Consider the following 52,532-nt stretch of genomic DNA (forward strand, 5'->3'; position numbering starts at 1 on the left):
GCGCCGCGTGAGGCCCGGCGGATGGACCCGGCCGAACGGCTGTTCCTCGAAGTCGCCTGGTCCGCCCTGGAGGACGCCGGATACACACGGGCCCGGCTGCACCGTGCCACCCGGACCGAGGAGGGCCACGCCCTGGGCGTGTTCGTCGGCACCACGGGACTGGCCTACGGACTGGTCGGCGCCGAGGAATGGGGCAAGGGCAACCCCGTCTCGGCCCACTCCATGGAGTTCTCGCTCGCCAACCGGCTGTCCTACTTCCTCGACGCCCACGGACCCAGCATGTCCGTCGACACGGCGTGCTCGGCCTCCCTGACGGCCCTGCACCTGGCCTGCGAGAGCCTGCGGCGCGGCGAATCCCGGATGGCCGTCGCCGGGGGCGCCTACCTCAACCTGCACCCCCTCAAGTACGCGATGCTCTCGGAGCAGCGGATGATGTCGCCCGACGGCGTGTGCCGCCCGTTCGGCGAGGGCGGCAACGGCTTCGTCCCGGGCGAGGGCGTCGGCGCGGTCGTGCTCAAGCCCCTGTCCGCCGCGCTCGCCGACGGCGACCACGTCCACGCGGTCATCCGCTCCACCTCGATCAGCCACGGCGGACGGACCAACGGCTACACCGTGCCCTCTCCGAAGGGGCACGCCGCCGTGATCCGGTCGGCACTGCGCAGGGCCGGGGTTGACCCCCGCACGATCGGCTACGTCGAGGCGCACGGCACCGGGACCGAACTGGGCGACCCCATCGAGATCGACGGCCTGGAGCGCGCCTTCCGGGAGTACACACCCGACCGCGGGTTCTGCTCCATTGGCTCGGTCAAGGGGAACATCGGCCACGCCGAAGCGGCCGCCGGCATCGCCGGTCTGACCAAAGTACTGCTCCAGCTCCGGCACCGGAAGCTCGCCCCCACTCTGCACAGCGACCCGCCCAATCCGCGGATCGACTTCGCCGCGACACCCTTCCGGCTCCAGCGATCCCTGGAGCCCTGGCACGCGACGCGGGGCGGCACTCCCCGGCGGGCGGCGGTCAGCTCCTTCGGGGCCGGCGGTGCGAACGCACACCTGATCGTCGAGGAGTTCGGGGACCGCGAGGGGTCCCTTCCCGGCGCTGGGGAGGAGGGCAAGGAACATCTGATCCTGCTCTCGGCCCGGACCCCGGACCGGCTGACGGCCATGGCCGAACGCCTGGCGAGGGCGCTCACCCGGCCCGACGCTCCCCGGCCGCTTCGCGACATCGCGCACACGCTGCGCGTCGGCCGCGAGCCGTTCGCGTACCGCCGGGCGCTGGTGGTCGCCTCGGTCGACGAACTCGTCGAGCGTCTTCGGCAGCCGCACGAGCCGTACGAGCCGCAGCACATCGCCACGGCACCGGGGGACGGACCGGCCGGCACCTCACGCCGAAGCACAGACGAACTGCTCCGCGCCCTGCGTTGGCGCGAGTTGGGCGACCTCTGGGCCCGTGGCGCCGACATCGACTGGACCGCGGCACCGGGGACGTCCCCGCGGCCGAGCATCGTCCCGCTCCCCGGATACCCCTTCGCCGGGCCGTCCCACTGGCCGTCGGTCCGCCCGGCGGTCCGGCCGGGGTCGGTCTCCGACGAGGCCGTCGGCGCCCGTGGGGGAGCACCGCTCGTGGAGGTCGGGAACAGCGACGGAGCAGCCGAGTTCGCACTCGACCTGCCTCCCACCGATCCGGTGATCGCGGACCATGTGGTCGACGGCCGACCGGTCCTGGCCGGCGTGGCCCATCTGGAACTCGTCCGGGCCGCCGCGGCCCGGCTGACCGGCCACGGCGTCGCCGCGCTGACCGACGTACGCTGGCGTGCCCCTCTCGATCTGGACACGGGTGCGCCGACGGTCCTGCTGACCGCCGAAGGCGACACCGTCCGCGGACAGGTCATCACGCGCGGCCCGGACGGCACCACCGTCCACGCGACCATGACCGCGTCGACAGTACCGGGGGAGCCGGCCGGACGCGCTGACCCGGCGGCGCTCCGCTCCCGCTGTACGCGGGAGGAGTCCGCGAACTCCTTCTACGGACGCGCGGCGGAACAAGGGCTCGCGTTCGGGCCCGCCTACCGTCTCGTCCGCCGGATGTACCGCGGGGACGGAGAAGCCTTTGCCGAACTGTCCGCCACCCCGGGAGGGGGCAGCGACTGGTGGCTGGAGCCCGGCGCGACCGACGCGGCCCTGCACACGCTCCACGGGGCGGTGCCCTTCTGGGACGAACCGGCGACCCTTCCGGTCTCCGTGGCACGGGTGGACCTCGTGGCTCCCTCGGGGCAGGCCCGCTACGCCCACGCGCGGCTGGTGGAGGCCGATCCGGCACGCGGCACGGTGCGCTGCGACGTGGACCTGTACGACGAGGACGGCCGACCGCTCGTACGCTTCGCCGGCCTGACGGCTGTCCGACCGGCCCGGACCGGTTCCCTGCCCGCCTACCGGCCGGTGTGGCGGCTGACCGGGCCCGTATGGGAAACGCCCGGCGACCGCTCCGGGACGACCCTCGTGTTCACCACGGAACGGGACCACGGCCTCGGCGCCGCGATCGTCCGCCGAGCCGGAGCAGACGCCCGGCTGGTCGACATCACCGCCCTCGCCTCCGCGGAGGCGTTCGGCCGGATTCTTCGCGAGCTGCCCACGCTCGGGCACGTCTACTTCCTGGGCGGTGTGGAGCGGCGGCGCTACTCGCCGACCGACCTGGACCACCTGGAACTCTCCCAGCGCCACGGCTGCCTGGCGCTCTTCCACCTCGCTCGGAGCATCGCCGAACTCCGCCCCCAGGGCACCCGTCTGACCGTCGTCACCAACGACAGCCAGCAGACCGACGACGCACTTCCGACCGCCAATCCGTTCGCTGCCTCCCTGCACGGCCTGACCCGGACCCTCGCCCGCGAGATGCCGTTCCTGACGGTGGTCGGCGTCGACGTGGCGGGGGCGGAACTCGCCCACTGCTCCGCGGCGGACACCTGGGACACCTTGCTCGCGCGGATCGACGCCGAGCCGGGTGGGCTCCCCCACGAGGAAGTGGTCCTGCGGGACGGGGCCCGCCTGACGAAGCGGCTGATGCCGGTCCGGATGCCCGAAGGGGAGAGGACCCGTTCACCGTTCCGGGCGGGCGGCCGGTATCTCGTCGTCGGGGGTGCGGGTGGTCTCGGAGCGGCGATCAGCGAGCGGCTGGCCCGGGATTTCGGGGCCCGACTGCTGATCGTGGGCAGGCGCCCCGAAGCCGACCTGCCCGAGGGGCTGCTGGCCGGGCTGCGCCTGGCGGGCGCCGCGTCGGTCGACTACGCGGCGGCGGACGTGACCGATCCGTCGGCGATGAGGAACGTCGTGAGCCGGATGCGGGAACGGTTCGGCGGCGTGGACGGAGTGATTCACTCCGCCTTCGTCCTGTCGGACCGGACGATCGCCCGTGCCGACGACGTCTCCTTCACCGACGCTCTCGGCCCCAAGGTGCGGGGGACCGTCGCCCTGTGCGACGCCCTGGCGGCGGAACCCCTCGACTTCCTCGCCTTCTTCTCCTCGGCCATCGCCCACACCGGCAACCCGGGCCAGTCCAACTACGCCGCCGGCTCCACGTTCCAGGACGCCTACGGGCTGCACCTGGCGAACGCGCTGCACTGGCCGGTGACCGTTCTCGACTGGGGCTTCTGGGGGGACCAGGGGGCCGTCGCGACCGATGAGCACCGCAGCCGCCTCGCGGAGTGGGGCGTACAGCCCATCTCGTCCGACGAAGGCTGGCGCTACCTCCGGCAGGCACTGACCGCGGACACCTCCCACGTGGTGCCGTTCAAGGTCTCCGACGCCCTGGCGGAGGTGACGCCCGTCGCCACGAGCGAGCACCACACCCTGGAACCGTCGGCCACGCCCGCCACGCTCGGCCCGGTCCTCGCCGCGACCCGTGCGGCGGTGCGCGCAGCGGGGGAGCCGTTCGCTCCGGACTACCTGGACACCGTGGACGAGTACGTACGACAGCTCGTCCGGGAAAAGCTCACCGCCATGGGGCTGCCGGATCCGGCCGGGGACAGCCCGTCCTCGGACGGCCTCAGGTCCGCCCTCGGAGTCGTACCCGCGCAGCACCGCCTCTTCGACGCGCTCCGCGCCGCACTGGACAGCGCTCATCCTTTCCAACGTCCCCAGGGGAAGCCCGACGACAGCCACCGGCGGGAAGCCCTCCTGCGGCGGTTCCCCCACCTCGGCCCGACCCTGGACCTGATGGAGGAGTGCGTCGCCGCGCTCCCCGAGATCCTCACGGGTGCCCGGCGCGGCCTCGACGTGCTCTTTCCCGGAGGCGACGACCGCCGTCTGGCCGCCCTCTACCACGACGATCCCCGTACCCGGCACTTCAACGCTCTGTGCGCGGCGGCGGTCGCGGAGGCGGTCCGTACCCGGTCGGCTCTTCTGGGCACGGCCACCGCAACGGCTCCGCTGCGCGTCCTGGAGATCGGGGCGGGCACCGGCGGCACCACCCGGCAGGTGCTGGACGTCCTCGACCGGTTCGCCGACCGGGTCCGCTACGACATCACCGACATCGCGCCGAGCCTGCTGCTCGGAGCGGAGCGGAGGTTCGGCGCCGGCCGCCCTTACGCCGTGTTCCGCCCGCTCGACATCGCCGCGAACCCGGCCGGACAGGGTTTTGCCGAGGACCGCTACGACCTCGTCGTCGCCACGAACGTCCTGCACGCGGTCCCTGACGTGCGCGCGGCCCTGGGGCATGTGGCCCGTCTGATGAGGCCGGGTGCGCTGCTCGTGGTGAACGAGGCGACCCGCGTACTCGACAGCGTCACCCCGGTCTTCGGCCTCACGGACGGCTGGTGGCATGCCCGGGACGAGGAACTGCGGCTGCCGCACTCGCCCCTGCTCGCCCCCGGCGCCTGGCGCGGCCTGATGACCGAGGCGGGAATGAGAGGCGTCCGGCATTTCGGCGTCGAGGGCTGGACGCCGGAGCAGTGCGGTCAGCGGCTCTTCATCGCCGAGCGCGGCCCGTGGGTCCCGGACCCCTCCGTCTCCCCGCGCGCGGAGCGGGCGACGACACCCCCTCCGACGGTCACCGACAGCGAGACCCCTGCGCATTCGCCCGGGAGCGACGACCTCCTCGAACGGACCGTCGCCCTGCTCACGGAGACATACACCGGACTGCTGCGCATGGAGAAGGGCGAACTGGAGGCCGGAACACCTCTGATCGCCTATGGGACGGACTCGCTGACCACCATGGAGGCACGCGAGATCCTGGAGCGCCGCCTCGGGCCGCTGCCCCGGGAAGTCCTCACCACGGGGGAGTCCGTGACGGACATCGCCCGATGGCTCATCGACGCCTGCGGGCCACGGCTGGCGGCAGCTGTGGCCGGTGGATCCCCCGATCCCGTGGACGACGTCGCGGCTACCCCGGAATCACCCGCTGCCGACGGGCACGACGGAGGCGCGACGCCGGCTCACCGCGATCCGGCCCCTCGCGCGCGGAATTCCGCCGTCTCCGCCCGCACCCCCCGCCACGAGGCCGTGGAGCCCGTCGCCATCGTCGGTCTGGCGGGACGCTACCCCGGAGCCCGCGATCCCGAGACCCTCTGGAGCTTGCTGCTGCACGGTGACGACGCCATCGGGGAGATCCCCGGGACACGGTGGCCGCTGGCCGACCACGACGACCCCACGGGCAGGGCAGCGGGACGCTCCTACCACCGCTGGGGAGCGTTCCTGGAGGACATCGACCGGTTCGACCCGCTGCTCTTCCGGATCTCGCCGCGGGAGGCGGAGCGGATGGACCCGGCGGAACGCCTGTTCCTGCAGACCGCGTGGGAGGCGCTGGAGGACGCCGGATGGCCGCCCTCGCGGCTGCGATCGCGGGCCGGAGAGACCGGACGCGCCCGGGTCGGCGTCTTCGTCGGGATGATGCATCACGGGCAGTACCAGCTCCTCGCCACCGAGGAATGGGGGCGGGGCAACCGGCTCCAGGCGCCTGCGTCGTCCTGGTCCCTCGCCAACCGCGTCTCCCACACCTTCGGATTCGCCGGTCCCAGCATGACCGTCGACACCGCCTGCTCCTCCTCCCTGACCGCCCTGCACCTGGCGTCGGCGAGCGTACGGGCGGGGGAGTGCACCACCGCGCTGGTGGGCGGAGTCAACCTCATCCTGCATCCGAGCCACCATCTCGACCTCGCGACGGCCGGAATGCTCTCCCGCGACGGCCGGAGTCGGGTCTTCGACAGCGAGGCCGACGGCATGGTCACCGGCGAAGGCGTCGGAGCGGTCGTCGTGAAGAGACTGTCGGACGCCGTCAGGGACGGCGACCGCATAGACGCCTGCGTCCTCGGTTCGGCCGCCAACTCCGACGGGACGGCGGACCGCTACGGGGTGCCCAGCGCCGACGCACAGGTCGAGCTGATCGAGGACGCGCTGCGTGCGGCGGGAATCGACGCCGCCTCCGTGCAGTACGTGGAGGCCCAGGCCACCGGATCACCCGTGGGCGATCCGGTCGAGCTGGAAGCGCTGCGCCGCACGTACCTGACCGCCGGCGGTCGGACGTCCCTGGCCGTGGGCTCCCTCAAGCCCAACATCGGCCATCTGGAAGCGGCATCGGGAATGGCGCAGCTGACGAAGGCTCTGATGCAGCTCCGCCACGGAGTCCTGGCTCCCACCCTCGGAGCGGACGGGCCGCTCACCGCGGACGGATTCCAGGTGCCCCGGGAACCCACGCCCTGGCCGACCCGGCCGGCCGGCGCCCCACGCCGGGCCGCCGTCAGCAGCTTCGGGGCGGGAGGTGCCAACGCCCACGTCATCCTGGAGGAGGCGCCTCCCCGCCGACTGCCGGAACCCGACCCCGCCGGGCCGGTCGGCGAGGTGCTGTTCCTGTCGGCGCGCACCGCCGGACAACTCCGCGCGCACGCGATCCGCATCGGTGACCATCTGCGGGAAACCGGCGCCGAACTGAGACTCGCCGATGTCGCCCACACCCTGCGCCTCGGGCGGGAACCCCTGCCCGCTCGCCTGGCCGCACCCGTGCGCAGCCTGGCCGACGCGGTGGACGTGCTCGACGCGTACGCGAACGGACGGTCGTCGCCGCATCTGCTGACGAACGCGCGGGCGGGCGGCTCCGCCGACACGGCCGGGAGTCCCGCAGCGGGCGCGTGGCCCGCGGGCGGATACCCGGCTGCGCGCGCGTGGGTGGACGGCCTCGCCGGCGTAGCCCACCCGAACGAGGACGGCGGTCGCGGCCGGATCGTCTCGTTGCCTTCCTATCCCTTCGCGGGCAACCGGTACTGGCTGGATCTGCCGGACCGGAGCCCCGCCGTCGACGACGGGCCCGCGTTCCCGTCCGAGGAGCTTCCCGTGACCCAGTACCCGTCGACCCCCGACACCGAGGAATCCACCAGGGCGGCCGACCGGCCGGGCCCGGACGCCGCTCAGGAGACCCTGGTCGGGCTGATCTGCGAACTCCTGGGCGTCTCACGCTCCGACATCGACCTGGCCGACCACCTCAGCGACTTCGGCTTCGACTCGGTGACCATGGTGAGACTGGCCGACCGGCTGGGTGCCGAGTTCGACCTCGACGTCAGCCCCGCGATCCTCTACGGGTGCCGTGACGTCGCCGCGGTGGTGGATCTCCTGACCGCCCCGCGCGCCGGGGCAGCCGGCCGGCGGGAGCCCGGCGGTCCGCCGGCCGGGAGCCCCGATTTGGCGAGCGGCCCCACGGAGCCGCCGGTACGGGAGGCGCCGAGCCGGGCCGAGGCCGCTGACGACCCCCACCCGTGGGTGAACGAACCCGTGGCCGTCGTCGGCATGGCGGGCGCCTTCCCGGGCTCACCGGATCTGGACAGCTTCTGGAACCATCTGGCGGCAGGCCGCGACCTCGTCGGTGACGCACCGTCCGACCGCTTCCCCGGAATCGACGCGGCCCGGCGCCCCCAGGACGGATTCCTCGACGGCGTCGACCGTTTCGACGCCGAGTTCTTCCAGATATCGCCACGCGAGGCCCGGGTCATGGACCCCCAGCACCGCCTGTTCCTGCAGACGGTGTGGGCCGCGATCGAGGAGGCGGGACACGACCCGGCGGACCTCGCGGGCACCCGGTGCGGGCTTTACGTCGGTGTGGCCTCCTCCGAGTACGGAGAACTGGCCCGCGAACGCGGCGCGAGCGTGGACGGCCAGCTCATCACCGGCAACGACCACAGCGTGCTGGCCAACCGGATCTCGTTCCTGCTCGACCTGCGCGGTCCCAGCGAGCCCGTCGACACCGCCTGCTCCAGCTCCCTGGTCGCGATCCACCGGGCCGTCAGCGCCATCCGGAGCGGCGAGTGCGACCTCGCGATCGCCGGTGGAGTCAACATCATCCTGTCCATTACCGGATTCGACGCCTTCACCACGTCGGGCATGCTCGCCGCCGACGGCCGCTGCAAGGCCTTCGACCACCGGGCGGACGGATACGTACGGGGCGAGGGAGTCGGGGCCGTTCTCCTCAAGCCGCTCAGCCGCGCACGGGCCGACGGGGACCACATCCACGGCCTCATCACCGGGAGCGCCACCAACCACGGAGGACGCGCCGCCTCGCTGACCGCCCCGAACCCCGCTGCCCAGGCAGCGGTGATCACCCGTGCCCAGGAGGACGCCGGGGTCGGCCCGGAGCAGATCAGCTACGTTGAGGCGCACGGTACGGGGACGGCGCTGGGCGATCCGATCGAGGTCACCGGACTCCGGACCGCGTTCGAGCGCGAGGGAGCTCCGGAGGGCGCTGGTCTCCAGCACTGCGGGCTCGGCACGGTCAAGACCAACGTGGGGCATCTGGAGACCGCCGCCGGCATCGCGGGACTCATCAAAGTGCTGCTCGCCCTCCGGCACGGCGTACTTCCGCCGACGCTCCACGTGGAGCGGGTCAACCCCGGTGTGCGGCTGTCCGGTTCCTCCTTCCACCTCGTCACTTCCGTACGGCCGTGGCAGCGGCCGATCGACCGGGCCACCGGCTCGCCGGCGCCCCGGCGAGCCGGTGTCAGCTCTTTCGGATTCGGCGGGATGAACGCGCACATCGTCGTCGAGGAGCCTCCCGCGACCGAGCCGGACACCACCCCGGACACAGCTGCGCCGCACCTCTTCGTACTCAGCGCGCGCACCCCCGAACGGCTCGATGCCCACGCTCGGGGGCTGATGGCACATCTGGACCGCCTTGTCACGAGCGGCGGACCGCACAGGCCGACCGCCGCCGAGATCGCGTACACCCTGCAGGTCGGGCGTCGCCCCTTCGCCGCCCGCCTCGCGGTGACGGCCACCTCACTCGACGAGCTGGCGGACGTGCTGCGGAACCACGTGGCGGGAACTCCCGACCAGAGGCTGCACGCCTCCACCCCGGCCGGGGCGGAGTCCGGCCCTGGGTGGGACGCCGACGACATCGCCGCCGCACTCGACCGAGCCCGCCGGGGCGACGCGCGGAGGCTTGCCGCCCTGTGGGCGGGCGGTGCCGCCGTCGACTGGCGTGCACTGCATCCGGCCGGGGGGCGCGGGCGGGTGACCCTGCCGGCCTATCCGTTCGCGCCCACCAGCCACTGGCTGCCCGCGCCCTCACCGGGCCCCCGGCAGCCCAGCTCCACGCCTGCCGCCTCGGCGGATGGATACCGGGACGTCCCGGTACCCTCCGCGGCCCGCACACCCGTCGCCGTAGCCCCGCTCCTTTCGCCGCCGTCGGCGGCCCCGGACTCGTCCGGCAGGCCCGCTCCGCTGTGGGCGTACGTCCGCGAGGCCATCGCCGACGGCATCGGGATACGCCCCACCGACGTGGACCCGGCACGGGAGTTCGCCTCGTACGGTGTCGATTCGATCGGCGCCATGCGCATCATGCAGACCATCCAGGCGCGCTACGGCGATCACATCCCGATGGCGGCGATCCTCGAACACCCCAGCGTCGACCGGCTCGCAGCCCACCTCGGACGCAGTTATGTGCTGCCCGACGAGATACCCGACACGGCCGCGCCGATGCTGCCGGACACGGCCGCCCCGGTCAGCGGCGCGGCGCCTCGCCTCACCGCCCAGCCCGTCTGGATCCCCTTCACGGAGACGGAGACGGGCGTCCCCGCCTACTGCCTGTTCGGCGACACCGGAGAACTGACCTGGCTGCTCCATCTGTCCGAAGGACTCGCCGCGGCGGGACCGGTCCTGGGCCTCGAAGCCCCCGGCTTCGGCGACCACGCCGAACCGGTAGGAGACATCGCCGACCTGGCGCGATTCTGTGCCGAAGCCGTTCTGGCACGCCATGGTGAGGGGCCCTGCCGCGTGGTCGGGCACGGCCTGTGCGGCTTCGTCGCCGCCGAGACGGCGAGGCTGCTCCTGGACGCCGGTGTGGACGTCGCCGAACTCTTCCTTCTGGGCACTCCGGAGCCCGGACTCGTGCCCGCGGCGGAGTCGCCCGCCGCCTCCGTCGCCGCCGTCGCGGAGACCCTCGCCGCCGTCTGGGGTGCGGGTGCCCGCCCGGCCCTCGACGCGACGGTCCCCGCTGCGGACCTCGACGCCCGCACGGAGGCGGCGGCACGGCTGCTGGAGCCGTACGCGCCCATGCCCGCGAAGGCGTTGCACCGATGGCTGCCGAACGCGGTCCGGTGGCGCCGTGCCCTGGCCGACACGGCCGCCCGGTACCGGCCGAGCCCGCTCTCGGGCGTCGGCAGGGCGCAGGTGATCCGCGGTGTCCAGGGAGTCGAAGGGGAACTCGGCGACTTCGACCGGTGGATCGCGCCGCCTCCGGCCCTGCGCGAACTCGACCGCGCCCCCTGGGACCTCGTCTCCGAGGACGTCGCCCGTGAGATCGCCGAAACCCGCCCCGCCCCACGGTCCGGCGACGGCGAACAGCCGTCACCGCTCGTGTCCATCAACCGCTACGGCAACGGCAGGCGCTCCTTCTGGGCCCACAACCTGTACGGCGAGGTGAGCTACGCCATCTACCTCTCCCGCCACCTCGGCTCGCACACTCCCTTGATCGGGATGGAGCAACTGGGCGTCGGGCCCCACGGCTCCGCGGGGTCGGGGAACTACTCCTCGGTGAAGGAGATGGCCGCCCACTACGTCTCCGAACTGCGGGAGCAGTTCCCCGGGGAGCCCTATCTGCTGGGAGGCTGCTCGTTCGGGGGCGTGCTCGCCTACGAGATGGCCGCCCAGTTGCAGAAGGCCGGCGAAGCGGTGTCGCACCTGATCGTCATCGACCCGATCATGCCGGGCACGGAGTCGTGGGACAGCGTCGACTGGGGAACGGTCACCGAGGTCGAGGCCGAGTCGTTCTCCCTGGTCATGCTCGGGAACGCGATGTGCCAGAGGTACGGAGTCACGGAGCAGGTCACCCTGTCCGATCTCCACGGCCTCGACCTGGACGCCCAGCTCTCCTTCGTGGCCCGGCACATCCACCTGCGCGCCGCTTCCGGGCCGGACCAGGAGCTGATCAAACGCCAGATCCTGGTCCGGCACGAGGTGATGCTCCGCAACGGCGACCTGTTGCAGGAGTACCGGCCCGAGCCGCTGACCACCTCGGTCCCCACCACGCTCTTCCACGCCACGGAGGGTTTTCTGGCCCCGGGCAACGACAACCACCTTCCCGCCGTGCCCCGGACGAGCAAGGACACGTCCAACGGGTTCGCCGCCTTCGTGGGCGACCGCATGACCATCCACGAGATGACGGCCGACCACCACACCATCGCCCACAACGACAACCTCGCCCGGATCGCGCGCACGCTCTCGCCCCTTCTGGACGTGGCCGGCGCTCCGGTCGGGATGTTCCCGGCCTCGCTGTACCCGGCCCAGCGACCCGGCAAGAAGTGAGGACCCCATGGAGCTGAGCGTCTACTTCTTCTCCGCCAACGACCGCTATGACTTCGGGGAGCGCTACCGCTTCATCCTTGACGTCGCCCGATTCATCGACGCCCGGGGCTTCGCCGCGATCTGGACGCCAGAGCGGCACTTCCAGGAGTTCGGGGGCAGCTTCCCGAACCCGGCCGTACTGTCCGCGGCCCTGGCCGTGGCGACGGAGAACATCGACATCCGGGCGGGCAGCGTGGTGCTGCCGCACCACCACCCGGTGCGCGTGGTCGAGGAGTGGTCCCTCGTCGACCAGCTCTCCGGTGGCCGGGCCGGCGTCTGCGTGGCGACCGGCTGGCACCAGGGCGACTTCGTGTTCTACCCCGACGGTTACGAGACGCGTCGGGAGGACACCCTGGGCCACATCGACACCCTGAAGAGGTTGTGGCGGGGCAATTCGGTGGCCTTCCCTGGCCCGGGTGGCCGGGAACTGGAAGTGCGGACCTTCCCCCGGCCCCGACAGCCGGAACTCCCGCTGTGGCTCGTCCACACGTCGAACCCCCGGACCTGGCTGGAAGCCGGTCGGCGCGGGCTCAACATCCTGACTCTGCTGACGAGTTGGGAGAAGCTCGAAGAGAACGTCACCGCGTACCGGGCGGCGCGGGCGGAGGCGGGACACGACCCCGCCGCCGGGGTCGTCACCGTCGGCATGCACACCTACGTGGGCAGCGGCGACGAGGACGTCTGGGAGCTCGTCCGCCGTCCCGTCAAGCAGTACCTCAGCTCTTTCATGAGCCAGCAGAGGCAGGACGACAAGGTCAGCGGCACCTCACGGGGGACCGACACCGCCGAGCAGGACAAGCTCGCCGAGCTGATGGCCGAGGACTACTACAGCCGAAGGTCCCTGCTCGGCAGCGTCGACAAGTGCGCCGCCACCGTCGACCGGCTCGGTGCCGCGGGAGTCGACGAGGTCGCCTGCCTGGTGGACTTCGGACTCCCCTTCCCGACGGTGCTCGACGCCCTGCCCGCTCTGGACGAACTTCGCCGGCGTTGCTCGGCGAGAACGGCGCACGAGGTGCGCCCCACAGTCCCCGGCCTCGGCCCTCGGGCGGCCAGCGGTCGCCGGGACGTCAGCTGGTACTACGACCGAGGCTGACAGCGAGAGCCGCCACCACCGAACCACGGAGAGCCGAATGCCGAACGATCCCGAGTCCAACATCGACGGTGTCGCCGAACTCTACGACGAGTTCAGCGAGTTCCACGCCCGTATCAACGACAGCAACCTGCACCTTGGCTACTGGGAGGACCAGAACGACCGCCGTTCGTTCCAGGAGGCCACCGCGAGGCTCACCGAACTCATGATGGCCCGGCTCGACCCCGCGCCGGGCCAGCGCATCCTGGACATCGGCTGCGGTATCGGCCAGCCGGCGTTCACCCTCGCCGAGGCCTTCGACGTGGAGATCCTGGGTGTCACGGTGAGTCCCCGTCAGATCGAGCGGGCCACCGCCACGGCGCGCGAACGGAAAATGGACGATCGTGTCCGGTTCGAGCGAGCCGACGCCCAGAAGCTGCCGTACAAGGACGCCTCCTTCGACGGCGCCTGGCTCTTCGAGTCACTGATCCACATGCCCGACAAGGCGCGTGCGCTCAGGGAGACCGCCAGGGTGCTGCGTCCCGGAGGCCGACTGGCCGTCGCCGACATGTTCCACGAACCGGGAAACGACTGGTCCGGCATACACCCGCTGGTCACAGCGATCGAACTCGACGCCTACACGCCTCTCCTGGAGGCGGAGGGGTTCGACGTGGTGGACGTCCAGGACGTGACCGAACACATCCATGTGCCCGAGGAGGTCCGGACGGCGCTCCGCACGCAAATGCTCGCTCACCGGGACGAGTGGGTGCGTATAGCGGGGGAGAGCGTGGTCGAGGCGCTGCTCGACCCCGAGGTGAACACCTTCTACACACCCGGCCTCGGCTACGTCCTGATCACCGCGGAACGCCGCTGAGGCTCCGCTCGTGTGCGGGGTGGCAGTGACACCCCGCACACGAGCGCTGTCCGGGCCGTCAGGGCACGAGCGTGGCCAGCAGCTCCGCGGACAGCAGCTGGAGCAGCTGTTCACGCTGGGTCTCCAGGAAGAAGTGGCCCCCGGGCAGCATGACGGTGGTGCAGCCGGCGGTGGTGTGCGCGCCCCAGGCGGCCAGGGAGCCGACGGACGTCTCGGGGTCGTCCTCCCCGCCGAGGGCGAGGATCGGGCAGCTCAACGGTCTTCCCGGGCGGTGGGCGTACGTCTCCAGCATGGTGACGTCGGCCCGCAGGATCGGGAGATACAGGTCTCGCATCTGGGCGTCCTCGCGGATCACCTTCGGAATCGCACCGAACCTCTGGTCCAGCAGGTCCAGGTACTCGTCGTCCGGGAGATGACTCATCGCCACGCCGGATGCCCCGAGGTGTGGAGCGTTGCGTCCGCCGACAGCGAGAAACGTGGGCTCCGTGTCCCACCGGTCCCGGAGCGCCCGGGCGATCTCGAAGGCGAGGAACGCCCCGAGACTGTGGCCGAAGAGCGCGTACGGGCCCGGACCGAGTGCGACCAGTGCCGCAGCGGCGTCGGCCGCCACGGACACCAGGTCGGTGGCGAGAGGTTCCGCCATCCGCGCGTCGTGGCCGGGCAGACGCAGCGCCCAGGGCTCGACCGCCGGGAGCAGGGCATGCCCCCAGCGTTGGTAGACCGACGCGCCACCACCCGCGTAGGGCACGCAGACCAGGCGGAGCAGAGGGCCGGTCCGGAGGTCCCGGTCATTCTTCCGCGGGACCGCCGGCCGGACGATCCACCGGTCCGGCCGGACGGCGAGGCCGTCCGCCGGACCGTTCATGCCGCGTGGTGGGGCTCGGGGCCACCGGCCCAGGCGGGGATGTCGATGATCTCGACAATCGCACAGGAGAAGGCGATTCCGGCGCCGGCGCCGAGCAGGAGCACGCGGTCTCCCCCCGCCAACTGGCCGGTGGTGAGGAGGTGGAACAGCCCGCTCGTCTGGTCGTTGGCCCCGGTGTGGCCCATGGACCGCCCGAAGTCCCACACCCCGAGGTCGGCGGCGTTCTCGCCGAACGGTTCCAGGAGCCGCTGCAACACACCGCGATCCCCCACGAACTGGTGGGCGACCCGGGTGATGTCCCCGACTCCCAGCCCCGCTTCCTCCAGCGTCTCCAGGATCAGCGTCCGCTGCGTCTCGCCCATCAGGGCTCCGGCCCGGACCACGTCCTGTCCTCCCTGGTACGTGGCAGCCCTCTCCCGCAGATCGACCCGGCGGCCGGTCGTACATCCGGGCGGGAAGAGCGGTTCGCCGCCGCGGTTCAGCTCCTCCAGGTCCGGAAGAGACGTGGCGCGCACATTCAGCAGCCGGGCGAACCCCTGCTCCCGTGACAGGACCACGGCGGTCGCGGCGTCGCCGAACAGCCCTCCCGGAGTGGCGCGCCAGCGGTCCACCAGCGGGTCGCCCCAGTTGTCCGCGGACGTGACCAGTGCCGCGACGCGGTCGCCGCACGCCCCGAGCCAGCACCCGGCGAGCTCCATGGCCGCCAGGAACCCGTTGCAGCCCTGGCGGATCTCCACGGCCGGGACATGGCCGCCCACGGTGTTGCGGAGGATGTAGTGCTGCGGGGACCACATGTCCGGGCCCTGGTGGTTGCACGTGGCGTGCATCAGCACGGCCACGTCCCGCGTGTCGTGCCCGGAGACCGCCAAGGCGTCCTTGGCCGCCCTGACGGCCATGTCCGGCGCGGGGACGTCGCCGGCGACCGCGACGGAGGCCCAGCCCAGGGCGGCCGCCTCATCGGCGTCGTACCGGCCGTCCGCGACGGCCTGTGCGGTGGTGACCCGTTCGGGCAGGTAGGCGCCCATCCCGGCGAGGTAGAGGTTGTCGAAGAGCATGACGGGAACCTTTGCGTTAGGTGGAGGCGTGGACCGGGGAAACCGCGCTGGACTTGGCGAGCCCGTGGTTCTGCATCGAGAACAGCCGGGCGTTGAGCCACATGCAGGGCTGGATGAGGGTGTCGACGAGGACCAGGAAGCAGACCGTGCCCACCCCGGTCGGCCCGCCCATGAGGTATCCCGATCCCAGAAGAATCAGCTCCAGGCTTCCCTTGGCCACCCAGAAGGGCCAGCCCCACCGGTGGACCATGCTGATGGCCACCAGGTCCATCGCGCGGATGCCCACCCCGCTCATGATGATCAGGGCCGATCCGTAGGTGCACAGAAGGACCCCGGCCAGCATGAGGGCGACGTCCGTGACGGGTATGTGGCCGGCGAGTCCGGTGGCGCGCAGCACGTCGATCATGCTGCCGCAGAGGAAGAAGGTGAAGAAGGGCGACAGCGGAGGCCGTCTGCGGTTCCAGCAGGCCCAGATCACGAGGCAGACCACCGCCACGAGGGCCTGGGCGATTCCGATGGTCAGCGGAACGTGCTCCAGCAGCCCGAGCGCGAACACGTCCAGAGGGTCGGTACCCAGATCCGCGTTGATGAAGAACGCCGCGCCGAGGGAGAAGGAGAAGCACCCGGCCAGGTAGACGCCGTAGCGGGTTCGGCGCTCCGCCAGGTGGACGCGGAGGCGTGAGCCGGCGCCGCGATGGCGTGACGCATCATTCATGCGGACTCCCGAGTGAGACTGACGGTGGAGGGAGGGAGCGGCGGACGCGCCGCGCCCTGTCGGCGAGCCTGGCCGGTCCAGGGGGACGATCGCCCCGGTAGCACCCCCAGCACGCACCCCAGACTCGACCGAGCGGGGGCCGCGGTGCCTCCGGGTAGGCGGGCACGGCACCGCCGTCAGAATTCCGACAGTGATTCGCGTGCTCCGTGGTGTTTGCCGTGGGCGGCCGACAAGGTGGTCCCATGAGAGATACCTGGGGTCCGGATCGCGGCGTGCTCGTAGCCGTGCGGGTGTCGGGTCTCGTCGGCCTGGCAGCCATCACAGCCGGTGCGCTGTCGAGCACCATGTGGATGGTCGGCGTCGGTGTCTGGGCCATGATCGCCGCGTTCCTCACCGAGCTCGTCTACCGGCCTTGAGAGCCAGGCGTGGGGCGGTCCTTCCCGCCTTCTGCCGCTCACTCCGCGCAGTTTCCCGGGGCTGAGCCGGACGGCATGCTGCCGGCAGCCGACCAGGCCGGCCACTCCCTGCCTCGGCGCTCCGATGCCGTGAGAAGCTCGTCGCTTCCGGGCTCGGTGTAGGTGTCCGAGGAGCCGGGGGCCGGGAGCATCAGCGATCCGTAGGAAACGGCCGATGTCCGTGTAGGAGTGGGTGGCGGAGGTGCGCCCGGCTCGACGACCAGGGACGGAGCGACTTCGAGCGGCTCCAGCAGCGGATGGGCCTCGCCGGTGCCCCCGCCCGGGCCGCGGTCATGGCCGCCCGGGTGCCCGCGCACCTGATGCTCTTCGACGTCGTGCACCTTGGCGGCCGTCCCGTGACCGGCCTGCCGTACGCGGAGCGGCGCGAACTTCTGGAAGGTCTCGGACTGGCCGGGCCGGCCTGGTCGACGCCCGTGGCGATCGTCGGGCACGGGGCCCAGGCCTGGGAAATGGTCCGGGACGCCGGGTTGGAAGGGCTGCTCGCGAAGCGGCTCACGTCCCGGTACGAGCCGGGGGTGCGGTCGAAGGCGTGGATCAAGATCCGTTTCGTGCGTACCGCCGACGTCGTGGTCGGCGGGTGGGTGCCCGGGCGCGGCCGACTGACCGGACTACCCGGCGCCGTCCTGGTCGGCGAGAAGCTCGGCGGGCAACTGCACTACGCGGGCAGCGTCGGTACCGGCTGGAGCAGGGCCGAACGCACCCGCCTCGCCGGCCTTCTCCACGTCGCGGCCATCGACACCTGCCCGTTCGCCGAGATCCCGCCGGTGGCCGGGGCCCAGTGGGTGCTCCCCCGTCTGGTCGGCGAGGTCAGCTACGCGACCCGCACCCGCGCCGGACGTCTGCGCCACCCCTCCTGGCACCGGCTGCGCCCCGACCTCGCCCCCGGCGACCTCGCTTGATCCCGCGGAGGCACCGCGCGGCCCGGATTCCGGTCCGTTCGGGCAGGATGCGTCTCCGACCGGCAGCGCGCTACGCCGCCTCGCCCACGGGCTGGTCGTTCACGTGCTTCAGCTGCATTCGGCCGGGGACGACGTTGCCGGGGTCCAGCGTCTGCCAGAAGGGATGGGTGCTCACCTGGGCACTGAGCTCCAGCAGGAGCTTCCGGTAGGCGGCGACCTGCTGGTGCTGTTCCTCGGTGTACCCGGGGCTGTCCGGCTTGGCCGACCGGTAGTCGGAGTGGAGCTGCTTGTCCGCCTGCCAGCCGGACATCGGCTCGGCCGACCAGGGCAGCGTCCGTACGTACTGGTCGTACTCGGACTGGGCCTGGTGCAGAGCGATCTGGGCGTCGCACAGATCCTGGGGGAAGTCGTACCTCGTCACACCAGAATGCTACGCATGTTCGAATATCGGAAGCGAGCGGCACACGGCAGGACAACCTCACATCTCCCGCTCATTCATCCGGGTGGCGCACACCCCGGCCGCGAACCGGAACCGGCGGCCGCGGCGTCGCACCGGGCATGGATTCCGTCATCGACGCCCGCCACGTCAGCGAGCCCGGGCTCGTCGTACTCGACATCACCGCCGCCGACGAGGAGACCGCCCTGGCCCTGATGGACGAGCTGCAACAGCTCTGGGCCACCTCCGGCATCACCGAGATCCGGCGCGATCCCGCCCAGCCCGGCGTCCGCGCCCGGGTGCACGCGGACATCCGGCGCACCAACCCCGGCAGCGAAGCCAGCCTCCCCCAGGCCGGGGAGGAACAGACCGCGACGGCCGACCAGTGACCGGGTGAAGAAGCTCTTCCCGAAGGCCGTCAGGCATGCCGCCACCCGCCGGGGCGGCCCGGACGGTACAGCGTGGACGCGGAGCCCGTCCGGGCGCCCTTCCCACGTCGACGGGACGGGCCCAACCACGGCTGCTGACGCCCTGCTGGGCTGTCCTCGGTTCGTACCGTCCGGCCACCGGGATCGTGTTCCTCATAGCTCCGGCCGGGTCGCCGGTCGCCCCTGAGGCACCGACAGAAGCACGCAGTTGAAAGGAGGCAGGGCCTCCTCGGCGCTCCCGCCGGCGGGCGGGTCAGGCGGCGGGGGTGTAGCGGACGATGGTGTCCTCGCACGGACCGTCCGCGTACACCTTCAGCGCCTCGAGCTCGCGGTCGTCCGCGGTGAGCTGCCAGCGGAGCTTGGTCGACACCCACTCCGCGACGTACCGGCACTCGGCGTCGGGGGACGGCGGCATCCAGTCGGCCGGGTCCTGATCGGACTTCTGCCGGTTGGAGCGGGCCGTCACCGCGACGAGCGAGACGTGCGCCCCCTGGTCGTTCGCGTACGCCTCCCGCCGCTCCGCGGTCCAGGCGGAGGCACCGGAGTCCCAGGCCTCGGCGAGCGGGACCATGTGGTCGATGTCCAGGGACCCGGCGCTGGTGACCTCCTGTCCGTCGTAATAGGAGATCCAGGTGCCGCCGGTCAGCTTGCAGCCGGCGCCCACGGTCGGCGCGACGACAGCTTCGGCGATGAGAACCTCGGCGCGGGTGTTGCACCCGTCGGTCGCGTTCTCACCAGAATTCCAGTGCTTGAAGGACGAGCGGGTGTAGCCGGTGCGGTCCTCTTCGGTGACCTGTACCAGGCCGACCGCGTCGGCCAGCGTCGTCACCTCCGCCGCTGGAGCGGCCTGAACGGCGGGAGCGGAGAAAAGGGACACAAGGGCGAGGGAAAGTGCGCTGAAACGTACGAAGTTCTTGATCACCAACGTGTTCTACCGGGCCACCCTGCCCTCCGCGAAGCCCGGGATCCCGGCTGTCACCCGCGCGGGGGAGTAGGTTCACCGCAGGAACGCTTCCTCTGCCCTGGCGCCCGTGCCCGCAACAGTCCGGGTACGCCCGCTGAAGCCCGGTCAGGCCGATGCTGGCCTGCGGCGGACCGCAGCGAGGCGCTCAGGTACTCCCGGCTTTGGTGACGTTCTTGATCAGCGTGGCGGTGACCGTTTCCTCTGGGCCCGGCTCCGGCTTGAAGGTGGCGAGCTTCTCTGGCGTCATGGGCCCGGTGGGCACCATGACCTGCATGGTCGCGATGACACCTCCGACGCGTACAACGGTCACCAGGGTCCAGGCGAAGCCACTGCTGCCCAGCCGGGACAGGGTCCGGTACCGCAGGGCGTCCTCCCCGAGGTCCGGGACCTTGAGCATCTCGCTCGTGACGGACGACTTTCCGAACTTGTTGCTGAACCTGAACCGGCCGCATGTTCCGACGGCCTCGCGGAGTTGTGTCATGCGGGCCCGGGCGGCCTCTTCCGGATAGCTCATCAGGCTGGTGCTCCGGGGAGAGATGGACGTCCCGGCCGGGTACATGATCGACGAGGCGGCCGAAGCCTCCTCACCGTCACCCGAGGTCGCCTCCTTCACATGCCGGCAGACCTCCGGCGAGACGGTCTCCTCGGCGTCGAAGGAGGATTCCGGTGCAGCACCGTCCCGCGAACGGCTTCCCGTGATCTCGAAACCGACGGCCTGCTCCGCAGTGAGCAGCGCGGCCTTCAACTCGACAGCGGTCACAGGTTCGGAGCGCTCTGACTTGTCGGCCGCCGCGCTCGCCGCGGTACGAGGCTTCCCTCCGGCGTCGCCACGCTCGGGACTCTCCCCGCACGCTGCGGTCAGCCCGATCGCCGACAGCAACGCCGCCGTCGACACCAGTCTTCGTCCACTCCTGCGCACCATCAGGTCCCCACCCTCGAATTCGCACTGCTCACCCACGTACAGGCGAACCGTATTGCGCCTGAGACCATCCCGTCATTCGTGCGGCGCACCTGGCCCAGTAGCGGCTGGTAGATCTGTAGTTGGTCCGCCTGGCCAGGTAGTCGGACAACAAGTCAGTGGAACCAGGCGACAAGGCGTACGTTCTCCGCCCCGTGGACTTCGCTGAGGGTACGCATGACGCTCCAGACCCGGCCCCAGGCGGTGTCGATCCCCGCAGCCGAGGCGCGGGTTCGTGTGCCTGAGATGTTGGTCTCCTGCCAATCCGTGGCGTTCAGCTCCGCCCAGGTCAGCCACGTGGTTCCGTACACATCGGGGGAGCCGCCATAGCCGGCGAACTCTTCCCGCAGGCCATCCGAGGCGTCATCCGGGAAGCCCCGGTCCTCGGCCAGGGGGCGGAACCCATAGGAGTTCCGGACTCCGAAGAGGCAGGCCAGGCCGTCGTAGGCGTTGCCCTGGTTGAGGAGGTAGAGATCGATGCCGACCTCCCACACGGAGTCCTCGTCGTCGAGGCCCCATATACGGGCCCCTGGTCGGCATTCGATCATTCCGCTGATGTCGGTCGACATGAAGAGATCGTGCCTCCGCAGGCCAGAAGCTGGCATCTCCTTTTCCTCGCTTGCGCGAGGCCCTGCCGAGCTGCGACTCAGTCGGTCTTGCGCCGTTCCGGCCATCTACAACGCTCAGTGGCCAACTACGACGCTACGTCGCAGCTGTGACTGCGGATGGGAGGTGGCCCCGGATGGACAGCTCCCATGCTCAGAATCAGCCGGACTGTGGCCCCGTTGCTAGCTCCGCCTGGCCTCTCGCACCTTGACCGTGGGTCCGCGTCGGCGTGAGGGATCAGCGCAGCACCAGGGCGCCGGGCACCTGATCGTCGAAGATCTCGAGCAGCCAGTCGAAGACCGTCGGACCCTTGCTGGCGCGAGCTGCGGCAAGCTCCTCGGCCACTCTGGGGCGGTTGGCGTGGTGGCAGCGCTCCAGGCGGATCTCCAGCTGACGGGCTGTCTCCGTGTGCCCGAGGGCTCGCTGGGAGTAGGTGTGATCGTGCCACTCCACCGCGAAGTCATTGTCATCCGGCGTGCCGAATCCGCCCCTCAGGCAGTCGTTGAAGGCGTCGAGGTTCCGTCCGAAGTAGCCGCCAGGACCGTTGACCGCCTCGCCCATCACCAGCCAGAAGTCCTCCAGCGAGTGGATCCGTCTGCCATCCAGTACGTAGATCATCGTCATGCCGCGACGTTAGGCGACGTCATGGCATCTGAGCATCGGAGTGGTCTGTCCGGGCCACCCACCGTGCTCAGTCACAGCAGCACACGCGAGTGGCTGAAACCGCGACGCCTCGAACTCGCATGTTCGAATTAATGTTCGATACAGTCGAAGTGTAGGTAGGTTGACTAGTACCACTTTGGGGGCATTTAGGCGGAGGGTGTCATGCGAGGAGATGTCCCTCATCTGCATGTCAGTAGTGGGTTTTCGGCCCGCTACGGTGCCTCGCATCCGCGTGACCTCATCGCCCGGGCCGCCGAGCGCGGGATCGGGACGGTGGCGCTGACCGACCGCGACATGGTCACCGGCACGGTGCGCTTCGCGAAGGCCGCTGCGGCAGCCGGGGTGAAGCCGGTGTTCGGCGTCGATCTGGGCGTAGCCCCGCACGTTCCGCCCGCCGAAGTCCGCCGCCGCACCCCCGTGCGCGGCGGCGCGCACGTGGCGGAAGCACCGTTCCGGGCGACGTTCCTGGCCCGGAACGCGCAGGGTTGGGCGCGGTTGTGCCGGATGGTGTCCGCCGCGCACGCCGAAGCCTTCCCCGCAGGCGGGCCGCCGACCGCGTCGTGGGAGATGCTCGCCCAGTACGCCGACGACGGCCTGATGGTGCTGCTCGGCCCCGCGTCGGAACCACTGCGGGCCCTCGCCGCCGGTCGTGCGGACGTCGCCGAGCGGCTCCTCGCACCCTGGCAGCGGGTCGTCGGGGGCGGGCTGCGGCTGGAGGTCGTGTGCTGGGGCCTGTCCGGCACCGGCCCGGGGTCGGTCCGTCTCGCCGCGCACACCATGGCGCTCGCCGACCGCCTCGGCATTCCGGCGGTGCTGACGAACGCCGTTCGGTACGCGGATGCGGTCCAGCACCGGGTCGCGGACGTGCTGGACGCTGCCCGGCTGCTGCGGCCCGTCGACCGGCGCCGGCTGGACTGCGGGGAGCGCTGGCTCAAGGACGGGCCCGCGATGACCGAGATCGCCGGGCGGGTGGCGGCCGCCGCCGGGGCCGACCCGTCCCGCGCCGTGAAGCTGATCGCCGACACCATCGCGGTCGCGGACGCGTGCGAGGTCGACCCGGTCCGGGACCTCGGTCTCGGCGTACCGCATTTCCCCGAGCCGTCCGTGGTCGGCGCCGAACCGGGGCCGGACGGGGCGATGCGGCTGCTGCGGCAGCGATGCGAGAGCGGCATGACCGCCCGCGGTCTCGACCGTGACCGAAGGGCGATGGAGCAGCTCGACTACGAGCTCGGGACCATCGGCCGCCTGCACTACGAGCCGTACTTCCTCGCCGTGGCCCAGGTCGTCGCCGATGTGCGGGACATGGGCATCCGGGTCGCCGCCCGCGGCTCCGGAGCCGGCTCCATGGTCAACCACAGCCTCTTCGTCGCCACCGCGAACCCGCTGCAGCACCACCTGCTCTTCGAACGGTTCCTGTCCGAGCGGCGCTCCTCGCTGCCGGACATCGACATCGACGTCGAGTCCGCGCGCCGTCTGGAGGTCTACGACCGGATCATCGACCGCTTCGGGCGGGAGCGGGTCGCGGTCACCGGCATGCCCGAGACCTACCGCGCCCGGCACGCCCTGCGGGACACCGGCCTCGCGCTCGGGATCGGCCCCGCCACCGTCGACCGGATCGCGAAATCCTTCCCCCACATCCGCGCCTGCGACATCCGCTCCGCCCTCACCGAACTGCCCGAACTCCGGGAGCTCGCTGCCGAGGCCGGGCGGTACGGGCCGCTGTGGGAGCTCGCCGAAGGGCTGGACGCGCTGCCGCGCGGGATCGCGATGCACCCGTGCGGAGTGATCCTCTCCAACACGACCCTCCTGGACCGGCTGCCAGTCCAGCCGACCCCCGGGGGCGAGTACCCGATGGTCCAGGCCGACAAGGAGGACGTCGAGGACATGGGCCTCCTCAAGCTGGACGTGCTCGGGGTGCGGATGCAGTCCGCGATGGCGCACGCCGTCACCGAGATCCGCCGTACGACCGGCCGGGCGATCGACCTCGACAACCCCGACCACGTCCCGCTGGACGACCGCTTCGCCTTCGCTCTCATCCAGAACTCCGACACGGTCGGCATGTTCCAGCTGGAGTCGCCCGGCCAGCAGGACCTGGTCGGCCGGCTCCAACCCCGTGATCCGCAGGACGTCATCGCCGATATCTCGCTGTTCCGCCCGGGTCCCGTGCAGGGCGGGATGCCCGCCCTCTACATCGCCGCCCGCCGCGGTGCCACACCCACCTACCCGCACCCCGATCTGGAGCCGGTCCTGCGCGACACGTACGGGGTGACGATCTGGCACGAGCAGATCATCGACATCCTCGCGGTCATGACCGGCTGCGACCGCGCCCTGGCCGAAGTCGCCCGCCGCGCCCTCAGTAACGAACAGCGCCTGCCCAAGGTCGAGGCGTGGTTCCGACAACTGGCCGGTGCCCGCGGCTACAGCCCGACGGTGCTGGACGACGTCTGGGACATCGTTGCCTCGTTCGGCAGCTATGGATTCTGTAGAGCGCATGCCGTCGCTTTCGCGGTGCCGGCGCTGCAGTCCGCGTGGCTCAAGGCGCATCACCCTGCTGCCCTGTACGCGGGGCTGCTGGAGCACGACCCGGGGATGTGGCCGGCCCGGGTCATCGTCGCCGACGCCCGCCGCCACGACGTCCCCGTCCTGCCCGTCGACATCAACACCTCGAAGGCGCAGTACGCCGTCGAGCGGACCGGATCCGGGTGGGGCGTGCGGATCTCCCTGTCCACGGTGCACGGCATCTCCGACGACGAGGTCACCCGGATCACCGAGGGCCAGCCCTACACCTCCCTCCAGGACTTCTACGCCCGCGCCCACCCCAAACTCCCCACCGTCGAACGCCTCATCAGCATCGGCGCCCTCGACCCGCTCAAGGGCTCCTCGACCCGGCGGGACCTGCTGCTGCAGGCGACCGAACTCCACCGCCAGGCCCGCACCCGCCCCGGGCCCGGCCAGATCCCGCTCGCCACCACCTCGCACACCGCGGGCTCCTCCCGGCTGCGGGAGATGACCGCCCGAGAACGACTCGACGCCGAGCTCGGCGTCCTCAAGATCGACGTCTCCCGGCACCTGATGGAGGACCACCACCGGCTGCTGCGAGAGATCGGCGCCACCGACGCCAAGCACCTGCGCGCGATGCACCCCGGACAGCGCGTCCTCGTCGCCGGCGTCCGCGCCTCCACCCAGACCCCGCCCACCGCGTCGGGGAAGCGCATCATCTTCGTCACCCTCGAAGACGGCTCCGGACTCGTCGACCTCGCCTTCTTCGAGGACTCCCACGAACGGTGCGCCCACACCGTCTTCCACCACGGCCTGCTCCTCGTCCGCGGCACCGTCGAAGCCCGCGGCCCCCGGCGCACCGTGGTCGGCGAGATGGCCTGGGACCTCGACGAACTCGCCACCGCCCGCGCCACGCACGGACCCCAGGCCGTCCTCGACCTCCTCGGCCAGGCCCCCGCGCCCACACCCGCCCAGCCCGGCCCCGGGCGGACGATCCCCGACGGCACCGCGGGCGCCCGCCTGCACCCCTGGAGCGACCTCCAGCCCGCCGGGACCCGGTCGGCCGACCTCACCCGCTTCGGGCACAAGAGCCAAGGGAGCGCCGGATGAATGCGAAACCCGCCTCCCCGCGACGGACCCGCGCGATCCTGCGGATCCACTTCCATCCCGCCGAGCGGAGCGAAGAGCTGTACGGACAGCTGCTCATCGTCCTCGACGGGATCAGCTCCCGCGTCGAACCCCTGCCCGCCGACTGGTCCGCCTGCGTCGACCTCACCGGCGCCCTCACGTACTGGGGCCGCGACGTCGAGGGCCTGGTCGCCGTGCTCCGCCTGCGCCTGCTCGCGCTCCACGGCGTCCAAAGCTCAGCCGGTGCCGGCCCCACGCGCTCCATCGCGGCCATGGCCGCGGACGTCACCCCGCCCGGCGCCGCCACGGTGATCCGCGACGACCCGTACGAGATCGCCGCGTTCCTCCGCACCAAGCCGACCGCCGCCCTGCCGGGCATCGGACCCAAGACCGCCCGGACGCTCGCCCGCTACGGCATCACCACCGTCGCCGACATTGCCGACACCCAGCTCCCCACCCTTCAGCGCATCCTCGGGACCGGGGCCGCACGCCAGGCCCACGAGCTTGCGCACGGCATCGACGAGCGCCCCGTCGTCCCGGGCGCCGCACCCAAGGCCATGAGCGTCGGCCACCGCTTCGACCGCGACGAACTCGACCCCGACCAGCACCACCGAACCGTCCTCCGCCTCGTCCAGGAGCTCGGCGCCCGGCTGCGCACCAGCGGCGAGATCACCCAGGCGCTCACGCTCACCGTCACCTACGCCGACCGCACCCAGACCACCCGCAGCCGCACCCTCACCGAGGCGACCGCCCACACCCCCGCCCTGGCCACCACCGCCCGCGAACTCCTCACCAGCCTCGGCCTCCAACGCGCCCGCGTCCGCACACTCGCCCTGCGAGCAGAACGCCTGCGGCCCGCCGAGGACTCAGCCCACCAGCTCACCTTCGACCACCGTGACGAGAAGCTCCGCCACCTTGAAGCTGCACTCGACAGAACCGCAATCCGCTACGGCCCCGGCATCACCGGAGCCGCATCGGCCTTCCCCCGGACCGGGTGAACTGCAGTCTCCGAAGGCGCGCCATGGCCACCGGAGTCAGACGGCCGGCCGCGCGCGGGTGAGCGGGGCCACCGGACGGTGAAGCGGCTCGCCGCGTCCAGCACAGACCACCATGCATGTGGCACCGCGGATCACCCTGCCGAGTTTCCCGGCGGCACCGACAGCACTCAATCTCACGAACTTGCTCAGATTTCGTGAAAACCTCACCTCCTCACCAAAGATGGCTAGTCTGGTGGAACCAATGAAGGGGGTTTCACATGTCGGAAACTGAGGGCACGCCGCGGGCCCTGCGCATCGGCTTCGAGTTCCATGTCCCGCGGGCGGTACGGCGCAACATCCACGGCGCCAGGGTGGACCGGGCGCTGGACACGATCACCGAGCGGGTCCTGGGGCTGGTCGCGGAAGACTTCCCGGCGGCGGGGAAGGCTTTCGTCCGCGGGGAGTGGGTGTACCCGTGGACCGACCGGCGCCAGGAGTACCTCCTTGCCGACGGCAAGGCCGAGCTGGTGCCTGATGAGGACACCGTCGACGAGGTGGGGCCCGGTACTCCGAAGGCGATGCGGATCAGCTTCGAGTTCGAGGTCCCCACCGGCTTCCGGAGTATCCGCGCGACCGAGTTCAACCGGGTCCTGGACGCGATAGCGGAGCGGGTCCTGGGCCTGGTCGAGGGCCTGTTTCCGTGGGCTTCCAAGGCCGTGGTCCGCAAGGAATGGCTCTACAACTGGACCGACGGCCGTTACGAACGCCCCCTCGCGCCGAATGAGTTCAACACCCCCGGGTAGAGCCCTAACTGATCGTTTCAAAATGAGTTGAGCCCACGATCTTGCGCCTGGTGATCTTGATCGGCAGGCTGTGCGGGTGCGTGCTGATCTTGTTCCAGATGGTCTTTGGGAGCGCGTGGCTCCGCTGCTGCCGCCCGTCGCCGAGCGTCGTCATCGATACCCCGGACGTCTGCGCGTGCCGGACCGGGCGGCGCTCGCGGGTGTGATGTACGTACTGCGGACTGGTGTGGCCTGGCGGGACGTTCCGGCCGAGACTGTGGGCTGCTCCGGAGTGACGGCGTGGCGTCGGCTGCGGGACTGGACCGAGGCTGGCGTGTGGCCCCGCCTGCACGCCGCTCTGCTGGCTGAGTTGCGGCAAGCGGACCTGCTGGACCTGGACGACTGCGCCATCGACGGCTCACATGTCCGGGCCCTCAGGGGGGGGATCACGTCGGCCCTTCGCCTGTCGATCGCGCCCGCCCCGGCTCCAAGCACCATGTGATCGTCGACCGCCACGGCACCCCGCTGGCCGTCACTCTCACCGGCGGAAACCGTCACGACGTCACTCAGCTGCTGCCGCTGCTGGACGCAGTCCCACCGATCCGCGGCCTGCGGGGACGCCCACGACGCAAGCCCCAACGCCTATACGCCGACCGGGGTTACGACTACGACAAGTACCGCCGCCGGCTGTGGAAGCGCGGGATCAAGCCGATGATCGCCCGACGCGGCGTCGCCCACGGTTCTGGGTTGGGCAAGGTGCGTTGGGTGGTCGAGCGCGCATTCGCCTGGCTGCACCAGTTCAAACGGCTCCGCATCCGCTACGAGCGACGCGCCGACCTCCATCAGGGCTTTCTCGAACTGGCCTGCAGCGTGATCTGCCTACGAAGACTCCAGCAGAGTCGCCGCTCGCCGGGTCAGTAGCGGAGGCGGGCCTCAGCCCCGTCGATGCGCAGCGTGCAGTTCTTGAAGACCTGCAGCAAAGGTTGCCCGCCGCCGACCGGTGCCAGCGTGAGCTCCAGGTCCCTCAGCGGCTTCACCACGGCGACGGTGCGAGAGCCGTCTGGGTCCGGGCCCCTGAGAGCCGCCCATGCCTCGAACAAGGCCCTCACGCTCTCCCAGCCTGGCCCCGGAGTGAAGCGCGCCAGGAAGAACGGCTGGTCACAGCCGTACTCGCTGAGCTCACCGAGCAAGAAGTTCCCCTGCAAGAGCTGCCACTGCGTCACGACTCGCCCCATTCTCGACCGCCCAGTCGAAGTCGCATCTTCGCAGTGCACAACTGTCTGGCCAAGTCATTCTGAAACGATCAGTAAGGCGTGGGCTGCGCCGTGTTTGCCGCCGGTGCGACCGCCCTCCACGTCCCCAGAGGCCTTCCCTGCCCTTCTTCTTCCGGTTGGCGGCCCGTTCCTTCATCTCCAGGATGACTGCCAGGATACGGCGTTTGCGCGATGGCTATAATCGCCTGGTCGAAATCAACCCGGGTGCGAGCCGGGAACCGGGGTAGCGCGCCGCGTTCCGCCTACCGCGAGGCTTCTTCCAGCCTCTGCACCTCCGGAGGAAGCTCCGTCCCGTCGTAGGACACGAAGATCTCCACGTCGTCCGGATCGTCGCCCACCGCGATCGCCACGTCCGCCGTGACGCCCTTCACCTCGTAGGCCGCCTTGTCCGGCCCTCTTTTCTCCCCGTCCGCCCCGTGCTGATCGCACGCGGGCTGGACGGCTGTGCCGACACGCCTACCGGCTTCGACGGGGAAATCCCCGACGTCCCGGTACTCCCTGCCCTCGAAGGTGAAGAACCGGGCGCAGGACGACGACTTCTGCGTACTCGTCCCGCCGTCGGATCCGCAAGCGGTGGCGCCGTATAGGACAAGCGCGACCATCAGCGTGCGCACGCAGTGCTTGGCGAACATCGTTCTGCCTCCTAAACGAATCTTTCCTGAGCGGCTGACAGCCTGGCAGGTCTGGAAGTTGTGCCAGGACGCCGCAGCCAAGGCCAGCTCGCGCCGGGTGAAGCGGACAGCGACGCACTCGACAGCGCGTCCGCCGTGTTGAGGCTCGTCGGGCCGCAGCGTTACTTCTTCCTCGACGGCCGCACCGGCATGACGCCCTGCTCGGGCAGTGACTGCTCGAAGGTCTTCCAGGGAACGTCCTTGTCGCTGACCAGGAGCAGGCCAGATCTTTCGTGCACCAGCATCGCGGGCCTCGCGTACGTCGTCGGTCATGGATCCTCTTCGTTGAGGCTGGATGGTTCCGGCTTTGAGGTGCCGTCACGGATCACTCAACCGGCCGAATCCGCCGAACGCGCATGCGCACCCGCACGAATATTACGTTCAGAGATCAACTAACCCCGGAGTGTAGTGATGTTACGCGTGGTGCATGGGTTCTGACCTGGGGTAACAGTGGGCTTCGCGTGACATGTCGTCGACAGGGGGATCCGTGGAGCGTGATGATCCTCACGTTTCCTTCGCCGCCCGCCGAACGGCCTGCCGACACGAACGAGTGAAAACGGCCAACCCACCTGCGGCGGAGACCCCTTGACGGTTGGTTCGGCCCTCGGCGGCGCAGACGGTGCCGGCCAGCCCGGCGTCGGCTGCGCGGAGGCCCGTACCTTCCCGCCCGCGGCTGCCGCCAGGCGAGCCGGCCTTCTTCGCGCGAGCCGACACGTGGATGCGACCTCAGGTGCTCGCGGAATCCGTCGGCGCGGATCGGTGCCGACGGATTCCGCCCCTGAGGGCGCGGCTTACTGATCGTTTCAGGATGAGGTTCGCAGGCGGCGGAGGCAGATGAGGCTGCAGGCCAGTTCGAGCAGGCCCTGGTGGAGATCGGCGCGCCGTTCGTAGCGGGTGCGGAGCCGTTTGAACTGGTGCAGCCAGGCGAAGGCGCGCTCGACGACCCAGCGCACCTTGCCCAGTCCGGAACCATGGGCGACTCCGCGTCGTGCGATCAGCGGCTTGATGCCACGCTTCCACAGCAGGCGGCGGTACTTGTCGAAGTCGTAGCCCCGGTCCGCGTACAGGCGGCGGGGTTTACGGCGGGGGCGTCCCCGCAGTCCCCGGATCGGCGGGACGGCGTCGAGCAGGGGCAGGAGCTGGGTGACGTCGTGCCGGTTGCCGCCGGTCAGCGTCACGGCGAGCGGGGTTCCGTGGCGGTCGACGATCAGGTGGTGCTTGGAGCCGGGGCGGGCGCGGTCGACGGGTGAGGGGCCGACGTGATCCCCCCTTTGAGGGCGCGGACGTTAGATCCGTCCACGGCGCAGTCGTCCAGGTCCAGCAGGTCGGCGCGGCGAAGCTCGGCCAGCAGGGCGGCGTGCAGGCGTGGCCAGACACCGGCCTCGGTCCAGTCCCGCAGCCGGCGCCAGGCCGTCACCCCGGAGCAGCCCACGGTCTCGGCGGGGACGTCACGCCATGCGACACCGGTCCGCAGCACGTACAGGACGCCGGCGAGTGCCGTTCGGTCGGGAACCCGCAGCCGCCCGGGGTAGCGGCGGCGCCGCTCGGGAGCGGACGGCAGCAGCGGGGCTACCCGTTTCCACAGGTCGTCAGGAACAAGATCAGCACGCACTCCGGACACCCTGCCGACCAAGATCGCCGAGCACAAGACCTGCGGCTTAACTCATTCTGAAACGATCAGTAAGGCGGGTGTCGCGGGTTCCACCCGGTGGGTTCCACTCCCCTACGCGTCACCCTGTTCTGTCTCCATTCCCGGTGGCCGACCCCTTGACCAGGTTCGGCTCCGCGCGGACCGCCACACCGCACCGGGCGACACCGACGTGGAGCGCCCGGTGCGCCGGGAAAGGATCAACTGGCGCACCATCCGCTCCGGGACCGCACCGCAGCCGCGAGGCCGGTCACTGAGTGGACCCGGTGGCGCGCCCGGTGCGGTGGCGCGCACCGACGGCGCCCCATGCCCACTCCACCGAGTGGAGTCCACCGTCCGGGAGTGGACGCCATCGATGGGAGCGGGCCGCGTATCCACCCGGTGCGTTTCTCCTTGACCTCAGCTCAGGTCAAGGAGAAACGCACCGGGTACGCCGGAGCCAGATGTTCGTCGCGCATCGTCTCCAGAGTGGCGCGGGTGTCTCCGCGGTGGCCGGGGTCGGGGACGACGTTCTCGACGAAGCGGATGATGCTGCGGGCAATGCCGGGCACCGCCGTGGTGGGCGAGTCGCGCGCCCAGTCCCGCAGCGCGGACAGCAGCACGCACCCGACCTCGTCCAGCGCGAAGGAGTCCGCGCACGGATCGGTGGTCGCCTCGTCGACGGCCGTGACGGGCCAGATGATGTCCTCGGCCAGCCGCAGCAGGACGAACACCAGCTCCGGGCCCGCTTCCGCCCGCCCGGCGACAGCGGCGCCGCCACCCATCCGGAGCGCCAGGAGGTAGTCGAAGCCGCGCTCCACCTGCTCCGGGGTGAGCGGCGTACGGGGCGGGATCAGGTACGGCATGGTGGCCTCCTCGGGGATGGCCACCGTGCGGATCACGACGACTCCCGACAGCCTCGAACGCCACCCCTGTGGACAGCGGCCGAAGATTTCGGCGTGCCCATGGGGAGAGACGGCCCGGTCGCAACCGCCCCCGGACGGGGGGCGACTCGTACGCGGAACAACGCCACCGCCCCGGTGCCCCGCTCCGAGGCCGGATCGCGGAAAGGCCGGGCGGGGAAACCCCGCCCGGCCTCGGCTACCCCTGCCACAGCCCCCTGACGAAGCTCCCCAGCGTTCTGACCCAGTCGGGCGGGTCGGCGAGGAACTCTTCCGTCAGACGGGCCAGGAACGTCCGCGACGCGCCCTGGGCCGCGCCCTGGGCAACGCCTTGGACTATCGCGGCGGGCACCCCGGCGCCAATGGCCGCCTGCCGCACGGCGGGCGCGGGGTCCGCCGGCTGGACCGGTACGGCATCGGACGGCGGCTGGGCGGGCACCGATGTGGACGGCTGGGCGGGGTTGGGAACGTTGTCCCGGGTCATGATGCTGCTCCCTTGAGCAGGAGGGTCGAGGACGGCGGACACCTGCGTGGTGTCGTCCGCGGGGGTGTGTGCCGCGCGGTCGGCGGTCCTGCTGCTGCTCTCTGCGTGAGAGCGTCCCTGTGGGGTCTCGACCCGGGCCCAGGGTGGCGTTGCGACCAGCGTAGGACCGGTCGTCTCGTTCAGCGTAGGCCCGGTCGGCTCGTTCACTGCCCCGGGTGCCTGGTGGGTGCTCATGGGAATGTCCTCCAACGGGAGTTCGTTGATGCGGGCGGGACCGTGACAGGTCGCGGGTGCTTACGTCTCGGCCTGGTTCGGAAGCGGTGTCTTCACCCCCTGGGGCCGCCCGGGCGCCGGTGGACAGCACTGGCGGGCAGGGGATTTCCCGGCGGCATGGCGAAGGCCCGGACCACCCGGTCCGGGCCTTGCATCTCCCGTAGATCTGTTAGAGGGCCGAATGCCTCACAGGCGCATCCGGCAGCACCCCTTGTCCGCTCGCGCCCCGGCCCCGGCCGCGTTGCTCCTTGACTGAGGCGCCACCGGCCCCGGTCTCCGGGCGTGGCCGACGACGAAGGATTTGCCGCCCGCCTCGCCTCGCTCGACTCGTAACCCGCGTCCACCTGCCAGCGGGTGCACGAGGCCATCGCCGAGGCGGAGCCCGGTTCTTCGCCGCCGGTCCCGCACTTTGAGCGACAGGGAGCGGCGATACTGCGACGCCCTGCTCCGGAGTCATGGGCCGGTGAGGATGTCGTGGGTGCCGATGCGGCGCCAGATCACGTGGGGGGTGCCGGGGTGGATCTCGGGCCCGTACTGCCAGGTGGCGCGTCCTGCGGGGCCGGAGCCCATGGACCAGGTGATCTCGTAGACGTTGGTGGACCGCTGTACGCGTTTGATGCGAAGGCCGGGGCGGAAGCGGCCGGTGCGCAGGTCGTTGACGAAGGCCGCCACGGTCTGGCGGAATCGGCGGTGTTCTTCCGGGGTGAGGTGTTTCAGGTCGCGGGTGAAGCGAGGCAGGGTCTCGTAGGTCGGCACGTCGGTCCTCCAGGAAGCACGAAGCCCCCGGCGCGGCCAGGGGCGGAGAGTCGGTGACGTCGTGTAGGGCGCGGCGTTCTTGGCCGGTGGGTGGGGGAGCGGTCCGTAGGTGTACGCGTTGTGGCGGTAGAGGCGTCTGCTGTCGAACTTCGGGGCGTGTGAGGCGTGTGAGGCGTGTGTGACTGGGTGCCGCGCAGCATTTACATGGCCCTGGTGGTGCCCGCCGGGCGGGCACGACGTCTCCGGGAACGCCCGCCGTACGGGATCGGCCGTGAAGTTCCGGTGAACTCTCCTGCCCCACGGGATCGGCTTTTTGCCCAGTTCAGAGCCGGTGTTGGCTGCCGGGATGCTGAGTGTGGCGAAGGTGCAGAGGCGGAACGCGTGGCGGTACTACGTGCGCGGAGTCGCGTACGGGGACGGTCAGCGTCCGGTCGGACAGTCGTTGAAGGGCGCCCAGGAGACGGCCGGCCTCCCGCCCGGGAGGTGGTTGGGGCGTGGGTTGGCCGGGCTCGGGCTGATGGAGGGTGCGGAGGTGTCCGAGCGGCAGTTGGAGCTGCTGTTCGGGCAGGGGCGGCACCCCGACGCCGACCGGATCGAGCAGCACCTCCTGGACGACGGTGTCGATCCGGCCGCCGCGCGGCAGGCGACCGTGCTCGGGCAGCCGATCGAGGAGATCGAGGCCCGCAAGCAGACACCCCTGCTCGCGCTCGACTTCACCTTCCGGCCGCAGGCGTCCCTGATCGTGTTGTGGGGGCTGGGAGACGCCACGACGCGCCGGGTCATCGAGCGGGCCCACGAGCGGGCCGTCGCCCAGGCGCTGCGCTGGATCGAGGACGAGGTCGCTCAGACCCGTTGGTCCTCGGGCCGCGGCCGCGCGAAGACACCGGCCCTCGTGGTCGCCGTGTTCCGGCACTTCGACAACCGGGACGGATTCCCGCTCCTGCACGACCACTGCCTCGTCCTGAACCGCGTGCAGCGCAGGGACGCTGACGGCGACCCGGTGTGGGGCGCGGTGGATACCTACCGCCTCTACCAGTACGTGGTGGCCGCCGGGACGCTCTACACCCTGACGATGACGACCGAGGTGTGCGAAGAGCTGGGGTTCGCGACGGTACCGAGGGAGGTGACGCCGGGCCTGCGCCCGGTGATGGAGATAGCCGGTGTCGACTCCGAGCTCATCGACTGGTCCTCGACCCGTCGCCGGCGGATCGAGGACGTCCTGGAGGGCCTCACCTACACGTACGCGCAGGAGCACGGGCGGCTGCCCGGCGAGAGTGCCTGCCACGGACTGGGGTGGCAGGCGGCGCAGGACACCCGCCCTGAGAAGAAGACCCCGCGCTCGCTGGAGCAGCTGCTCGCGTGGTGGCGAGCGTCCGCGGTGCTGAAGTTCGGCAAGCGGATGGTCGACGGTCTCGTTCAGCGCTGCCGTACGGCGGGAGCGGCGATCCGGGCCCGGGTCGATCCGCACGTGGACACGGTGCTCGCTGCGGTCGATGTCGCCGCGGTTGTCTCCACCGTCCGAGGTAAGTTCGCCCGCCGCCATGTCCTGGCCGAAGCCCGCCGGCATCTCCTGGAGACCCTGCGCGGTCAGGAGTTCACCCGCGGCCTGGACGACTACATTGCAGGCCTCGCCCTGGCCGCCCACGCCCGTCAGTCCACCGTTGTCCAGCCCGGCCGACCGACCCCGGCCGCCGACCAGCTCTTCTACGCCGCCGGCTTTGCCGAGCCCGACCGGTGGTGGATCGCCGGCACCGACGGCAAGCCGCCCCGGGAGTCGAGCCGGTACGAGCGGGCCCGGGTCGCCAGCCTCGCCGTACGCAACGCGATCCGAACCGCCCCCATCCCGCCCGCCCAGCAGGACGACGCCCCGGCCGCGACGACGTCGGCCGCCGCGAACACCGACGACCAGCACCAAGACCCGGCGTCAGCCCCACCGCACTCCGTCGACCGCCCGGGCCGGGACGCCGCCCTCACACCGGCGCACCGGTCGGCCGCCGTCCACGCCCACCAACAGGCCGCGATGCCCGACGTGTACCTAGGAGGCCGCACGACCGACCCGGCGACGTGGCTGCGCACACCGGAGAACCTGGAACGGCTCGCTGCCATCACCCGCGCGGCCAACGCCCGCCGCCGCGCCATCGAGGACGGCCAGGACCCGTCTGCTGACCCGGGCCGTCCGGTCGACCGGCACCGCCAAGAGCGCGAGCAGCAGCACCGGCAGCCCGGCCAGGACCAAGGCCAGGGCTTCCAGCCGTGACAGCCCGCCTGGGCCCGCCGGGCGGGACGGGCGGCGAAGCCACCGGGCCAGACGCCGGGACGCAACCGGTCCGCCACCGCCGAGCTCACCGAGGAGCAGCGAGGGTGCGGGGGACCGCTCCCTTCGAGCACGGAGACCTCATGCTTGCCCCGACGCTGCAGCCCGGGGTCTGTTCAGGCGTCGCGGGTAGCTGCGCGGCCCCGGGGAGTTTGGGCAAGCCGCCCCTTTTTCGAGGACAGCTTGTCCAGCAGGAGACGGCTGGGCTCAGGAGCCGAGTGCTGGTGGGTTGCGGTGGTGGCGCAGCTGGGGCCACACGGGGTGTTCGGCGAGGGCGTCGAGCAGGATCGCGGCCACCGACCGGTCGACGGTCCGGGTGCGCTTGACGTCGTCGATCACGAAGGGCGTGTTTCAGCTCGGGGCAGCACGGGCTGGCCGTCAGCATGCGTGTGTGGAGGGAGCTTTGTGATCGGCGGCCTCTAACGCCCCCGGTACCTCGCTCCGGTGTCGCCGCGCTCCCACGCGCCTGGCCGTGCTTCTGCACGCTCTGCCGTCCGGGGAACCGAGTCCCGATGATGAGTCGACTGGGCGACCGGCGGCATATGGCAGAAGCATGCTCTCCGCCTCCGCACTGCCCTCGCTGGTCTCCGGGTCCGGATTGTCACCCTTCCAGAAAGGCTTCCATGGCCCTCCGCTTACGCCTAGCCCATCCGGTCATCACCCTCGTAACGGCCTTCCTCATCGCTGTGGCGCTCATTCCCTTCACCGCCACGGCGGCGACGGCAGCGACACCGGTCTGCCTCCAGGGCACTTTCAGCTACGCCTACAGATCCGCCGAAGCCGGAACAACGAAGCCCACCTTCACCAAGTACGTCCGCGCCGCCAACGCCGAACTGTGGGGAGCTGAGAAGAGCAGCGACACCCCGCGCTGGCTCGGCGTCTCCCAGCTCACCTCCGACGACGGCACCTACAACCTCTGCTACACCCCCACCACGACCGTCACGATGAACAAGATCTGGGTGAGGGTCTGGTCGGAGAGCCGCCGGCTCTGGCGAGTCATCGACTACGACAACAGCGCCTACTTCACCCAGGACTCAAAGACCCTGACCGACGTCGGCGGCGGCAACCATCCCCTTCCCACGGTCATCGCCACGGGTCTCGCGGGCCGGGGCTGGCACGCACTCGACACCGTCTACGACCTGTGGCGCAAGCGCGAGAATCCAGTGAGCAACTGCTGGGTCGCCAGAGAGCCCGACAACAGCGCCTGCACCCGGCTTGATATCCACGTCAGAGACGGCGACACCTCCGCCGAGTACATCTCCTGGGCCAACACCGTCCACCTGGACGGCGAAGCCGCCGACTCCAAGCACACCATCCTCCACGAGGCCGGCCATTTCCTCCTGCACCGCCTCTACAACGGCGTGTGGCCGGCCGTGGACAACTGCAACCCGCACTACATCGACAAGGCCAGCTCCGAGACCTGCGCCTGGACCGAGGGCTTCGCGGACGCCACAGCTGCCTACGTGCTCAACGACTACGACTACGTCCACCCCAATGGTGTGTACGTCCCCATCCAGTACGGCCCCGGATGGGAAGTCGGCGACCAGGTCCAGGGAAACGTCGCCGGCTCACTCCTGCGCCTCTGGCGCCTGATCGATAGCGACTGGGGAACAACCCTCAACGCCGTTGCCGCCCACAAGCCGACCACCTTCTCGCAGTACTTCAACACCACCCGCCCGAACGCCGGCCTGTCCACCACCGGCATGGCGCTCCTCCTCGTCTCCCGGAGCGCCGTCGATTACGGCCCCAGCCCCGCCGGCGACGGCAAGGCCCACGGACTCAGCAACGGCGGCCGGTGGGGCCTGGAGCGCGTCGGCGGCTGCACAGCCACAGCCCCGGCGAACGTCCGCATCGCCAAGTACGCCCCGGCCTACTACTCGTCGCACTGGAAGTTCGAGACCAACGCGGACGGCACCGTGCGGATCTCCGACAACTGCGCCCAGCCCCTGACCCTCACCGCCCCGACATCCAGTGGCGGCGCGGTGACCGCGAAACCCTTCAACGCGACAGACGCCCACCAGAAGTGGACCGTCGCCCGGAGCAAGGGCACCTACCGGTTCACCAACCCGCAGACCGGTCTGGTCCTCACCACCACCGGCATCGACCAGGACTCCCCGGCCGTCGCCCAGACACCGGGCAGCGCGAACGCCCAGGGTTGGGTTCGTCCCTTCTGACCGCCCTGTCACCGGCGAGGTTCGGAGACCGGTGCTGCCCGTGAGGAACTGGAAGGTCTGGAGGTCAGGCGTGCGTGCCTGTACGGGCCTGTTCATCGGTGTCGCGCTTCTCGGTGACCGGACGTGAAGGTGAAGACCTCAGGGCGGGCGACGTGACGGCAACGCCCTGAGGCCTTCGACAGCTGCAACCAAGCAAAGAGCGTTTCAGACTGGATGCAGGCACCTACATTTTCCTCGATCCCAGCGTGAAGGGGTGCCGACACACGGGATCACCGTGAACTGCTACAGCCGAGCGGGAGTTCACCCGGAACAAGGCCCGGATTGAGAGCGGCGAGACGTTCCGGGGCCAGAAGCCATCGGGCTAGCGGCGCGCAGGTTCACCCTTCAGTACGCGCAAGGGCCGCGTCGAACGCCAGGTCCTGATCGTCCGCGACCACGTTCTCTCGGGCCGGGCGTTCTCCTGCATTGAGGAGATGGACGCCGCCTTCACCGCCTGGGTGCCAAAACGACGAGCCCACACGCACCGAACTCACCAGCAGGTCATCGGCGAGCGGGCAGCTCGTGACCACGCGGCTCTCAAGCCGTTGCCACCCACCCCGTATTTGGTGGCCGAACGTCATCTGCGGCCGGTCGGCAAGGACTGCCTGGTCGCCTTCGGCGGGAACCTCTACTCAGTCCCCGCCACCAAGGTCCGACCGCGTCAGCTGGTGGAGATCAGGGCCACGAAGTCGCAGGTCATGCTGCATTCCACCATTGCCGACTCCAGCGGCGAGACGCTGCTTGCCATCCATCCACGGGCCCTGGGACGCGGCGTCCGTGTCGTCGAAGAACACCACTGGGACGGCCTGCCCACCGGCAAAGGACGCCGGACCACCACCGGCGACGCCTTGCCCCGGCCGCGTCACGAACGCCCCTTGGGCGAGGAGGCCGGACCGCTGCAAGCCCTCCTCAACCGGGCTGCGGCGATCCGCGTCGAGGTCGGCCGCCGACCGTTGTCGGTCTATGACGAACTGACCGGGACCCGCCCCTTCACCACCAACCGAGCCACGAAGGAACCGTCTTGAGCGAGCTGACCGGCAACCGCATCCGCACCACGGCGACCAAGCTCGGCCTGCCCCACCTGGCGGAAACCATCAACGAGTACACGCGGCGGGCGGACGAGGGAAAGATGGGCTACCTCGACTTCCTCGACCTGGTCCTCTCCGAAGAACTCGCCGTCCGCGACGACCGCCGCTTCCGCCAGGGCCTCCGGCTCTCCCGGCTGCCGCACCACAAAACGCTGGACGAGTACGACTTCTCGTTCCAGCCCGAGCTCGACCCGCGCAAGATCAAAGACCTGGCCACCCTGTCCTTCGTCGAAGCAAAGGCCAACGCCGCCCTGCTGGGTCCGCCCGGCGTCGGCAAGACCCACATCGCAATCGCGCTGGCGGTCGCGGCCTGCCGGGCCGGCTACTCGATCTACTTCACCAGCCTCGACGACATGGTCCGCAACCTCAAAGCAGCCGAGGCGGCAGGGCGCCTGACCAGCAAACTGGGCTCCTACCTGCGGCCGAGCGTTCTCGTGGTCGATGAAGTCGGCTACCAGCCCCTCGAACGCGCCGAGGCGAACCTGGTCTTCCAGGTCATCTCAAAGCGCTACGAAAAGGGCTCCATCATCCTGACCTCGAACAAGACCTTCAGCGAATGGGGCCAGGTCTTCGGCGACGAAGTCCTCGCCACCGCCATCCTCGACCGCCTCCTGCACCACTGCGAAGTCGTCGCCATCAACGGCCCCAGCTACCGGCTGAAGAACCGCCTCAAAGCCATCGAGCGCGAGACGGAAGTCGCCTGATCCGGGAGTTCAATCCCGGCCCAGCTCCTCGCCCGGCGCAATGAAGGCGTCGGCACTGTCGGCATCGTCAACATGCCCGTGAGCGTCCATCGTGATGGCCGTTGCCCGGCCCTGCGAGGTGATCAGCCACGCGAGTACCTGTTCCGTGAGCGGGCCGTTCCCCGGGCCCTCGTCCTTCCAGTGGGCCCGCCACCCGCCACCAGGAACTGCGGCTACGACCTGGTCGGCCTTCTCAAGGTGGGAGAAGTCCTCGTAATCCGTGACGGGACGCATGGCGCCTCGCTTCGGGTCGACTACAAGCGCCGTTCCAGTTGCCGGGTCCCATGCCTCCACCCGCACCATGCGGCCGATGTCGGTCTCGGTGCCATTGAAGATCGCGGTCCAGCCGGTCTGATTGAAGTAACGAAGGTCCACCGCCCCATCCTCTCGCATGGCGATGAGCGCAGCGGGCGGCTACTTGCTCTGCACGTTCATCCGTACGCACCTCTGCACATAGGCAAGTACGCCGACACCCGTCGTCTCGCGAGGCAGAGGAGGGCTTGGGTGTGGTGTTTGCCCTGGGCGATCTTCTTGTCGTAGTAGGCCCGGGATGCGGGGTCGCCGAGGGCTGCGAAGGCGGAGAGGAAGAAGGCCCGTTTGAGCTGCTTGTTCCCTCTCCTGGAAGGCTGTTCGCCGCGGATCGAGGAGCCCGAGTTGCGGGTCGCCGGGGCGAGTCCTGCGTAGGCGGCGAGGTGGGCGGCGGAGGGGAAGCTGCTGCCGTCGCCGACCTCGATGAGGATCCTGGCTCCGGTCCTGATGCCGATCCCGGGCATCGAGATCAGGACCTGGGAAAGAGGGTGGGCCTCCAGCAGTTCTTCGATCCGCCCGGCCAGGAGTTTGCGCTGGTCGAGGACGGCCTGGAGCGAGGAGGCCAGGCTCGGGAGCTGCCCGCCCCGGCCCCACATCCAGCCCGGCAACGACAGCAGCAGCCGGACCACGGCCCGCTCCGCGTCCGTCGTGTCCCAGGGGTACCGCAGAACACGTTCCGGGTGACCGGCCGCATTCCCGAACCGGTGCGCTACACAATCACACCTCAATGCAGCCGAGGTGAACTCCGCCGACGCGACCTCGTACAACTGCGGCAACAGGGCCTCCTGGATCTCGGTCGGTTTCGCAACCCCGAGATGCCAAGAGGCCCTGCCGTCAAGCCCGCAGCCGCCCGCGATCACCCGATCGAGACGGCCGTTCGACGCCCACCCCTCAAGGCCGGACGACGATGGCTACTTACTCGACCCATACATACAGCGTGAACCGGCCACCGCCGGCGGGGGTGCAGTAGGCGGGGCCGGCGTAGGACGCCGCCATCGAGTAGCACCACGACTCGCTGCCGGTGCCGATGGGCTTCCAGCTCCCAGGCACCGTCGATGTGACGTTGGTCTGGGAGAAGGCAGCGGGGGCTGCCTGTGCTGTGGCAGCGCCCCCTGCCAGCATGGCAGCTCCCAGCGCTATGCCGGTGAGCAACAGACGTGCGCGCATGTGTATCTCCTTCTCGTTTCGTGAATCGAAACCACGCAGTTGTCCGGTCGTCGTCTTAACCGTGACCGGACGGTTCACCCAGACTGCGCTCACAGGGGGTCAGGCGTCTTGGACGAAGGCGCACAACGGGCTCACAGGGAATCGGCGGTTAAGGAAGGTGTTCTCAGCTATGGACCGCCCTGATCAAGGCGAAAGAGTGCACCGCTGGCCATCGGCGGAGTTACGGGAACAGGTCATCAGATACCGCGGCTACCGGACGGCCGGGGCGAGGCCGGGGAGAACCACTCTGCCCGCAGGATCGGTGACGCTGCTCCTGGGGTGGGGCACCCCTCTCCACATGCGTGACGGCCCCGGCAACGACGCGCCTCTGAGCCGATGGCCCTCTCTGATCGCGGGTGTGCAGACCTCCCCCGTGCTGGCCGGCTACCCGGGTGCCGGGCACGCGATCGAAGTCGACTTCACTTCCCTCGGCGCGCATCGCTGCCTTGGGATACCTCTGCATCACCTCGCGGAGACGAGGGTTCACCCTGATCACGTGATGGGCACCGGCTGGACCGCGAGAATCACCGAACGGCTCGCAGCCACTCACGACTGGTCGGAGCGCTGGGCCATTGTCGACAGTATCCTCATGAGCCAGTGCGCCGAACGCCCGCCCCCATCACCACTCATGGTCGAGGCATGGAACCTGCTGCGTGCCCGCCACGGGAGCATGCCCATGAGTGAACTAGTCACAGCCACAGGGCGGGGCAGGCGCCGCATCCAGGCTCTCTTCCGTGAGTACATCGGTGTACCGCCGCAGACTCTCTCCCGAATACTCCGGTTCCAGCACGCACTCACGGCGCCCACCACGGGGTACCAATCTCTGTCCGAACTCGCCACCATGACGGGCTACTACGACCAAGCACACATGAACCGCGAATTCCGCTCCCTTTCCGGCTACACCCCCAGGCAGCTACGCGACGTAACCAGTCAAGCCTCAATGAAAGATAATTCTGAAAACGACAGGTGCTTCAGGGATTTCTTCTCGCAGTGAGCTTCTTCCGCGTTGCCGCGCCAGTGTCAGGATGGCCTTGGCGATTGACGTCCTGCGTGTGAGGCTGCATCGGGACCTGCGGAAGATCCGCCAGGGCTCCAGCCGGGCGACGCCGCGTTCGACAAACGCTCGCGCTGCGGCCAGTGCTTGATGCCGGTGGTCAGCCACGGGCCGACGCCCTGGCAGACGAGACCGCTCCCCGTACCCGCGCGGTTGGTGTTTCAGGCGGCGAGTGCGGTCCCGGCGGCGGCGGTCAGGCCGTCAGCGGCCTGGAACGCCCTCTCCCGCGCCTCCTGGAGCACCACCGGGTCATCGGGCCGCCCGCATGCCGTAGGCGGCCCGTACGGCGTGCTGCGCGGCCCCGGCGAGCTCCGGCAGCACCACGTGCACCCGAAGGAGAGGAGCGGTCACCGCGGACCGGGTCACGTGGCTCTCCGCACGAGCCGCGCTCCAGTCCCCCGGACCCCATGTCGGACCCCAAGCACCGTCCCGTCACCCAGCGCCATGAGGACCCGGCGCCACCCAATCCGCGCTGGTCAGGGTCCTTGCGGACGATCTCCAGGTCACGGCTGAGAATCTGGGCGGCCCACTGCACGAGGCGGCCGGCGAAGTCCTGGTCGGCCCAGATCTTCTTGACGCCGGGGTGGTCGAGCCTGGTCCACAGCAGGGGCCGTTTCGCGCCGTCGCGGTCCTGGATGCTTGCCGCGACGACGTGGACGGCCAGGAGTAGGCCGAGGGTGTCGGTGACGATGAATCGCTTGCGGCCTTTCACTTTCTTGCCCGCGTCGAAGCCCCTGGTGGCAGCAGGGACCGTGTCGGCGGTGCGGACGGACTGCGAGTCGATCAGCCCGCTCGGCTCCGCGTCGCGGCCGTCGGCTTCACGGACCTTGCCGCGCAGGGCGTCGTGGATGCGCTCGACGGCGCCGTCGTCGTGCCACCACGTGAAGTACCAGTACACCGTCGGCCAGGGGGCGAAGTCCTTCGGCAGTTGCCGCCAGGCGCACCCAGTCCGCACTACGTAGAAGATCGCATCGACGATCCGCCGCCGCGGATGTTTCTCCCGCCGACCACCCTTCGGGCCCACCCGCGCAGGTGGGAGCAACGGCTCCACCAGCGCCCACTGCTCATCCGTCAGATCCGACGGATACCCGCCCCCAACACCGCTCATGGTGAGCTCAACGAACGCCTCAGTAACGGGACACGGCAGATCTCAAACACGGTCTGAGCTTGAGATTTAACCTCGCATCTCTCCGGAATGGATTGTGACCTGGCGCTTTGGCCAAGCCCGACGCCTGCTTGAGGGCTGGCGCGGGTTACGGAACACCTGCTGCACGGCAGTCCGCCTCACCGGTGTTCCGTAACTCCCGGACGCGGTCACATCCGGCTGCCTTCCTCAGTTGATACGCCGGGTGTGGGCGAGTAGGCCGGTGCCGCGTACTGGCGTTTGTGGTGTCAGTCCGCGCGGACTGATTCCCAGCGCCGCGGCGATCTCGGGGGCCATGTCGTGCCCGCCCCACTTCCACTCCTCCTCGGCCTCACTGCCTCTGGTGCTCTCGTCCCAGGTAGGCGAGAGTCCGAGTTCCTCCCGACGGGACCTCTCCAGTGGGAGCGGCTGTCCCAGCGTGAAGAGCGCGTCTTCGTCGGGCACCCCGGTTTCGCAGTACCGCCGCACCACGGCGCCATCCTCGGCGATGAGCCAGGCCGACCCGTCACCCTGCTCCCCGTAGTAGTACGCCTGCGCCTGGCCGTACCGGCTGCTGAGATCAGCGCACAGTCGCAGCATCTCGTCACTCGTTTCGTCGTCGCACGGATCGCACCACGGGCCGATCACCAGCGTCCATCCGTCAAGCTCAGGACTTACATAGACCCGGGCGAACCCATCGGTCCCCCCGTGGCCATCGTCTTCGATGACGGCAGTGGCCTCCGCGAACGTCACGGACCTCGACCGGGTGAGACCCAGGGTTGCCATGACCCCCTCCTGGTCGCCGGTCGGCACCGCGATCCAGGACAGCCAACACGTGGACAGAGGCAGCGGCTGGTCATCCGTCGAGATCTGCACAATCACACGATGCCATGACGGAATCCCCGCCCGGATCCGAGGTTAAAACTCAAGCTGAGGCCCGCAGCCGAAAAAGAGTGGGACGCTGCTTCCAGCGGGGGTGTCGGACGCAGGTGTCGACGTACCGGCCGGAACGCCATCATTGCCCGCGGTCCGCAGGCGCCGGAGTGAAGCGAGGGTGCGGGGACCCGGGCCCAGCCGGAGCTGCTTCCTGGCATCAGCTGATTGTGCCAGGACTATCGTCGGCGTTCGGTTCAGAGGGAGAGGACTGTTCAGTGTGGGACCTGGGGGAGGGAGATCCGACGAGGATCGGTTCGTTCCGGCTTGTCGCGCGGCTCGGCAGCGGCGGGATGGGAACGGTCTATCTAGCCGCGCAGGAGGGGCGGGAGGGCTACGTGGCAGTCAAGACGATCAGGAACGAATATGCGCTGGAGGAGGGATTCCAGCGCCGTTTCACACGAGAGGCGACGGCGGCCAGTTCGGTCAGAAGCCCCTACACAGTCCGCGTGGTCGGCTTCGACACCCAGGCACGCGAGCCATGGCTCGCCACGGAGTACGTTGAAGGGCTGTCATTGCGCGACCACGTGCAGCGGCACGGCCCCCTGGAACTGCATGCGGCAGTGGATCTCGCCCTCGGCCTTTCCTTCGGTCTGGCGTCCATTCACAAGGCGGGCCTGGTACGCCGCGATCTCAAGCCCGGGAACGTGCTGCTCACGAACGACGGCCCCAAGATCATCGACTTCGGACTCGCGTATGCCACGGATTTCAGCCACGCCACCCAGACCGGGGCGGTTCTCGGTACCCCCGGCTACTTCTCCCCGGAGCAGGTGCAGGGACGGCAGGTCAGCGCGGCCTCGGACATCTTCGCCCTCGGCGCCGTCCTGACATATGCCTCGTCGGGCGACCACGCCTTCCGAGGCGTCACCCCTCTCACCGCCCAGTACCACGTCGTTCACGAGGAGCCATTTCTCTCGAACGTGTCCGAAGAACTGCGGGACCTGATTGCTGCGTGTATGCACAAGGACCCCCGTGAGCGGCCACTCCTGAGCGACATCCTTGCCCACCTGACCTCCCTGCGCTCCTACGGACACAAGCAGACCGCGATGACATTCCGCAGATCGCCGCTTGCGGACCTGGGTGGCACAGGCGCTGCCGACAGCCCAGTAACCGCCGTTCCCGCCCTGACCCGCCATAACCGCTTGCGCCAGCAGGCCGCCTTCGCCGTGACGGGGGTGGTCCTGCTCGCCGCCGGAGCAGCCGCCGGTGTCTGGTTGTTACCGGGCCACACCGGGACCGAACCCCGAGCCGTCGTCACACCCACCGCCCCGGCTCCTTCTGCGCCAACCTCCTCCACCAGCCCGCCGGATCAGGAACAGACCATGACCCCGGCGGTGGAAGATCCGGTGTCTGAGCCGGACCCGCGCTCCGAGGCCCTGCTCAGTTCTCTCGAGTACAACCCGATGACAGAGAAATGCGCCATGGACGGCGTCATGGGCCTGGGGGTAGACACTGCCGCGCAGGGCTTCAGCTTCTCGGTGAAGCCGGTGACCTATCGAAACGGGTATATCACCCAAGCCGTTGTCAACGTCAACCTTCCTTCCCGCGCAGCCAGCGACCAGGAACAGCCCGTAGTCCACATGAAGCTCCCCAAGGGCGAGGACGTCCCTCTCACGGTGCCCGAAGGGAAAAGCACCTGGTCCTTCCGCTGGCCCGACATCCTGAAGACGGCGCCCAGAACCGAAATGCCGCGCTCCTACGAACAGATGAAGCCGATAGAACTCATGGGCACGTACACGATTTCGATCTTCCACTACTCGATCGTGGCGTGCGGCGGCTTTCTCGGTGACCCCCGTGGTGCGGCCTCCTCACCCTGATCTCACGGCGGGCCGTGCGCCCTCTTGCCCACCTGGCTACCTCCTGCATCACCACCGGAAATGGGCAGCGCCCGGGGGAGGGGGAGGGATCTCCATCCCCCGGACGCTGCCCCGGTTGGGTCCGGCTCAGGCCGTGGCCGTCGGTCGCCCGGTGTAGGCGTCGCGGCGGATGTCGGCGAGGAACTGGTGGACCTCGTCGACCTCCTGCATGCACTCGATCAGGAACCCGGCCGCGATCCACGCGGTGTGCGCCCCGGCCCCGGTCGCGAGGCACCACCGCTTCAGGTACCGGCTCGCCCCCGTCACCAGCTTCCCTGTGACGTACGCGGACTCGCAGTCAGCGTGCTCGTCGGGCACGACGGTGAGGTGGTCGGCCAGCAGCAGCAGAGCACCGAACTCCCCGATCAGCCGCGCCAGCTCCGGCCCGTCGGCGTGTAACCGGGCCAGCGCGGCCTTCTCCTCCTTCCTGCCCTGCTCCTGCCAGACCAGCTCCACGTAGTCGCATGCCCGCCAGATCTGCTCCGGCGCGAGCTGGGACACCTTGGGCAACGTCGTCTCCATGACAACTCCCTTGCTGTTCTCCGGCCGGATGCCCGGTGCGCCCGGCCGATCCCTACGGTGCGTGTCCGGCCTTGTGGACAGAGACCGCGCTCCCGGACGTGGTGCCGGCATGACTCCGGTCACGGACAAACCGGGAGGACAAGGGGCGGTCAAGGGGCTTACCCGGCACCGGCGGTGGGCGGGTGTCAGACCGCGGTCAAGGGGTGACCTCGCACGGTGGCTCCGGCCGTACGCACTTCCGCGTACGGGCCGGACCTGTCACCGATCCGGCCGCGACGGCCGGAGAATCCCGAGGACCCGATGACCTCCGCACCCGATCGGCACACCCGCCCGGCCCCGGCGCACCCCGCTGCGACAGCGAGCCCCGTTCCGAGCCCTGCGGCAAGCCCCGCACCCAGCCCCGCAGCCACTCACCGCCGCCTGAGCGTTGTCGCTGATCAGACCCCCGATTCACCAGCCCCGGCCGGTTGCAACTCCTCTTCTACAAGTACTGATGTACTGGGAGAAGCGTCCCGGCCCCGGATGGCGGCGGCGAAGGCCGGCGCGGACCTCCGCGGCGAGGTCCTGCTGACCCTCGCTCAGCTGCGCCTTGCCACACCCCGCCAGCTCAAGGCGCTGCTACTGCCCCACCAGCAGGACACCGACCACGTACGCCGGGCGCTGCGCAACCTGATGGAGGAGCCCCCAGCCCTGGTCGGCCGGACCCACCACGCCCAGCAGAGCTACTGGCACTGCACCCCAGCCGGTCTCGCCGAAGCCGCGGCCTCCGGCGAGCTCGCACCCACCACCGGCCGGACCACGGGCAAGCGCATCGCCGCGAGCAAGACCGGCCTCCGCGAGCACGGCCTGGCCCTGGTCGACACCGCCATCGCCTTCCACCAGGCGCAGGTCGCCGACCACGCGGACTGGCGGGTGGAAGCGCCCCACCCGACCCCGGCAGGGAACCTGCTGCCCGACGCCGTGGTGCTCCTGAACAACGGCTCCAGCGCCTTCGTAGAGATCGACCGCACCATGTCCTACGCCCGCCTGATCGCCAAGCTGGAACGCTACGACGCCTACCGGGGCGCACCAGCCAACGGGCGCGGAAACGCCGCCCGGCCCCCGCGCTCGCACTGGCAGGAGACCTACGCGGGACCGTCCCTGGACCGCCCGTTCCCGCCGGTGCTGTTCGTCTTCGCCCCGGCCCGACGCCGCGCGGCCCCGGACACGAGAGAAGCCGCCTTCCACGAGCGGGCCCGCCGGGTGGGCGTGGCCTACCGGCTCACCGTGGCGACCACGACCCTGCCCCTGCTGACGAAGCACGGAGCGGGCAGGGCGGTCTGGCGGGTCGTCGGCAACCACCGCGGCGAGGAACGCCGGACCCTGGCCGCGCTGCCAACGGCACGGTGAACACGGCAGGCCCGGCCTCGGAGGGGCCGGGCACCGCGCTGCCGAAACGCCGGTCGACGACACCGCTTCTCAGGCGTGGATCCGCACAACGTAGGCCTGGTCATCGATCTCACGCAGGACGCTGACGGCGAGCATGAGCGCGGTCATAGCGTTGGAGGTGGTGTACTGCACGCTGCCGGTCGCGTGGGCGGTGGCGTGTCGGTTGAAGCTGGGTGGCACAGGCTGAGGGTGCCAGAAGTCCTCCAGAGTCTTTGGGAGCGGCAGGAATATGGCGGCTCTTCGGAACTCCCCGATCGTGGCATCCTCCTCGGCCTCTACGCTGGGAACATTCCGTTTGATGTGCCCATAGCTCCAGGTGCTCTTGCTGGTGAGCAAGTCAGGGTTGGCGAAAGCTATGCCGCGCATGAGGGTGTCCCAGACGTTCGCGGCAAGTGCCTGGGCGCTGCTGAACATGCCGTTCTCGATGGCTCGGGCGCACTCCTCAAGCAGCTCCCGCTGCGCTGCCAGCCGTTCGTCCGTGACCCTCGCGAGGGCCTCACGGCAGGAGGCGAGGATCTCCGGCTGGCAGTCGTCGATGACCTTCGAGCGGGAGGTAGCGCCATCGGCGGCGAGCAGTTGCCGGATGACGTCAGCCGGTGGCACCCACGCCAGGGGTACGCCCTCCTGCATGAGCCGGACCATGTCCCTGTAGTCCAGGTGCTGGCCTCGCCAGTTCTCCGGCATCATCGCGTTCAAGCGCTCCAGCACTGGCAGTAGAGGCGCGACGGCCTTGGCCAGAGCCTCCCGCAACGGCATCGGAAGCTCCACCTTCGGTGCCGGCCTGATCGACGCAGCCATCGTCCGGCGGATGTTCTCGGTAGCCGCGCCCAGTATCTCGGCCAGTCGCGCGTCGAAGTCGTTGGTCATAGGGGCCCCTCCCGCTTTCGTTCAAGCATCTTCCGGCATACGAGCCCCCGGTGGCTCCGGATTCTCCTTCTGTCAATACGACGTGCCCTCGGTCGAATGGCTGGCCCCTGTCTCCACGGTCCAAAGGCAGCAGCTCAGGGCCCGTGAATCGCCAGAACTTATGCACAGGGAAGCGCTTTTACGGTCGGTGTCCGGTTCCGGGTGTGAGGTGCCGGGACGCAGATCGAAAGGGCACGGCCATGGCACGGACGAAGTTCGACAAGCAGGTGGATGAGTCCGCCGACACTTTCGCGCGCGGGATCGCCCGGATGCTGGCCGGCCGGGACCTGGACGGGGTCCGCCGTACGGACGCGACGTTCTGGCGGTCGGGCACCCGGGTCCTGCCGAAGGTGGAGGGCAAGGTCCGCCGCCGCTCCTACAAGCCCGGGTGGCGCCGGTTGTCCTTCCGCCTCGCTCTCGGTGGCGGTGTCGCGGAGAGCGGCTACCTGACCACCCGGGACCTGGACGCCACCCGCGAGACCCTGACGGAGCTGTGGGAGAACCGGGAGACGGCGCTCGCGACGCTGGAGCCCGGCGGGATCGCCGCGGCCTCCGTCCTCACGGTGGGCACCGCGACATACATGGTCCTGACCCGTGAGCGCCGGGAGCTGATGCGCGAGTGGGTGGGACCGCTGCACGAGGCCCTGCATCAGCCGCTCGGACTGGCGGAGCAGACCGACCCGCGCCGCTACCTCCACATCCCGAAGAACTGCACCGACGACGACGCACAGATACGCATCGACCTGCCCACCCGGCTCGGGTTCTCCCGCGACGTGGTGGCCGACCTCATCACCCAGAAACTCGCCCTCCAGGGCGTCACGTTCTCCTGGCACCCGGAGGGCCGCAAGCCGTACGTGCTGGTGAAGAAGACCCGCAAGCCCCCGCCCACGGCCCTCTTCAAGGACCCCAAGACGCGGGAGCTGGTCGCCAAGGCCAAGGAGTCCGCCCCGATCATCGGGTTCGGTGCCGGCGGGCGGATCGTCTCCGTCGACCTGGACGCCGAATCCCCGCACATCCTCGTCAACGCCAGTACGGGCGGGGGCAAGTCGGTGACCCTGCGGTGCATCGCGTGCCAGATGCTCCACCACGGCTCACGCGTGTTCGTCCTGGACACCAAGCGGATCTCACACCTCTGGGCGCGCGGCCTGCCCGGCGTCACCTACTGCGCCGACGTCGCCGACATCCACGACCAGCTCATCGCCCTCGGCAGGGAAGGCCGGCGCCGCACCCAGATCGCCGACGACCTCGGCATCGGCGCCGATCCGAAGGCCATCGGGCCCCGCCTGTTGATCCTCCTCGAAGAGGTCAACGCGACGATGAAGCAGCTGGCCCGCTACTGGGAGAAGACCCGCGAGTCCGGCGACCCCAAGGTCTCCCCGGCCATCGACGCCCTCAACGAGATCCTCTACATGGGCCGCCAACTGCGCATGCACGTCCTCCTGGTCGCCCAGTCCGCCACCGCCCGCGCCCTCGGAGGCCCGGAGGTCCGCGAGCAGTTCTCCACCCGCATCCTCGCCCGCTACAGCGTCAACGCCTGGCGGATGCTCGCCCCCGAAGTTCACCCCGCGCCGAAGGCCACCAAGCACCGGGGGCGCGCCCAGGTCGTCACAGGCGGCAGCGCCACCGAGACGCAGGTGCTGTTTTTCACCGAGCCCGAAGCCCACGAGTGGGCCAGCACCGGAAAGACGACAGCGGCCGAACCGCAGCACCCGGGCCTCCCCGAACAACCGGGCCCGCCCGCGCTCCGTCAACCTGCCCCGCCCGCCGACTACCTCGCCGATGCCTGGAGCAGCGACCCGGCCCTGCAGCCCACCGCCGCCGACCCAGCCCCGGCCGCCGCCGAACTTCTTGCCGACCCCTGGGCGATCCCGCCCCGGATCGCGACCCCGACCGCCGAGCCCGACACCGCCCCGGCGACGTCGCCACCGGATCCGGCACATGGTGACGACGACCAGGCGGTGGGACTGCGCCAGGCCGCCGAGCACCACCTGCCCGGCATCACCCTGGAAGCGCTGCGCTTCGCCCGCGCCAAGGACCGCACCTTCCCCAAGCCGGCCGCCAAGCGCGGCGCCGAACTCCTCTACAGCGCCCGTGACCTCAAGAAGTGGGCCCGAAACCGGCCCCGCGCCCCCACCGGCACCACCGACCTCGACTGACCACCGACCCGGGCGGGTCAGAAATCTGACCCGCTCCCCGATCGGGCCCTGTCCGCTTTCACCGACACGATCTCCAAGGCCCGGAAGAACATCCGGGCTCCGCTCTGGCACCACACAGAACAGGAACACCGCACCATGAAGCAGACCGCGTTCCTCACGATGCTCAGCTTCACCGACCCCGACCTGCGCGCGCAGATAGAGGCGCTGCCCGAGGGAACCGCCCTCATCGGCATCAGCACCACCGGACGGGCCGTTGCCGTCAACCTGGACAGCGAATCCCCGCACGTCCTGGTCTGCACCGCCAGAGGCGGCGGCAGCACCACCATGCTGCGCTCCCTGACCGCCCAGTTCCTCCACCAGGGCGCCCACGCCCTGGTCCTGGACCCCAAGCGGATCTCCCACCTGTGGGCGAGGAGCCTGCCCACCGTCACCCACCGCGGCAACATCGCCGGCATCCACGACGCCCTGGTCCACCTCGCCGCCGAGCTGGAGCGCCGCCTCGACCTCGACGGCGACCTGGACACCGTGCCCCGCCTGATCGTCGCGGTCGACGAAGCGAACGCCACGCTGTACCGCCTCGCCCGCTACTGGGAGACCTTCCGGCAGAAGGAGGACCCGAAGACGTCTCCTGCCATCGCCGCGCTCGAGGAAGCGCTCTGGGTCGGGCGTGCGGCGCGCGTCCACGTCATCTTCGACGGACGCCCCCAGGACACCGTCCTCAAGGGCGCGGCCCGCGAGCTGTTCGCCACGGTGATCCTGGCGCGGTTCACGGCCGACACCTGGAAGGTCCTGGCCCTGGACATCGGCCCCGCCCCCAAGCAGCGCCACCCCCAGCAGGGCCGCTTCCACGTCATCCGGCACGGCGAGGTCGACGAGACGCAGGCGATCAGGATGACCGACGCCGACGTCGTCACCTGGCTCACCGACCCGGACGACCCCACGGACTGACCGAACGACCGACACACCACGGGCCCCGGGGAACCGCCACGGCACCTCCGGGGCCCGGTCGGGCTCGCACGGTTCAACGACCGCGGAGCTCCCCCTGTCACGCGTCGGTACTGGATCGAGGTCCCGCTGCCCAGGGGAGCAATCCGGAACGGAAGGACGCACCGCTACGGTTCCGAGCATGGTGATCGAGAGAGGCTTCCACGAGGTTTCCGGCGCGGACATTCCCTGGATACTCGACGAGGCCGCCCGCCAGGGCATACCCCTGTTCACTCTCCGCACCGCCGGGCGGACCGACAAGGAGTCGTTCTTCGCGGCGGTGCAGGGGGCATTGCCCTTGGACCCGGCGCTCGGACCCCGCATGGTGTGGGACCCCTCTCGGATTCGGTCTGGGGTGGGCTCCACGAGCTGAAGTCGCCCCACGTTGTGATCGTCTGGCCCGACGCCCGGCCCGTTGCGGGCGCCGAGGGTGATTTCTGGATCGCGCTGAGCATCCTCCGCGACGTGGCCGACTCCCTCGCTGAAGCCCGATACACCAGCGGAA

40 protein-coding genes and 3 pseudogenes (1 of these 43 only partly in view) are annotated in these 52,532 nt (G+C 70.1%); 20 read left to right on the forward strand and 23 right to left on the reverse strand.

Translation table 11 applies throughout. The annotated features are described in order from the left end of the window. The 3 genes in view from IE272_RS35330 to IE272_RS35340 are tightly spaced (at most 37 nt apart) and all read left to right on the forward strand, a layout consistent with a single transcriptional unit that may run on beyond the window. A protein-coding gene (locus tag IE272_RS35330) for an SDR family NAD(P)-dependent oxidoreductase (protein WP_190009745.1) crosses the window boundary here: on the forward strand, positions 1-11,772 show its 3' portion. 2,148 nt of this gene lie to the left of the window's left edge; only the last 11,772 of its 13,920 coding nucleotides appear in the window; the start codon falls outside the window, past its left edge; it ends in the stop codon at positions 11,770-11,772. Positions 11,773-11,779: 7 nt separating this feature from the next. Further along, positions 11,780-12,904, forward strand: a complete 1,125-nt coding sequence (locus IE272_RS35335; RefSeq protein WP_190009747.1) for a MupA/Atu3671 family FMN-dependent luciferase-like monooxygenase — start codon at positions 11,780-11,782, stop codon at positions 12,902-12,904. A gap of 37 nt (positions 12,905-12,941) precedes the next feature. Beyond that, positions 12,942-13,754 carry an SAM-dependent methyltransferase gene (locus IE272_RS35340; protein ID WP_190009749.1) on the forward strand — a complete coding sequence of 271 codons (813 nt, stop codon included), beginning with the start codon at positions 12,942-12,944 and terminating at the stop codon, positions 13,752-13,754. A gap of 58 nt (positions 13,755-13,812) precedes the next feature. Here the strand turns inward: IE272_RS35340 and IE272_RS35345 are convergent, their stop codons facing one another. From IE272_RS35345 to IE272_RS35355, 3 genes are read right to left on the reverse strand one after another with little or no spacing between them, the layout of a single operon-like run. Further along, positions 13,813-14,619, reverse strand: coding sequence for a thioesterase II family protein (locus IE272_RS35345; protein WP_190009751.1), 807 nt, complete (start codon positions 14,617-14,619; stop codon positions 13,813-13,815). Continuing rightward, on the reverse strand, positions 14,616-15,674 hold the full coding sequence (locus IE272_RS35350) for a ketoacyl-ACP synthase III family protein (RefSeq protein WP_190009753.1): 1,059 nt from the start codon (positions 15,672-15,674) through the stop codon (positions 14,616-14,618). The genes IE272_RS35345 and IE272_RS35350 overlap by 4 nt, the downstream gene beginning before the upstream one ends. 16 nt (positions 15,675-15,690) lie before the next feature. Further along, positions 15,691-16,389, reverse strand: coding sequence for a YczE/YyaS/YitT family protein (locus IE272_RS35355; RefSeq protein WP_215101280.1), 699 nt, complete (start codon positions 16,387-16,389; stop codon positions 15,691-15,693). A 242-nt stretch (positions 16,390-16,631) separates the two neighbouring features. Here IE272_RS35355 and IE272_RS35360 point away from each other — a divergent pair, with 242 nt between their 5' ends. Continuing rightward, positions 16,632-16,805 (forward strand): hypothetical protein, encoded by a 174-nt coding sequence (locus tag IE272_RS35360; RefSeq protein ID WP_190009817.1) that lies wholly within the window; start codon positions 16,632-16,634, stop codon positions 16,803-16,805. A gap of 251 nt (positions 16,806-17,056) precedes the next feature. Continuing rightward, a pseudogene (locus tag IE272_RS35365) lies at positions 17,057-17,764 on the forward strand (ATP dependent DNA ligase); the annotation flags it as partial. 70 nt (positions 17,765-17,834) lie between these two features. Here IE272_RS35365 and IE272_RS35370 read toward each other — a convergent pair. Beyond that, positions 17,835-18,185, reverse strand: coding sequence for a DUF8825 domain-containing protein (locus tag IE272_RS35370; protein ID WP_190009757.1), 351 nt, complete (start codon positions 18,183-18,185; stop codon positions 17,835-17,837). A 137-nt stretch (positions 18,186-18,322) separates the two neighbouring features. Between IE272_RS35370 and IE272_RS35375 the strand changes: the two genes are divergently transcribed. After that, positions 18,323-18,589, forward strand: coding sequence for a DUF6207 family protein (locus IE272_RS35375; RefSeq protein WP_097963740.1), 267 nt, complete (start codon positions 18,323-18,325; stop codon positions 18,587-18,589). A gap of 292 nt (positions 18,590-18,881) precedes the next feature. Here the strand turns inward: IE272_RS35375 and IE272_RS35380 are convergent, their stop codons facing one another. The 4 genes from IE272_RS35380 to IE272_RS35395 all read right to left on the reverse strand — a co-directional run bounded on the left by IE272_RS35380 (position 18,882) and on the right by IE272_RS35395 (position 21,780). Then, on the reverse strand, positions 18,882-19,550 hold the full coding sequence (locus IE272_RS35380; protein WP_190009759.1) for an HNH endonuclease family protein: 669 nt from the start codon (positions 19,548-19,550) through the stop codon (positions 18,882-18,884). A 187-nt stretch (positions 19,551-19,737) separates the two neighbouring features. Continuing rightward, on the reverse strand, positions 19,738-20,352 hold the full coding sequence (locus IE272_RS35385) for a hypothetical protein (RefSeq protein WP_143674097.1): 615 nt from the start codon (positions 20,350-20,352) through the stop codon (positions 19,738-19,740). 314 nt (positions 20,353-20,666) lie between these two features. Beyond that, positions 20,667-21,119: a hypothetical protein gene (locus tag IE272_RS35390; protein ID WP_030634078.1), complete on the reverse strand. Its 453-nt coding sequence runs from the start codon at positions 21,117-21,119 to the stop codon at positions 20,667-20,669. A 274-nt stretch (positions 21,120-21,393) separates the two neighbouring features. Next, positions 21,394-21,780: a barstar family protein gene (locus IE272_RS35395; protein WP_098893677.1), complete on the reverse strand. Its 387-nt coding sequence runs from the start codon at positions 21,778-21,780 to the stop codon at positions 21,394-21,396. 201 nt (positions 21,781-21,981) lie between these two features. Between IE272_RS35395 and IE272_RS35400 the strand changes: the two genes are divergently transcribed. From IE272_RS35400 to IE272_RS35415, 4 genes are all read left to right on the forward strand, one after another. After that, positions 21,982-25,428, forward strand: a complete 3,447-nt coding sequence (locus IE272_RS35400; RefSeq protein ID WP_190009761.1) for a DNA polymerase III subunit alpha — start codon at positions 21,982-21,984, stop codon at positions 25,426-25,428. Continuing rightward, positions 25,425-26,444, forward strand: a complete 1,020-nt coding sequence (locus IE272_RS35405) for a DNA polymerase Y family protein (protein ID WP_190009763.1) — start codon at positions 25,425-25,427, stop codon at positions 26,442-26,444. Before IE272_RS35400 ends, IE272_RS35405 begins: the two co-directional genes overlap by 4 nt. Before the next feature lie 257 nt (positions 26,445-26,701). Continuing rightward, the gene (locus tag IE272_RS35410; RefSeq protein ID WP_190009765.1) at positions 26,702-27,226 is read left to right on the forward strand and encodes a hypothetical protein; all 525 of its coding nucleotides are present in this window, start codon (positions 26,702-26,704) and stop codon (positions 27,224-27,226) included. A gap of 76 nt (positions 27,227-27,302) precedes the next feature. After that, a protein-coding gene (locus tag IE272_RS35415) for an IS5 family transposase (protein WP_190009767.1) occupies positions 27,303-28,126 on the forward strand; the annotation gives its coding sequence in 2 pieces (ribosomal slippage) (positions 27,303-27,642 and positions 27,642-28,126; 825 coding nt in all). Here the strand turns inward: IE272_RS35415 and IE272_RS35420 are convergent. From IE272_RS35420 to IE272_RS35445, 6 genes are all read right to left on the reverse strand, one after another. After that, positions 28,120-28,428, reverse strand: coding sequence for a hypothetical protein (locus tag IE272_RS35420; RefSeq protein ID WP_229897962.1), 309 nt, complete (start codon positions 28,426-28,428; stop codon positions 28,120-28,122). The two genes, IE272_RS35415 and IE272_RS35420, sit on opposite strands and share 7 nt — an antisense overlap. A 293-nt stretch (positions 28,429-28,721) precedes the next feature. Beyond that, positions 28,722-29,111, reverse strand: a complete 390-nt coding sequence (locus IE272_RS35425; RefSeq protein WP_056702863.1) for a DUF6281 family protein — start codon at positions 29,109-29,111, stop codon at positions 28,722-28,724. Between the two features lie 842 nt (positions 29,112-29,953). After that, positions 29,954-30,762, reverse strand: a protein-coding gene (locus IE272_RS35430) for an IS5 family transposase (protein ID WP_190009771.1) whose coding sequence is annotated in 2 segments (ribosomal slippage) — positions 29,954-30,423 and positions 30,423-30,762 — 810 coding nt in all. Because the reading frame shifts where the segments join, the coding sequence is not laid out codon by codon here. A 440-nt stretch (positions 30,763-31,202) separates the two neighbouring features. Then, positions 31,203-31,679 (reverse strand): hypothetical protein, encoded by a 477-nt coding sequence (locus IE272_RS35435; RefSeq protein ID WP_190009773.1) that lies wholly within the window; start codon positions 31,677-31,679, stop codon positions 31,203-31,205. A 199-nt stretch (positions 31,680-31,878) separates the two neighbouring features. After that, the gene (locus tag IE272_RS35440; RefSeq protein ID WP_190009775.1) at positions 31,879-32,163 is read right to left on the reverse strand and encodes a hypothetical protein; all 285 of its coding nucleotides are present in this window, start codon (positions 32,161-32,163) and stop codon (positions 31,879-31,881) included. A gap of 726 nt (positions 32,164-32,889) precedes the next feature. Continuing rightward, positions 32,890-33,192 carry a hypothetical protein gene (locus IE272_RS35445; protein ID WP_190009777.1) on the reverse strand — a complete coding sequence of 101 codons (303 nt, stop codon included), beginning with the start codon at positions 33,190-33,192 and terminating at the stop codon, positions 32,890-32,892. Positions 33,193-33,538: 346 nt separating this feature from the next. Here IE272_RS35445 and mobF point away from each other — a divergent pair, with 346 nt between their 5' ends. Further along, a complete protein-coding gene (gene mobF, locus IE272_RS35450; protein WP_190009779.1) occupies positions 33,539-35,449 on the forward strand; it encodes a MobF family relaxase in 1,911 nt (636 codons plus the stop codon). Between the two features lie 264 nt (positions 35,450-35,713). Here mobF and IE272_RS39190 read toward each other — a convergent pair whose 3' ends face one another. Then, positions 35,714-35,845, reverse strand: a complete 132-nt coding sequence (locus IE272_RS39190; RefSeq protein ID WP_268254213.1) for a hypothetical protein — start codon at positions 35,843-35,845, stop codon at positions 35,714-35,716. A gap of 284 nt (positions 35,846-36,129) precedes the next feature. Between IE272_RS39190 and IE272_RS35455 the strand changes: the two genes are divergently transcribed. The 3 genes from IE272_RS35455 (at position 36,130) to istB (ending at position 39,511) form a co-directional block, all read left to right on the forward strand. Further along, a complete protein-coding gene (locus IE272_RS35455) occupies positions 36,130-37,680 on the forward strand; it encodes an RICIN domain-containing protein (RefSeq protein WP_190009782.1) in 1,551 nt (516 codons plus the stop codon). A gap of 473 nt (positions 37,681-38,153) precedes the next feature. Beyond that, positions 38,154-38,744 (forward strand): Mu transposase domain-containing protein, encoded by a 591-nt coding sequence (locus IE272_RS35460; protein WP_308433891.1) that lies wholly within the window; start codon positions 38,154-38,156, stop codon positions 38,742-38,744. Then, positions 38,741-39,511 carry an IS21-like element helper ATPase IstB gene (gene istB, locus IE272_RS35465; protein WP_099126391.1) on the forward strand — a complete coding sequence of 257 codons (771 nt, stop codon included), beginning with the start codon at positions 38,741-38,743 and terminating at the stop codon, positions 39,509-39,511. Before IE272_RS35460 ends, istB begins: the two co-directional genes overlap by 4 nt. 9 nt (positions 39,512-39,520) lie before the next feature. Here the strand turns inward: istB and IE272_RS35470 are convergent, their stop codons facing one another. The 3 genes and pseudogenes from IE272_RS35470 to IE272_RS35480 all read right to left on the reverse strand — a co-directional run bounded on the left by IE272_RS35470 (position 39,521) and on the right by IE272_RS35480 (position 41,026). Beyond that, positions 39,521-39,925: a hypothetical protein gene (locus tag IE272_RS35470; protein WP_229897964.1), complete on the reverse strand. Its 405-nt coding sequence runs from the start codon at positions 39,923-39,925 to the stop codon at positions 39,521-39,523. 56 nt (positions 39,926-39,981) lie between these two features. Beyond that, positions 39,982-40,434, reverse strand: a pseudogene (locus IE272_RS35475) (transposase); the annotation flags it as partial. A 340-nt stretch (positions 40,435-40,774) separates the two neighbouring features. Next, positions 40,775-41,026, reverse strand: a complete 252-nt coding sequence (locus IE272_RS35480) for a hypothetical protein (RefSeq protein ID WP_190009786.1) — start codon at positions 41,024-41,026, stop codon at positions 40,775-40,777. 397 nt (positions 41,027-41,423) lie between these two features. Here IE272_RS35480 and IE272_RS35485 point away from each other — a divergent pair, with 397 nt between their 5' ends. Then, positions 41,424-42,059, forward strand: coding sequence for a helix-turn-helix domain-containing protein (locus tag IE272_RS35485; RefSeq protein ID WP_229897966.1), 636 nt, complete (start codon positions 41,424-41,426; stop codon positions 42,057-42,059). A 9-nt stretch (positions 42,060-42,068) separates the two neighbouring features. Here the strand turns inward: IE272_RS35485 and IE272_RS35490 are convergent. From IE272_RS35490 to IE272_RS35500, 3 genes and pseudogenes are all read right to left on the reverse strand, one after another. Beyond that, positions 42,069-42,250, reverse strand: a pseudogene (locus tag IE272_RS35490) (IS5/IS1182 family transposase); the annotation flags it as partial. A 62-nt stretch (positions 42,251-42,312) separates the two neighbouring features. Beyond that, positions 42,313-43,227 (reverse strand): IS5 family transposase, encoded by a 915-nt coding sequence (locus IE272_RS35495; RefSeq protein ID WP_190009788.1) that lies wholly within the window; start codon positions 43,225-43,227, stop codon positions 42,313-42,315. A gap of 225 nt (positions 43,228-43,452) precedes the next feature. Then, entirely contained in the window at positions 43,453-44,118 is a 666-nt protein-coding gene (locus IE272_RS35500) for a hypothetical protein (protein WP_229897968.1), read from the reverse strand. 275 nt (positions 44,119-44,393) lie between these two features. Here IE272_RS35500 and IE272_RS35505 point away from each other — a divergent pair, with 275 nt between their 5' ends. Next, positions 44,394-45,992 (forward strand): serine/threonine protein kinase, encoded by a 1,599-nt coding sequence (locus IE272_RS35505; RefSeq protein ID WP_190009790.1) that lies wholly within the window; start codon positions 44,394-44,396, stop codon positions 45,990-45,992. A 126-nt stretch (positions 45,993-46,118) separates the two neighbouring features. On the opposite strand, the gene IE272_RS35510 is transcribed toward IE272_RS35505, so the two are convergent. Next, the gene (locus tag IE272_RS35510; RefSeq protein ID WP_190009791.1) at positions 46,119-46,553 is read right to left on the reverse strand and encodes a hypothetical protein; all 435 of its coding nucleotides are present in this window, start codon (positions 46,551-46,553) and stop codon (positions 46,119-46,121) included. Between the two features lie 522 nt (positions 46,554-47,075). Between IE272_RS35510 and IE272_RS35515 the strand changes: the two genes are divergently transcribed. Continuing rightward, complete coding sequence (locus IE272_RS35515) at positions 47,076-47,942, forward strand: replication-relaxation family protein (protein WP_229897970.1); 867 nt, start codon at positions 47,076-47,078, stop codon at positions 47,940-47,942. 69 nt (positions 47,943-48,011) lie between these two features. Here IE272_RS35515 and IE272_RS35520 read toward each other — a convergent pair whose 3' ends face one another. Continuing rightward, complete coding sequence (locus tag IE272_RS35520) at positions 48,012-48,848, reverse strand: hypothetical protein (RefSeq protein ID WP_190009796.1); 837 nt, start codon at positions 48,846-48,848, stop codon at positions 48,012-48,014. Between the two features lie 239 nt (positions 48,849-49,087). On the opposite strand from IE272_RS35520, the gene IE272_RS35525 reads away from it, so the two are divergent. From IE272_RS35525 to IE272_RS35535, 3 genes are all read left to right on the forward strand, one after another. Next, positions 49,088-51,043 (forward strand): helicase HerA domain-containing protein, encoded by a 1,956-nt coding sequence (locus IE272_RS35525; protein ID WP_190009798.1) that lies wholly within the window; start codon positions 49,088-49,090, stop codon positions 51,041-51,043. 135 nt (positions 51,044-51,178) lie between these two features. Then, positions 51,179-51,991, forward strand: a complete 813-nt coding sequence (locus tag IE272_RS35530; protein ID WP_190009800.1) for a hypothetical protein — start codon at positions 51,179-51,181, stop codon at positions 51,989-51,991. A gap of 178 nt (positions 51,992-52,169) precedes the next feature. After that, positions 52,170-52,400, forward strand: coding sequence for a hypothetical protein (locus tag IE272_RS35535; protein WP_190009802.1), 231 nt, complete (start codon positions 52,170-52,172; stop codon positions 52,398-52,400). The last annotated feature ends 132 nt before the right edge of the window (positions 52,401-52,532 follow it).

It is taken from the genome of Streptomyces anulatus (assembly GCF_014650675.1).
Lineage (GTDB): Bacteria > Actinomycetota > Actinomycetes > Streptomycetales > Streptomycetaceae > Streptomyces > Streptomyces anulatus.

Coding starts and splice junctions, on each gene's coding strand:
- IE272_RS35525 (WP_190009798.1), top strand. CDS start 49,088: ATGGCACGGACGAAGTTCGACAAGCAGGTGGATGAGTCCGCCGACACT.
- IE272_RS35520 (WP_190009796.1), bottom strand. CDS start 48,848: ATGACCAACGACTTCGACGCGCGACTGGCCGAGATACTGGGCGCGGCT.
- IE272_RS35405 (WP_190009763.1), top strand. CDS start 25,425: ATGAATGCGAAACCCGCCTCCCCGCGACGGACCCGCGCGATCCTGCGG.
- IE272_RS35440 (WP_190009775.1), bottom strand. CDS start 32,163: ATGACCCGGGACAACGTTCCCAACCCCGCCCAGCCGTCCACATCGGTG.
- IE272_RS35360 (WP_190009817.1), top strand. CDS start 16,632: ATGAGAGATACCTGGGGTCCGGATCGCGGCGTGCTCGTAGCCGTGCGG.
- IE272_RS35410 (WP_190009765.1), top strand. CDS start 26,702: ATGTCGGAAACTGAGGGCACGCCGCGGGCCCTGCGCATCGGCTTCGAG.
- IE272_RS35355 (WP_215101280.1), bottom strand. CDS start 16,389: ATGAATGATGCGTCACGCCATCGCGGCGCCGGCTCACGCCTCCGCGTC.
- IE272_RS35455 (WP_190009782.1), top strand. CDS start 36,130: ATGGCCCTCCGCTTACGCCTAGCCCATCCGGTCATCACCCTCGTAACG.
- IE272_RS35390 (WP_030634078.1), bottom strand. CDS start 21,119: ATGTCGACCGACATCAGCGGAATGATCGAATGCCGACCAGGGGCCCGT.
- IE272_RS35425 (WP_056702863.1), bottom strand. CDS start 29,111: ATGTTCGCCAAGCACTGCGTGCGCACGCTGATGGTCGCGCTTGTCCTA.
- IE272_RS35375 (WP_097963740.1), top strand. CDS start 18,323: ATGGATTCCGTCATCGACGCCCGCCACGTCAGCGAGCCCGGGCTCGTC.
- IE272_RS35495 (WP_190009788.1), bottom strand. CDS start 43,227: ATGAGCGGTGTTGGGGGCGGGTATCCGTCGGATCTGACGGATGAGCAG.
- mobF (WP_190009779.1), top strand. CDS start 33,539: ATGCTGAGTGTGGCGAAGGTGCAGAGGCGGAACGCGTGGCGGTACTAC.
- IE272_RS35530 (WP_190009800.1), top strand. CDS start 51,179: ATGAAGCAGACCGCGTTCCTCACGATGCTCAGCTTCACCGACCCCGAC.
- IE272_RS35395 (WP_098893677.1), bottom strand. CDS start 21,780: ATGACGATGATCTACGTACTGGATGGCAGACGGATCCACTCGCTGGAG.
- IE272_RS35535 (WP_190009802.1), top strand. CDS start 52,170: ATGGTGATCGAGAGAGGCTTCCACGAGGTTTCCGGCGCGGACATTCCC.
- IE272_RS35345 (WP_190009751.1), bottom strand. CDS start 14,619: ATGAACGGTCCGGCGGACGGCCTCGCCGTCCGGCCGGACCGGTGGATC.
- IE272_RS35340 (WP_190009749.1), top strand. CDS start 12,942: ATGCCGAACGATCCCGAGTCCAACATCGACGGTGTCGCCGAACTCTAC.
- IE272_RS35480 (WP_190009786.1), bottom strand. CDS start 41,026: ATGCGCGCACGTCTGTTGCTCACCGGCATAGCGCTGGGAGCTGCCATG.
- IE272_RS35350 (WP_190009753.1), bottom strand. CDS start 15,674: ATGCTCTTCGACAACCTCTACCTCGCCGGGATGGGCGCCTACCTGCCC.
- IE272_RS35335 (WP_190009747.1), top strand. CDS start 11,780: ATGGAGCTGAGCGTCTACTTCTTCTCCGCCAACGACCGCTATGACTTC.
- IE272_RS35510 (WP_190009791.1), bottom strand. CDS start 46,553: ATGGAGACGACGTTGCCCAAGGTGTCCCAGCTCGCGCCGGAGCAGATC.
- IE272_RS35400 (WP_190009761.1), top strand. CDS start 21,982: ATGCGAGGAGATGTCCCTCATCTGCATGTCAGTAGTGGGTTTTCGGCC.
- IE272_RS35460 (WP_308433891.1), top strand. CDS start 38,154: ATGGACGCCGCCTTCACCGCCTGGGTGCCAAAACGACGAGCCCACACG.
- IE272_RS35515 (WP_229897970.1), top strand. CDS start 47,076: ATGGCGGCGGCGAAGGCCGGCGCGGACCTCCGCGGCGAGGTCCTGCTG.